The sequence below is a fragment of the Robiginitalea aurantiaca genome, from assembly GCF_030380815.1.
In the GTDB taxonomy this organism is placed as follows: Bacteria; Bacteroidota; Bacteroidia; order Flavobacteriales; family Flavobacteriaceae; genus Robiginitalea; species Robiginitalea aurantiaca.
Map to the genome: position 1 here is coordinate 459,983 of NZ_JAUDUY010000003.1, position 57,671 is coordinate 517,653.

The following is a 57,671-nucleotide window of genomic DNA, read 5'->3' on the forward strand; positions in this document are numbered from 1 at the left end:
CTCTACCAACTGAGCTAAGGTACCTTTACGCGTTAAGAGAATCTTTCCCGAGGAAATAATCCCTTAATCCCTTCGCGCCGGAAGCGCTTTTGAAGGGGTGGCAAATATAAATTCAAATTTAGCATTAACCAACAAAATCTGTAAAAAAGCGGTATGATATTCTTTCAAATTATAATCTTTGTACTATGAATCTCGTCATAGATGCCGGAAACACACAGATAAAGTTCGCTGTTTTCAGAGGGAACAACCTGCTCCACCTGCAAATGGGGCCTCATGAAGACTTCGCGGATCACGTTAAAGGGGTTTTTGAAAAATTCCCCGGAATAACGGATGCCATTATTTCAGTGGTGAGCAACCTTGACCCCCAGTGTGTGGAGGTCCTTACGGTATTTTGCCGTGTTTATGTCCTGAGCCCTCAGAGCAAATTGCCCTTTAAGAATTCCTACGCCACCCCGAATACCCTGGGTCCTGATCGCATGGCCCTGGCTACGGCCGCCTTCTATCACAACCCTAACGGGAATACCCTTGTAATCGATGCCGGTACATGTATTACCTATGATATGGTTAACGACCATGGTGAGTACCTGGGCGGGGCGATATCCCCGGGTCTCTACATGCGTTATAACGCCCTGCACGAGTATACGGACAAATTGCCCAAGCTCACGCCCGAAAACATTCTGGATTTCATCGGAAATGCTACCGAATCCAGTATACACAGCGGCGTTGTAAACGGGATTACCCTTGAAATTGATGGGGTAATTGAGCAGTATTCCAAAAGGTTCCACCATTTAACAGTTATTTTAACAGGAGGGGACGCTCAATTTTTGTCTAAGCGGGTAAAAAATACCATATTTGCCCATTCTAATTTTCTCCTGGAGGGCTTGAACCAGCTGCTGGAATACAACAAAAGCTAGATGGTAAAAAAAATTGTTCTCGCATTACTGTGTTTTGCGACTTATGCGGTGTCGGCCCAGAATGGCACAGTCTCCCCTTACTCCCTGTTTGGTGTTGGTGATCTGATGACTGTTCGGACGGTAGATAACCAGTCCATGGGTGGGCTGGGCATGTATACGGATAGTATCCACATCCACCTGAATAACCCTGCGTCTTTGGGTAAACTGGCCCTCACCTCTTATTCGGCTGCTGTTTCGCATAAGGAAATCCGACTGGAAACAAATGAGGAACAACAGAATACCTCGGTGGCCACCCTGGAATACCTCGCCGTGGCGCTGCCTTTACGGTTTCAGCAGGCTGGCGTGGCTTTTGGGATCAAACCCTATAGTGCCATGGGGTACAGCCTGATCAACGAAACAATAAATGACGAGGGGTCTGAAGTTTCCACCCAATACAATGGGGAAGGAGGCCTGAACCAGGTGTTCCTGTCGACCGGATTCCGGTTAAGGCGGGACTTACATATTGGAGTCACTGTAAATTATTTCTTCGGGAATTTAGAGAAGAGCAGGTTCCAGGTGGTGGAGGATGTCATTTTCGGAACGGTGGACCAGCGAAGGTCCAATGTGAATGGATTTGACTTTAACTACGGTTTGACCTATACTCCCAAATTTGATAAGTATACCTTGTTCACCTCCCTGAGGGTGAATACACAGGCAAACCTCACCTCGGACAATGAACAGCAAATCGGGACACTGCTTCCCGAATCCGGGCAGAATATCGAAATTTTCGATGTGGACCTGGACGATGATAATCTCAGGCGTACCTTTATAAAGATACCCACAACAACGACCATCGGTCTCGGTTGGGGAGAAGATAAACACTGGTTTTTGGGTGCGGAATACAGTTTTCAGAAATACAGTGAATTCGAAAATCCCTTCCTCCAAGAGAACAATACGGAGTATGAAGACGCGAGCAGTTTCGCCCTTGGAGGGTACTGGGTTCCCGATTTTGCGTCTATCGACTCCTATTTCGACCGGGTGACCTATCGGGCCGGCGTTCGTCTGGATAATACGGGTTTAATCGTAAATGATAAGCCGATTGAAAATTTTGGCATAACATTTGGGATGGGTTTACCGATTGGTTCTGACTTTTCCAATTTGAATCTCGGATTTGAAATGGGGAGAAAGGGCACTACAATGAACAATTTGGTGCGGGAGAGTTATTTCAAAATCAGCCTGGGACTCGCTTTTAACGCCAGATGGTTCATGAAGAGGCAGATTAATTAATGAAAAATTACTAATTTACGCACCCCTTAATAAATGACAAGATGAAAAAGAATGTTATCCTGATGATGGTTGCGGTTTTAGGATTCTCAAGTGTTGGCTTCAGCCAGGCTCAGAATCCTGAATGTATGACCAATCTTTCCATTTATGCAGAGCACGCCAAAGTGAAGAATTACGAGGCAGCCTATGCGCCCTGGAAAATGGTTTATGAAGCATGTCCTGGTATCAACAAGGCCAATTTTTCTCTGGGAGAAAAGATCCTGGATTATAAAATTGACAACACCACCGGTGCCGAGAAGAAAGCCTTTGTTGACGAACTCTTAGCGCTTCACGATAAGAGTATGGAGTATTTCCCTAAGAACTATACTCTGGCTAGCGTCAACAGTGATAAGGCCTCCCTGATGTACGACAATAAAATGGCGGACGATGAGGAGATTTACAACATGCTCTCCAAAGCCTTTAAAGAAGACCGGGCCAATTTTGACAACCCCAAGGCCCTCTACCTCTATTTTTCATCCTTAGTGAACCTTCACAATGCAGGAAAAAAGGACCTTCAGGAGGTTTTCGACGTCTATGACGACGTAACTGAGAAGATCGAAGAGGAAAATGAGAAATACCTCGTCCGCATCAATAAGTTGCTCCCGAAAGAAGAGGCGGGAACACTTACAGCTAAAGAAAAGAAGCAGCTGCGGGCCTACAACAGTTATTCTGAGAATTACGGTAAAATCTCTGGCAGTATCGATTCCAAATTGGGAGCGCTGGCGGATTGTGAAAACCTGATTCCGCTGTATAGAAAGAATTTCGATGCGAAGAAAAATGATGTCGAGTGGGTTAAGCGGGCAGTAGGCCGTATGTTCTCTAAAGAATGTACTGATGATCCGTTATTCCGCGAGCTTTTCGAAGCCCAATTGGCTTTGGAGCCTTCGGCAAGTGCTTACCTTTATGGAGGTGCTCTTAAGGCCAAGGACGGCGACAGTAAAGGAGCCCTGGCAGATTTCGACAAGGCGGCAGAACTGGAGACAGATGCTAAAAAGAAATCAGACATCCTCTATAAGTCGGCTACGGTATCGAGAAGGTTCAGCAAGTCGCAGGCAAGAAGTTATGCCAACAAGGCAATTCAGGCGAACCCTTCTAACGGGAAGGCCTATTTACTCATTGCCAGCCTGTATGCTTCCAGTGCCAACGACTGTGGGGAAACACCTTTCGACAAGCGAGCCACTTACTGGTTAGCTGCTGAAACGGCGCGCAAAGCAGGACGTGTGGATCCTTCACTTAGTGGCAGAGCGAGTCAGGCTGCGGCCAGCTACAGCGCGAAAGCACCTTCCAAAACCGATATTTTCAATTCGGGAATGGCAGGAAAATCAGTGACATTGAAATGCTGGATCGGTGCCACGGTTAAGGTGCCCAACCTGTAAGGGATGAAACCTCATATATACGATCGAGTAAGCATTGCCATGGCCCTGTCCGTGGCAATGTTTTTTTTGTCGTGTCAGGACACATATCAGCGCGTTGGGGAAGATCGCCCCGATTTGGTTTATCCCCAGGGTGAAGCCGAGAACTTTACGCTCACCTATACTGAAACAGAAGAAGATTTACAGTCCGAGGGAGAATCGGATTCCAGGGTAATTGCGGTTCTGGAGAGTCCGCATACCCGGGATTATGAAAACCTGAAATTTCCCTATCGCACCTTTCCCGATGGCCTTTTGGTCACCTATTACGACCAGGAAGGCAAGAAGAGTACGATCCGGGCAGATTACGCCATAGTCTACACGGAAACAGATCTGGTTGACCTGCAGGGGAATGTAGTGGTTGAAACGCACGATGGGAAAGTGCTGGAGACCCCTCAGTTATACTGGGATCGGAAGACGCAATGGATTTTTACCCAGGAGCGTTTTACCTTTACCAATCCGGAAGAGGGTACCGTGCTCAATGGTCGAGGCATGGATTTTAACCGGGATTTTACGTATTTTAATGCACATCAAACCGGGGGCGAAATGCTCGTAAAGGAAGAAGACTCATGATAAAGATCCTCAGATATACCGAATACCTCTATCTGGCAGTAGCTGTTATTTCACTCTACAAAATTGGAGAGTTATGGAGTATCGACCGCAATCAGGCATATATATTTATCTTCTTTGCTGTGGTATCCGTAGCGATGTTTCTTTTTCGTCGGAACTACCGCAAACGCTTCGAGAATCGTCGGGATCAGGAGAAACCCTAAGGCTAGTTATCCATCATGGTGATTATTGTAATCTCACTTTTACTTTCCGCCTTTTTCTCAGGCATGGAAATCGCCTTTGTTTCTGCGAACCGCATCTATCTGGAGATTGAAAAGAAGCAGGAAGGGTTGCTCGCCCGGGTGCTGACCAAACTCACGGCCAGTCCGTCAAAGTTTATCGCAACCATGCTGATAGGCAATAATATTGCCCTGGTGGTCTATGGGTTGTTTATGGGGGATTTGCTGATGGATTGGTTCTATCAGGTGTTGCCCTCCGAAAACATACTGGTGCAGGTACTCTTTGCAGATTTTACCCTGCTTACCCAGACACTAATATCGACCCTGGTCATCCTGCTTACGGCGGAATTCCTTCCCAAAGTCCTCTTCCAGATCTATTCGAATACCTTGCTGAAGGCGCTGGCCATCCCGGCCTATTTTTTTTACCTGGTTTTCTGGCCCGTATCTGCCTTTGTGATTTCGATCTCCGACTTCCTCCTAAAGACTTTTTTTAAAACTGAAGGCGATGAGGTACAACTGGCTTTTTCCAAACTCGAACTCGGGGATTACATCACGGAACAAATGGAAACCGTCGAGGCGCACGAGGAAATGGATTCGGAGATACAAATATTTCAGAATGCCCTTGAATTTTCGGCCGTTAAGGCCCGGGAAGTAATGGTGCCCCGGACCGAAATCACGGCAGTAGAGCTTCATGAGACGCCCAAAAACCTCACCAAGTTGTTTACCCAGACCGGCTACTCAAAAATCCTGATTTACAAGGATACCATCGACAACATCATCGGATATGCCCATTCCTATGAGTTGTTTAAAAAGCCAAAAACGCTTAAAAGTATTCTCCTTCCCGTGGAGTTCGTGCCGGAAACCATGCTGATCCAGAACATCCTGAACGCCCTTACCAAAAAGCGAAAAAGCATGGCGGTGGTCCTCGATGAATACGGAGGGACTTCGGGCATCCTTACCGTTGAGGACATTATTGAGGAACTGTTCGGTGAAATAGAGGACGAACACGACAGTACGGATCTGGATGAAGAGCAACTCTCTGAGAACACCTTCAAGTTTTCTGCCCGCCTGGAAGTCGATTATCTCAATGAGCAATACCGCCTGGATCTGCCCGAAAGTGATGAATACGGGACCCTGGGAGGGATGATCGTCAACGAAACCGGCGAAATACCCGATAAGGATTCGGAGATCCGACTGGGAAAATTCCTCTTCCGCATCCTTGAAGTCTCCAATACCAAGATCGATTTGGTCGCCCTTGAAGTCCTGGAAAGCGACTAGGATTCAGACCCGCGAAGGCTGCCGTTTTTTCCTTTTATTATTGGGTAGAAAATGGTATTTTCGCCCACTGATTTAAAGACCCTTAACATGGCAGTTTTAGAAAATATACGAAAGCGGACGACCGTACTGATCCTCATCATCGGGATGGCGCTTTTTGCATTTGTGATTTCCGGCATCTTCACCGGACCCGGATTAGGTGGTGCAAAGGTGGGCTCCTCAGTGGGGGAAGTCAATGGAGAAGCCATTTCGATTGACAACTTTCGACAAAAAATGGAATTCGCTTCCGGACAATTCGGGAACCAGGCCACTTCAACCCAGATTGTCAACACGGTATGGGACCGGGAGGTGCGAAGTACAATCCTCAATCAGCAATTCGAATCGCTTGGTCTGGATATCGAACAAGATCAGATCATGGAGCTGATTCGCAATAACCCGAGTTTTACGCAGAACCCGCAGTTTCTCGATGAGAACGGCTTCTTCGATGAGACGGCTTTTCGGAATTTTATAGCAGATTTGCGCATCAACGCCCCACAGCAATACAACCTGTGGCTGGAGAACGAACGGGCACTCATTGAGTCTGCCAAGGAACAACGCTATTTCGATTTGGTTCGCGCCGGGGTAGGGGCAACCCTGAAGGAAGGTGAGCTGGAATACCATCTGGCCAACGACCGGGTGGATATTCGCTATGTAAGGGTACCCTACAGCAGCATTCCAGATAGTACAATCAGTATTTCCAAAGAGGAAATTTCCAAATATATCAAGGAACACAAGGACGATTTTCAACAAGAGGCTGCCCGGGATATCCGGTATGTCTTTTTTGAAGAGCGTGCTTCTCAGGCCGATGAAGCGGCTATAGAAGCGGACATGCGAGAGCTTCTTGGCGATCGTATGGAGTACCTGGAAGAATACGATTCCACAGCGACCATTCCCGGTTTCAGGAATACCCCTGACGTTACGGCTTTTCTGGATCGGTATTCAGATACCAAGTACGACACCCTTTACAAGGCTGCAGCCGAATTGCCTGCTCAGTTTGCAGATACGCTGTTGAGTTTGAATGTAGGAGAGATCTACGGCCCCTACCGGGATGGAAATTTTTTCCGTATTACCCGGATGATGGATCGCAAACCAGCCGGATCGGTTAAGGCAAGTCATATCCTGATTACCTATCAGGGAGCGGAAAGAGCCAACCCGGAAATTACACGGACGCAGGAAGAGGCAGCCGAAAGGGCAGAAGAACTCCTCAAGGAAGCCCAGGCAGAGGGTGTTGTTTTCGCAGAACTGGCCAGGGATAATTCAGACGGACCTTCGGCGCCCCGGGGAGGTGATCTCGGCTATTTTGAAGAAGGCATCATGACCCCGAAATTCAACGACTTTGCCTTTCAAAGTGAGGTCGGGACGATAGGTCTGGTCGAGACGGAATTCGGCTACCATATCGTCAGGGTAGATGACAAACGCGATTTGGTACGCATCGCGAATTTTTCAAGGGCAATTGAGCCTTCTGAAGAAACCATCAACGCGTTGTTTACGGAAGCGACTACTTTCGAAATGGCGGTTACCGATGACAAAAAGGGGTATGCCGAAAAAGCGGCGGCCCAGAATTATCAGGTCCGGCCTGTAAACAAACTCAACGCCATGGATGAGAACCTTCCAGGGCTTGGCGCACAGCGCAGAATTGTGCAATGGGCATTTAACGAGACCACTGAAGTGGGCGATGTTCGCCGCTTCGACCTGAATAACGGGTATGCGATAGCACAGTTAACGGCCACTCACGTGGAAGGGTTAATGCCTGTAGAGGATGCTTCGGTTCAGGTCTTGCCAATTCTGAGAAAAGAACGGAAGGCAGCGCAGATCAGGAGCCTGAGCGAGGGTAAAACGATCGATGAAATTGCAACTGCCAACGGCGTTTCTGTTGCCAGTGCCAGTGCCCTGAATGTAAAATCCCCAACGATTGCCGGTGCGGGTCGTGAGCCTATGGTTGTAGGTACGGCCGTTATCATGGACGCGGGGCAGACTTCGGGCCTTATCGATGGTGAAAGTGGTGTCTTTAAACTCGAGGTTACCAATAAGGAAGCGGCTCCGGACATGGAGAATTATGCACCGTATGCGCTCAACCTTCAAAATAGCCTTAGCGGACGGGTGAACACAGAAGTGTATAACGCCCTGAAGGAACAGTCGGAAATTGTGGACAACCGGTCCGTGTTCTACTAGACTGTAAAAAAATTTATAAAAAACCCGCCGGAGTGCATTTCCAGCGGGTTTTTTTATGCCTGGATTTTCCGGAGGATTATAGGATAAATTCCGAGTAAGGGCGGATTACAGCGTATCCCTTTTCCCTGAAGTATTCCTGGTCTTGAGGAGTGCCTGTAGCCAATATAAAATCCCCGCCCCAGGCTCCCAGGCTTTTAATGCTGCCGGGATACTCCCGAAACCACTTTCTCTTTACCGTTTCCATACCCAGGATTTCTGCGATAAGGGTCTCGTGGGCCTCGATGATTTCCCGAAAAGCATCGAGACTACCGGCTTCGGGAATCGCCCTGCTCAGAGACGACACGTCCCTGAGCAGGTGTTCAGGCGGAGCGCCCCGATCCCTGAAACGGGCTATGCCTTCCCGACTGTCCTGCTTTTGATTCAGGTACACAAAAAATAATTGGTCGGCATAGGTTGGATAAAAGGGTGCCGGAGTGATTTCAGGTCCTTTTTGCGGGTTAAGTGTATAAAACAGGGGTCCTTCACTCCGGGCGGAGGCGATATCGTAACCACTGCCTCCCATGGTGCTGGCCAGAAGTGCATAGGGATTGACTTCCGCCCAAAGTCCCAGATTCGAAATAAGTGTGGATGAAGATCCAAGGCCCCATTCCCTCGGAAATTCAAGCAGGGTTTCCACCCGGGCACCCTGAAGTTTTTCCCTGAACCCCGGATTCAATTTCAAGGCAGCAGTTAGGATAAAAAGGAGCCTTCCCCTGATGTCGGACGGAAGGCCTTCCGGATTACCCGGGTTGTGGAATGCTTCCTTTTCGAAATGGGTTTCGAACCACACGGATCCGTCCGGATTTTTACTGATCCACCTTAGGCCTGAATCTGCTGAGGAAGATACGCTGAGCCATTGACCAGGGCGCGTAGGCAACGCAAGTGCGGTGGCACCGTCAAGGACGAGGTATTCCCCGGATAGCAGGAGTTTTCCATGGCTGTAGTACGACTCGGTCATTTTTGGGCCCTGTGGTCTTCCAGTGCTTTTACCACGGCGTTATGGGTCACTGTATTTGTTTTGAAATGTTCGATGAGGTTCTCCTTCTCTTTCTGGGTTGCTGAGAGTTGATTCAGAATGTTGAGCAGGTGCATTTTCATATGGCCCTTCTGGATGCCTACCGTGACCAAAGACCGAAGGGCGGCAAAGTTCTGGGCCAGCCCCGCTACGGCAACGATTTGCATGAGTTCCCCGGCGCTGGGCTTTTGAAGTATCTCATGTGCCAGGCCGACCAGGGGATGCAGGCCGGTAAGCCCTCCAACGGTGCCCAATGCGAGGGGGATGTCCATCCAGAAACGGAATCTGCCATCCCGGACCTCGGCCTGGCTCAGGCTGCGATACCGGCCTGACCGCGCAGCGTAGGCGTGCACACCGGCCTCCACGGCCCTGAAATCGTTTCCGGTAGCCAGGACTACTGCATCCACGCCGTTCATAATTCCCTTGTTGTGGGTCACTGCGCGGTGGGGTTCACAATCTGCAATGGCCACTGCCTGAACCATCCTTCGGGCAAAATCCGCCCCGGAAATTCCCGATTCTTCCCCGAGTTCCGCTACCGGGCACGATACTTCGGCCCGAACCAGGCAGTCGGGCACATAATTTGACAGAATACTCATCAGGACTTCCAGGGGAGGGTCCATGGATGAGAATTTCGGATAAATGGCCGCCTCCCGAAGTAAGGTGGAAGCGAACTGCTCGAGGCAGGAGTTGATAAAATTCGCCCCCATGGCATCAAGGGTCTCAAAGGTGCAGTGCAACTGGTAGTACCCTTTTATATCAGAAGTCTTATCCCGGAGCTCAATCCTTGTGATCCCACCACCGCGTTTTTCCATGTTCCGGGTAAGCGCCTGTGCGTCGCTTCGCAGGATAGGGCGGATCTCCTCGATAAATTCACTGAGCTCTCGGGGATCTCCGAAAAACAGGAAGTGTACCTGTCCAATTTTTTCAGTACCGAGTACCTGAGCGTGGAATCCGCCCCGCTCCAGCCAGAATTTGGCGGCTTTACTCGCGGCGGCCACAACGGAACTCTCCTCGATGGCCATAGGTATGGCGTATAGATTTCCGTTGATCAGGAAATTAGGGGCCACCCCAAGAGGGAGATAGAAATTTGTAAGGGTGTTTTCGATGAATTCGTCGTGCAACTGCTGCAGCTGTGCATCGCTGCTCCAATACTGTTTTAACAACGAAATGGTCTGTTCCGGCTGGGGGGTATATTGCTCGGCAAGCCATTTAATTTTTTCCTCCTTAGAGCGTTTGGAAAACCCTTCAACAGGCTGGTTCATCAATACGTTTTTAGAAGGTCAAATATAGGGATTAAGGGGTAATTCCTCAGAAACCTCAAAAGGGCTTCTGCCGGGGAATAAAAAGCCGCAACTATAGTAGTTTTTGATAAAATATTCATAAACTTGGGAGTTTTAACCCCTTTTTTTAACGATTTATGAAAAAACACTACGGGATCTTAATACTCTTAGTGGTATTCGGACAGGTGCTCGTTGGCCAGCAGAAGAAAATTACCCTCGAGGATATCTGGGGAGGTGCGTTTTCAACTGAGCGTATGGAAGTACTTCGATCCATGAATGACGGACAGCATTATCTCGTCCTCAATGCGGACCGGCAGCAGAACATCAGCAGTATTGATAAGTTTGAATACCGTACCCAGGAAAAGGTTGGGACGCTGGTCCGGACCGATGCTGGAAAAAACATACCCTTTTTCACCTCCTACACGTTTAGCAAAGACGAATCCAAGGTGCTGCTGGCTACTGAGGTGGAGCCGATTTACAGAAGGTCCCGACTGGGGATCTATTATATCTACGACCTTAGCAGTGGGGCCATTCTCAAGGTCTCCGACCAGAAAATACAGGAACCCACACTTTCCCCCGGGGGAGATCAGGTAGCCTACGTGATGGAAAACAACCTGTATATGCTCAATCTGGCGTCCGGAGAGCGCAAACAACTTACTATGGACGGAAGCCAGAACGACATTATAAACGGGGTCACCGACTGGGTATACGAAGAGGAATTCTCTTTTGTACGCGCCTTCGACTGGAATTCAGACGGGGACAAGATTGCCTTTTTGCGTTTTGATGAGCGCGAGGTCCCGGAATTCTCCATGGATGTATACGGGCAGGACCTCTATCCCGCCCCTCATGTATTTAAGTATCCAAAGGCGGGGGAAGCCAATGCAAAGGTCAGCCTGCATATTTACGATGCTAAAACCGGGAGTACGCGTGAGGTAGCCCTGGGTAATCCCCACTACATTCCGCGCATCCAATGGATGAACCATCCGGACCATCTTAGTGTACAAACCCTGAACCGGCATCAGGATAGATTGGTTTTGCATAAGGTAAATACCCTATCCCTCGAGGTTACTACCTTACTCGAAGAAACCGATGCGGCCTACGTAGACGTAACGGATAATTTGACCTTCCTCCCGGATGATCGCTTTATATGGACTAGTGAGCGGGATGGGTTCAATCATATCTACTTATACGATTCGGCCCGTGGGAAGCAGCAGCAACTCACCTCCGGACCCTGGGAAGTAACTTCTTACTATGGGTACGACGCCCGCAAAGGGCGGATTTTTTACCAGTCTTCGGAGCAGGGTTCCATCAACCGGGACATTTACAGCATTTCCGACAAAGGAAGTTCAAAGCGCCGGCTGAGCTCAGGAACCGGAACGAATCAGGCGGCTTTCAGCGCCGATTTCAGTTACTTCATCAATACCTTCAGCAACGTGGATACCCCTCCGGTTTACACCCTGCATAAGGCATCGGATGGAAAACTGGTGAAAGAACTCAAAAACAATCAGGTACTGCTCGAGCGCGTAAAAGGGTACGAAATGGCTCCGAAGGAATTCAGTACGCTTTCCGTAAATGGGAATGATCTGAACATGTGGATGATCAAACCTGCAGATTTTGATCCTTCCAAAAAATACCCCCTTTTGATGTTTCAGTACAGCGGCCCGGGCTCCCAGCAAGTGGCTAACAGATGGTTTGGCGCTAACGACTATTGGCACCAGATGCTGGCTTCAGAAGGCTACATTATCGCATGCGTGGATGGCCGCGGCACCGGACTTAAAGGAAGGGATTTTAAAAAGGTAACCCAACTGGAGTTGGGCAAATTTGAAGTGGAAGATCAGATTGCTGCCGCCCGGCAACTCAGTACCCGGCCATATATCGATGAATCGCGCACCGGAATTTGGGGCTGGAGTTATGGGGGCTTCATGTCCTCCAATTGCATCCTTAAGGGAAACGAGGTTTTCGAAATGGCGATTGCTGTGGCCCCGGTAACGAGCTGGAGGTTTTATGACACGATTTACACAGAACGCTATATGCATACCCCTCAGGAAAATGCAAGCGGATACGACGAAAATTCACCGCTGAACTTCGCAGACCAGTTAAAGGGAAAGTTCCTGCTGGTTCACGGTTCCGCCGATGACAATGTACACGTGCAGAATACCATGCGGATGATTGAGGCTCTGGTGCAGGCGAACAAGCCCTTTGAATGGGCAGTTTACCCGGATCGAAATCACGGCATTTACGGTGGAAATACCAGGCTCCACCTGTATAATAAAATGACCCAATTTGTACTGGATAATCTGTAAAAACCAACTAAACCGATGAATACAAATACTGATGTAGTAGAAGAGAATCAGCTATTCGGACACCCAAAAGGGTTGTTCTATCTGTTTTTTGCTGAACTCTGGGAGCGTTTTAGTTTCTACGGAATGCGGGCCCTGCTTACCCTTTACATGGTCAACGTTATATTCGAAGCACTGGCCGAGCGGGATTATGCGGCGGCTGCAGTGTACTCGAGTTACGGATCACTGGTTTATGCCTCAACAGTTGTAGGTGGAAAAATATCAGATACGATCCTGGGGATGCGAAGGTCCATCCTTCTGGGAGGGCTGCTAATGGCCCTTGGACACTTTGTACTGGCCATTGAAAACAATACGGCTTTCTATCTGGCCCTGGCCCTAATCGTGGTGGGTAATGGATTTTTCAAACCGAATATTTCCACCTTCGTCGGTTCCCTCTACAAGGATGGCGACCCCCGAAAGGATTCGGGTTTTGTTATTTTTTACATGGGTATCAATATCGGAGCCTTTGTGTCTCCATTATTATGTGGCTGGCTTGGACGCGAATACGGCTGGCACTATGGTTTCGGGCTTGCTGGAATCGGAATGCTTGCAGGTCTGCTCTTTTTCTGGAGTGGCATCCGGAAAAATGTATTTGGTGACCGCGGGATGGCTCCAAGTGAAGCCGTACTGGCCAAACAATTGATTGGTGTACCTCAGCGAATCATGGTCCCGGTACTGGCATTTCTGTTCGTGCCCCTGATCGCGTTACTTTTATCTTCCTATCAGCCCCTGAGTGCAGAGGGCGGATTTTTTGACGATCAGAATATTGTAAACATTATTTTTAAGCTGATTGGAATAACCGTACTTGGCTACCTGGGGTATATTATTTTTAAGGCCACGGCAGATGAGCGTAAAAAACTGATCATGGCTGTGCTGATCACCCTGTTTATGACCATTTTCTGGGGCTTCCATGAATTATCAGGAAGTGTGATTACCCTGTTTGCAGATCGGAATGTTAACCTGGAGTGGATCGATGCGGCCCAGTCCAACGCCATTAATCCGGTTTTCATCATCTTACTATCCATTCCGGTATCTTTATTGTTTACCTGGCTTTCCAAGCACAATCTGAACCCAAGAACCCCATATAAATTTGGTCTGGGACTCGCTTTCGCGGGCATAAGTTTTTATGTCCTGGCCCTGAGCGGAGGTAGTGCTGATGAGAACGGGATGGTGCCTTTTTCCTATCTCCTGATCATGTATTTCCTACTCTCGGTTGGGGAACTTTTTATGTCACCCGTGGGGCTATCCAAAATCACAGACCTTTCTCCAAAACGCATCGTCGCTTTTATGATGGGGGTCTGGTTCCTGTCCTCTGCCTTTGCTTTTCAGATTGTAGGTTTTATAGGGAAACAGCTTGCTATCGAAAGTGACAACGCCGATGTTAGCGGTTTTGAAACCCTGGATGTTTATACGGGGGGCTTTGAATTGATAGCCCAGTATGCCCTCGGGGCAGGAATTGTCGTACTGATTGCGGCTCCGCTAATGAAGCGTCTTATGGGCAATGTCCATTAGTATTTGGGAAGGTTCTGCTCAGGTGGTTGCCTTCCCTGTATTTGCTTTTGCTGCCGTTTTAGCATGAAAGCTCCGTCTTTTGCCGTAGCGTGAAAGGGGATTCCTGTTTGTTTACAACTCCTTTCCCATCGGGCCAGGTCGCTCGTATAATTACTGCCGTCCGCAATAACTAATGCAGGTTTTAAGGCATCCAGTACCCGGCCGAAATGTACGCGGGGAGATCCGCTTAACAGCAATAAGTCTGCACGCGGTTCTTCAGGTGAATAAAGCCCGCTACTATCCAGGACCCTCAGGCGTAATCCATCGAGGCTATACCCATTTCTAAGGGAAAAAAAGGATGTAGTATCCAGATTCCAATGCCGCTGTGCATCTCTGATAGCATAGGCTCCGGCAAGGGAATCTTCGCTGAAGACTTTTAAGTGGGGACCTTCCCGTTTCCAGATCATGGTATGCCCTACCTGGTGTGGAATAACCCAGGTCTGATTGCGGTATTTGAGCACTTCCAGAGAGATCCCGGTCACCTGGTAAAGCAAAAGCAGTATTGCAACCCCGGTAAGTGCCCTTTTGAGGCCTGCCCTCAAATAGATTCCGAGAAGGAGTACAGCCAATCCACACAGGATAAATTCCCCTGTGGTGAATGTAATGCCCTCTATAAAAAACACCTCTTTGGCCGAAGCCCATTGTGTGTAGTGGTTCATCGCCCAAAGAAAGTGATCCAGTACCGTGGGCAGTAGAGACGGGAGCACATGGAAAACTTCGAGTGTCAGACAGATCAATCCCGTAACTAAAACAGCTCCGATTCCCGGAAGCAGGACGAGGTTTGACAAAAGAAAAAGCCCCGGAAATTGATGGAAATAATACAGGGTAAACGGCAGGGTACCCAGCTGGGCTGCCAGACTTACGGCCAACAGTTTTCCGGGATAATTCCATGGCCGTTTTTTGAAAGGCCAATACGAAAAGAGGACTGGAAAAAATACCACAATGGAGGCCACCGCGGCAAAACTCAGCTGAAAGCCAACCTGGAACAACCAGTTTGGATTGATTACCACCAGCATAAACATCCAGGAGAGTCCTAAAAAATGAAGGGTTTGTCCCGGGCGTTGCAAGTATAGTGCAAGGGCTACAAAGCTATAAAGCACTACTGCCCGGACCACTGAAGGGCTGAAGCCGGCTATCAGGGCGTAGGCCCACAGTATGGATAAGCCCAGGAAAACCTGTATCATTTTCCCGTAAGGAAGTCTTTTCAAAGGGGCCAGGAAGGTAAAGAGAAAGGCAGCCAGGATACCGACATGAAGGCCGGAAATAGCGAGCAGGTGCAATACCCCAGCCTTTTTGTATGCGGTATGCAGGTGGGGGCTTATCTCGGAGCGCTCACCCAGGAGCAAGGCCTGGGCGATTCGAACCTCATTACTCCCAAGTCCCATATTCCTTAGGGCCAGCAGTAGTTTTGAGCGAAAGGCGGTCAAAGGAGAAACTCCGCTGCTCAGGTCTGTGCCGGAGTGGAAGAATGCATCCTCTGTAAGTCTTAAACGACTGTGAATTCCCTGGGATTTCAGATAGGCCGCATAGTCAAAAGCCCCTGGGTTCAGGGGTTGCGCAAGGTCCCCGGGTAATACAGGGGTATGGATCTGTTGCCCGGGAGACAGGGCTGTCGCCAAGCTGTCTGCTTGGATTTCCAGGAGGATTTTTCCTTTGGTTTTAGAGTTGTCTACAAACTGGGCTTCGGCCGTATACCTTTGGGCAAACCGTCCTGGTTTAAGGGTTTCGAGAATCCTGACCTGAAGTGCTTTTACTTCCGGGCGCACGTGATTCAGATAGTGGTCAGGCTGGTTTTCGGGCAAAGCTATTGCCATGCTCAAGAGACCTATTCCCATGCATGACAGACCGGAAAGGATCCAGAACCCTTTTCTGAGTACGCCCCTGAGGGTAAGAAATAATAAGAGTAAGGATGCTGCAGCCAGGACAGAAGATAAAATCAGGCCCGGACGCAGCTCTACAGCTGTTACCACACCAGCGGCAAGCATTCCGGCCAGATAAAGAGAGGCAGCAGTATGGGTGGACATCGCTAATACAAGCGGGTTGCTTTGACAAAGGCGTGATTCCAATACCCTTCACGCAGGGAGGATACAATTACCCCCCGGGAAGTAGTGGAGTGAATAAACTTTACTTCTTCATCTTTTACGTCGACCACCAGGCCTACGTGATTGATTTTTTTTCTTCCCCTGCTGGTTTTGAAGAACAGAAGATCTCCCTTCTGAACCTTTTTTACCTTTACTTTCTCTCCTTGTTCGGACAGCATTTCTGAAGTTCTGGGAACCGAGATGTCGTGTTCCAGGAAAGTGGTGTATAACAAGCCGGAGCAGTCCATGCCTTTGCGCGTTGTCCCGCCGTATTTGTACCGAACCCCTGTATACGTCAGAGCGGTTTCAACAACGGCATCTGCAGGAGATTCGGTGGGGGATGGAGGGGGTTCTGAAATTACCTCAGCCTCGGATTCCACGGTCGGTTCAGGGGTGCCGGCGGGTACGTGAACTTTTGGGTTTTCGGAATAACTCGTGTTCTTTTTTACCACGCCACAGCTGGTCAGAAATACGCAGCTTACCACTAAAATATAGGTCTTTCTCATCGCTGACGGCGTCCTTACGCCAGAGCTAAGTTAGGAATTTCGACAAAAATCCGTCGTTTTGGCCGACAGACAGGAGTAAAATTAGGACCCTTTACTGAAATCGACTATCAGTTTGGCAGCCTTGGCACTGGCCCCCGCCCCCCCGAGTTTCACACGTAATTCCTGACAGGCCGAAAGTTGGGCTTCACGCCCTGCTCCGGAGAGGATTTTGTCCAGTTCCACGGCCAGATTTTCGGGATGTAGGTCTTCCTGTATCAGTTCTGTTACCACCATACGATCCATGATAAGGTTGACCAAAGAGATATAATCCAGGGTAATCAGCCTTTTGGCAATCTGATAGGATATCCAATTCCCCTTATAACAGACGACCTGCGGCACTCCTAATAGTGCGGTTTCCAGGGTTGCGGTCCCGCTGGTGACAAGGGCGGCATGGGCAGAATTTAAAAGGGGATAGGTTTGGTTTATGACCAGGCTGGCATCGTGACGCTTGAGGAATGGCTCGTAAAAATCGGCCGGGGTGCTCGGCGCACCGGCAATTACGAATTGATACTGCGGATATTTCGGGCTCAGGGAAAGCATGACCGGGAGCATAGTTGAGATTTCCTGAGGGCGACTACCGGGCAGCAGCGCAATGATTGGTTTATCAGGATTCAACCCGTGTTGTTTTTTAAAGGCCACGGGATCGATTTGCGGCCGATCCTTCAGGGCATCGATAAGGGGATGCCCCACGAAGTGCACAGGCATATCGTGTTTATTTTCGTAAAAATCCTTTTCAAAAGGAAGGATGACGTACATGGCATCGATATCCCTTTTTATTTTGCGGACCCGCCCCTCCCGGGAAGCCCATACCTGAGGGGATATATAGTATTGGGTTCGGTAACCCTTTTTATGGGCCCATTCGGCAATCCTGAGGTTAAAACCGGAAAAGTCTATAAAAATAAGGGTGTCCGGGTTAAAGGTTTCGATGTCCTTCTTGCAAAAGGAGAGGTTCCTGAATATTTTCGGGAGGTTGGCGATGACTTCCAGAAAGCCCATAAAGGACATCTCCTTGTAGTGCTTCACAAGCGTTCCTCCTGCCTCCTGCATACGGTCTCCCCCCCAGCAGCGCACCTGGGCCGAAGGGTCCTCCCGGAAAATGGCCTTGATCAGGTTGGAGCCGTGAAGATCGCCTGATGCCTCGCCAGCAATGAGATAGTATTTCACGCTAAAATATTTTGTAATAGAGTATTACCAAGGCCGTAAGGACTGTTGCCAGCAGGACTCCCCGGGCGCGTTCGTCCCTGCGGATTTTCAAAAAACCAAAAAATGCGATGAGGTTCAGAATTGCTCCCAGTGCGAGCAGACTGCCTATTTGTTCCGCTTCATGAGCCGCCTGAATGCTTTCGACGATTCCCAGATCAGAAAAAAACAGGATATATATCAGGACGCCGATGGAGTTTGCGATGATTCCTACGGCAAATCCTATGGCCATTTCTTTGTATCTGAATTTTTTATTCATTGAGGGTCCAATTGTTAAGGTCCTGTATTGCGTGATGGGCAGTGAGGTCGAACTGTGTCGGCACCACACTGACGTATCCCTGGCTCAACGCCCAGTGGTCTGTGTCTTTTCCTTTATCCAGCAACTCAAATTCACCGGTGAGCCAATAGTATTCCCGCCCTCCCGGACTCATCCGCTTGTCAAACCGCTCTTTCCAGTTTGCCCGGGCCTGCCTGCAAATTCGTATGCCCTGTACAGGCTGGCCTTTTGTTCTCGGGATGTTGACATTGAGAACAACCCCTGGGGGAATACCGTTATTCAAAGCCTCGGCAGTGATTTTTAAGATGGCTTCCCTGGTTGGGGTGAAATCCGCGTCCCAGGAGTAGTCGCAAAGTGAAAACCCTATAGCCGGAATCCCTTCAATGCCTGCCTCTATGGCAGCACTCATTGTGCCGGAATAAATGACATTTATCGAGGCGTTAGAGCCGTGATTTATCCCGCTCACGCAAAGGTCGGGCCTTCTTGGGAGGAGTTCCTGCAGGGCCAGCTTAACGCAGTCCGCGGGGGTTCCGCTGCAACTGTATTCTTCAGGGGCACCATGTTCAGGATCGATGACCACCTTTTTGGAATACAGGGTGCTGTCAATGGTGATGGCATGTCCCATCCCCGATTGCGGACTGTCCGGAGCCACGACCACAACATCGCCTAATTCCCTCATAAACCTTATGAGCATACGCAGTCCGGGAGCGGTAATTCCGTCATCATTGGTAACCAGAATGAGGGGTTTGGACATTGACTATACTTTAAGTGGCAAAAATACGTTTTTCATAAGATAGGGCTCCCGGTTGCCCGGATTAACAAAAATTTAATGGCAATCTTCAGGACTGGCATGGTTTTTTCAGTAATTTAGGGAGTTCATTATCAGACGAAAGGGTAAAATTTAATTGCCTGAAAAAAGAAATAAATGAAAAGAAATTTTGTATTTGCTTTTTTGATCCTGCTAATCGCTGTAGCCTCCTGCAGTTTTACCAATCGGTCCCTTGAGACAGATGACAAGGACAAGTTATTGCTGGATCTGATTACATATGTTTTAGAGCGGGGCCATTACGAACCAAAAGATATCAATGACGGATTCTCGGTAAATGTTTTTACCGATTTTATCGATGAACTCGATCCGACCAGGCGCTATTTTATGGCGGAGGATCTCCAGGAATTCGAACAGTACAAATATCAGATTGACGACCAGATCAAGAATACGGATATTTCTTTTTTCAACATCGTCTATGACCGGCTGATGCTCCGTATGGAGAATGCCCGGGAAATTTACAGGGAGGTCCTCGATACGCCTTTTGATTACAACCGGGAGGAATTTATCGATGTCGATTACGACAATGTCGGTTATGCCAGCAGTCGGGAGGAACTTCTGGAGCGGTGGAGAAAACAGCTCAAATACGCAACCATCGGAACCTACGATTCCAAACTATCCCTTGCTGACGGGGACGCGGACGAGAAACTCACCCCTGAAGAAGCCGAAAAGGTAGCCCGTGAAAGTACACGGGAAACACTTGAAGACTATTTTGAATTTATCGATGAACTGGAACGCAAAGATTGGTTTGTCCAGTACATCAATACCATTGTCGAAGAGTTCGATCCGCATACCCTTTATTTTGCTCCCGAAGAAAAGGAACAGTTTGACGTTCGGATGTCCGGTCGTTTCGAAGGAATCGGGGCACGGCTCCAAAAACAGTCAGAAGGGGCCAAGATTGTCGAGATTATTTCAGGAGGTCCGGTATGGCGGGACAGTCGCCTGGACGTAGGTGATGAAATCCTCAAAGTGGGGCAGGATGGAGAGTCTCCGGTGAATATTATAGGAATGCGCTTGTCTGATGCCATCAAACTGATCAAGGGTCCCAAGGGTACTACGGTAGACCTTACGGTCCGCAAAGTTGATGGAACCGTGGAAGTGGTTTCCCTGATCAGAGATGTCGTGGAATTGGAAGAATCCTTTGCAAAATCTGCAATGATTATAAAGGAGGATCAGAAGTTCGGCCTTATCAACCTGCCGCAATTCTATGTGGATTTTAACGATTACAACGAACGAAATGCCGCTTCTGACGTCGCCAAAGAAATTGACCGACTCAAAGAGGAGGGGATACAGGGTCTGGTACTCGATCTCCGCGACAACGGTGGGGGGTCCCTGAAAACCGTTGTCGATATGGCAGGTCTTTTTATTGAGGACGGCCCCGTTGTTCAGGTGCGCTCCTCGGCAAAAGACAAAGAAATATACGAGGATAAAGATGAGCGCATCCAATGGGATGGCCCACTGGTGATTCTCGTCAATGAGCTTTCGGCTTCGGCTTCCGAGATCTTGGCAGCGGCAATGCAGGATTATAAGCGGGCCGTTGTTATCGGCAGTAAACAGACCTTTGGCAAGGGGACGGTCCAAAACCTGATCCCATTGGAGAGCATTGTACGAAGCAATGAGTACGGAGATCTCGGGGCGATAAAGCTGACGACACAGAAGTTCTACCGCATTAATGGAGGTTCTACCCAGTTAAAAGGTGTGGAGAGCGATGTGGTGGTCCCGGACCGCTACAGTTATATTGACCTTGGGGAGCGGGATCAGCGAAATCCGCTTCAATGGGATAAGATCAGCCCGGCAAAATATCAGGCCTGGGAAGGGTATATCGATTACGAAACGACCATATCGAAGAGTACCGCACGTATGAAAGCACATCCTCAGATAGCCCTTATAGAGGAAAATGCACTCTGGCTTAAGGAGCAGCAGGATGAAACAAAGGTTCCCTTGAGTTATGACCAGTACCTCGAAAGGGAGAACCAGAATAAGGAAAAATCACAATACTTCAGGTCCCAGATGGAATACGATTCCAAGTTGAATTTCAGCTCCCTGACCTATGAGCGGGAATTGTTCACCCAGGATTCGGTATTGCGCGAAAAGCGGAACCGCTGGCACAAAAACCTGGCCAAGGATGTGTACGTTGAAGAAGCTGTAAACGTCCTTGAAGACCTTAAGATCAACAACTTCAAAAAGGGGAAATTAGCGGGACGGGTACAGGGATAGTACCCATACGCCGGAAGGAATGCACGGGGGCCTCTTTTCGGCTTCCCTTGTGCGTTTTGTGTTTGAAAGTACCCTAAACCTGATACTTTGTTGAAATGGCAGGAAGTCGTATTTCCAGAAAACAATGGACGTATATTCTGCTGTTTTGGATCGTGGTAGTCGGTTTCTGGTGGCTTGAAAAGCAATTTCCCGACGATCCTTATAAATCCGATTCCGACCGGGTCGAAACTTCGGTCTTTCCAGAGGATTTCCTTCCGTATTATCAAGGTGGAGTTCAGGTGCTTCACGATTACTATCTCCTGTCCTATGTTGAAAAATACGAACAGTCCGCCTGGGTAGCCTATACCCTGGATAAAGCCCATTTAACCACTGACCAAAGAGTACGCCCCTATTATGTTCAGGATCCCGAAGTGCCTTCGGGTTCGGCCCACTGGCGGAATTTTAAGGGCTCCGGCTACGACCGGGGGCATCTTTGTCCTGCAGGGGACCGCAGGTTTTCTGAAACGGCCTACAACCAGACTTTTTACACCAGTAACATCAGTCCTCAAGATTCGCGTTTTAATGCGGGAATCTGGAATGAACTGGAACAACAAATACGCAGCTGGGCCAAAAAGTATGGAAGGGTGTATGTGATCACCGGAGGCGTTTTGCGCAATGACCTGAATACCATTGGGGAGGAAGGCGTTGCAGTTCCCGAGGCCTTTTACAAGGTGGTGATCCGCAAGGCGGGAGATGACATCCGGGTCCTCGGGTTTTTAATGTCCAATGCCGATTCCGACAGGCAGATTCAGGAATTTGTGATTCCCCTGGATGAGCTCGAGGCACTGAGCGGGCTGGATTTTTTCCCTGAGTTCTCAGAAGGGGTACAGCAGTCGCTGGAAGGGGATATCGCTTTGAGATACTGGGATTTCTAGTTCCATTCCTTAAGCCTGTTGGCATCCAACCTCAGAAATATAAAAAGGAGTAGTGTAAACCCAATGAGTCCCGAGCCTCCATAACTAAAGAACGGCAGCGGGATTCCAATAGTTGGCAGCACTCCGATCACCATACCGATATTGATGAAGTAGTGGATCAGGAGTATTGAAACTACGCCATAGCCGTACATTCGGCTAAAAGGGTTCTTCTGCCGTTCGGCCAGGTGGACCAGACGCAACAGGAGGATCGTAAATAGCAGCACTACGGCGCTGGTACCCACAAAACCCCATTCTTCCCCCACAGTTGTAAAAATGTAGTCCGTGTGCTGTTCTGGAACAAAGTCGCCCTTGGTGCGGGTACCTTCCAGAAACCCCTTTCCGAAAAATCCACCCGATTCGATGGCCTTTTCAGACTGATAGGTATTGTAGCCTATTGTCTTGCGTATTTCCTCCAATTTATCGGGGTCTTTTTCCAAGCGCAACCACAGGCTGAACCGATCTCTGTGGCGCTGCTCAAAGACATTCTCAAAAACAAAATTTACGGATAGGGAAAACAGAAGGGTCAGGACGTAGACCCCGATTATCGGCACAAAAGGAATGCGGACCGAAGGTTTTTTGATCAGGAATACAATGGCAACAATGAGGGCCAGGCCGATGGCGACCCACACGGTTCCGAACATCAGGGTGGCGATAAAAATAAGAATAGCCAGAAAACCAACGCCGAGATACCACAAGGGGAGTCCCTCCCGAAACAAAACGAAGATGAGGGAAAAAAACACCAGGGCACTCCCCGGGTCGGGTTGCGGAATAATCAGGAGGGCGGGAAGAATAAAGATCAGCAATGACATCAGTTGGTCTTTCCGCCTTTTGATATCGGTTTGGATGTCACTCAGGTATTTGGCCAGGGCCAAAGCCGTTGCGGTTTTGGCAAGTTCAGAGGGTTGCAGGTTGAAAAACCCCAAATCGTACCAGGAAGTTGCTCCGGCAATGGTTTTTCCAAAAATGAAAAGACCGAGAAGCAGGACTAGGGAAATGATATAGAAGACACTGGAGAAGCGTTCGTAAAAGCCCGCTTCAAGGGCCATGACCAGGACAATAGCGGCAAGGCTGATCCCAATAAAAAGAAATTGTTTGCCGTAGAGTTGACTGAGATCAAAGATAGAGGTGCTGTCTTCCGTAAACGTACTGGAGTAGATATTGAGCCAGCCTATGCTGATGAGCAGAAAAAAGATCAGGACACAAACCCAATCAACCCGCCGCAGCGCACTGTTACCAGACATACTCGTTTATCTTGAATTCGGATCCGGAATAGGGTTTTGCATATTCGTGTTCCAGGGTCTTCTCGAGCATCCGCTTTTCGAGGTCTTTTCGCGTAATCTCTCCCTTGAGGTACTTTTCAATCAGCAGGGATGCGATATGGCCTGCATATCGCGCACCGTAGTATCCATTCTCGATGTAAACGGCAATTGCGATTTTAGGGTTATCCACTGGGGCAAAAGCCACAAAGATGCTGTGGTCCGTCAATTGGGTGCGCTCGCCTTCGATTCGGGTAAAATTCTCGACGGTTCCGGTTTTACCCGCAATTTGTATCCCCGGGATCTGTAACCATTTTGCCGTACCTTTTTCGTAGACATCCGCCATGCCCTGGACGACCGGTTCAAAATGTTCCGGATCGATGGTGGAGTACTTGCGCTGGGTGTACTCTGGCTTATCTATTGGCTGGTCCCCGATCTGCTTTAGGAAATGCGGAGTGTAATAAAAACCCCGGTTGGCTATGGTAGCCGTCATATTGGCCAGTTGAATAGGTGTCGCGGCCACTTCACCCTGCCCAATAGCATTGGATATGATGTACGTGGAGGACCATCGGCCATCCCCATAGACTTTATCGTAATAAGCTTTGTTCGGGACGCGACCCGGCCGTCCTGTGGGAAGGTCATAGCCGAGATAATCCCCGAGCCCAAAGCTCTTCATATGCTTTTCCCAAACTTCCATGGCCTTATCCGTAGTTTCGAAACTCTCGTAAAACTTCCGGAAGGTCCCTGCAAAATATGCGTTGCACGATTTGTAGATCCCACTGTTCATCGTTCTCAGGCCACCACCACAATGGCACCCTCGTTTTGTCCTGCCTACATAAAAACCATTATAGCAGCGAAAGGTAGTCTCCGAATTGATTACACCTTCCTGTAAGGCCGCCAGGGCCTGCAGTGTTTTAAAAGGGGATCCGGGAGAAGGCTCAGCGAGTATGGATCGGTCCCAGGTAGGCTTGGAGATCGTATCGTTGTGGAGTCCGCTGTAATTTTTAGAGCGCTCACGGCCCACCAGGAGTTCCGGAACATAAGTGGGGCCGGATATCATGGCAAGGATTTCGCCGCTCCCCGGTTCAATGGCAACAATACCGCCTCGTTTTCCCGTCATCAAACGCTCCCCGTATTCCTGTAATTTCTTGTCCAGACTAATGTGAATCTCTGTGCCTGCTTTGGCAAGGGTATCCAAACTGCCATTTTTATAGGGCCCAATCACGCGATTAAAGCGGTCTTTTTGGATGTATTTTTTTCCTTTCCGACCCCTGAGGATTTCCTCGTATTGTTTTTCGATACCGGTTCGTCCGGTAAGCTCACCGAGTTCATAATAGGGATTGCTGTTCAGGTCCCATTCATTGACTTCACTAATATAGCCCAGGACGTTGGCCCCGGCATCGGTAGCGTAGTCCCTGAGAGACCTTTTCTCAATATAGAACCCCCTGTATTTGCGCATTTTTTCCTGCAGACTGGCGTAGTCCTCCTTTGAGAGTTGCGGAACCAGTACGGATGGCAGGCGAGGGGAGTAGATCCTGGCCTTTTCCATCTGTTTTATAAAGCGCTCCTTTGTAATTCCGAGCATGGAGCAGAACTCGAGCGTATCCAGCGGTTTTACATCTCTGGGGACGACCATCACATCATAAGCAGGCTGGTTGGCGACCAGAAGATCTCCGTTTCTGTCATAGATATACCCGCGTTCAGGATAGTCATATACAATAGTGACAGCAGGGTCTTCCAGGATCTGGTTGGGGGACATGCGGAACACCTGCAAGTAGGACAACCTGCTTAGGAATGTAATTCCTATCAGGATGATGATCGAAGACAGTACCAGTTTTTTCATGGGGTTACCCGGTAATGTTAGTTATTCCTTCCTTCCCGAAAACAGTGAGATGAGCAGTACTCCGAATACAAACGTACTGATGCCCGTAAATAATATCCGTTTCAAAATTAAGAGCAAATTCGGCAAACTAAAAATTTCCAAACCAAAGAATGTCAGGTGGTGGATCACTATTAATAACGCCAAAAAACTATATTGTTGTACCCGGGTTGAATTGGCAATTCGAAAATTCTGAAATTCCATGTTCACTCCAAAAACAAAGCGCATGATGGGGAACCTGAAAAAGGCCGTCGTCAATGAAGCTGCCGTGTGAAGCGCCATGGTATCCGAGAACAGGTCTACGCTAAATCCGAGAATAAAGGAAAGCCCGATCAGTACCGTGCGGTTCTCCTGTACGGGGTACCAGAAAAAGAACAGTATATAGATCATCGGATTGATGCTCCCGAGGATATTCAGGTGGTTAAACACAAGCACCTGGGCTAACACCAACCCTATAAACTGTATGGTTCCCCAAACGTACTTATCTGTCATTGGCAACCTCTTTTTCCAGATTCAGTACTTCGGGTCTTTTTCGATTCCTGATGATGTAGGCATACCTCAGGTTTGTCATGTCATTAAACAGGTGGACATTGATTTTGTAGGAACTCCCCGCCTGATTGAGTTCAATTTCGTCAATTGTTCCGATGGGGATATTCTCGGGGAAGATGCTGGACATGGCACCGGTGACAATGGTATCACCTACTTTCATCGGAGCCGGGTCCAAACGCGGAATATCCTCTAACTGCACTACTCGATAGTCTTCCTGATCCCATTTCAGGGATCCGAAATAATCGGTATGCAGGATCTTGGCATTGATATTCGACTTTGAATTCAGGACACTTTGTACGGATGAAAACCCGGAACTGCTTTTTTCCACAATACCGAGGATGCCTTTGGATGTGATTACCCCCATGTCCTGTACAATACTGTCACTGCTTCCCCGATCCAGCGTGATATAATTATCAGGTTCCGCATAGCTGTTTTTGACCACGCGTGCCGGAAAAACCTCATAGGTTAAACTGGCGGTGTCCATTTCTATGGTGTCCCTGGGGTCAATATTGAAAAGCAGCGATCGGAGTCGTTGGTTTTCCTCGAGAAGCTTCTGGTTTTCCTCGTTCAGATTGAAATAGCCGCGGACCGAGGCATTCATACCGTAGATATTCCCGGAGAGCCAGTTTGCCGAATTGAAATACCGGGCCTGATGGTAGCTGCTATTCTGGATGGTGAGGAAAATGGAGATGATAAAGAGGAGTACGTAGAGCAGCGTATTCTTATTGTTGAGAATAAAATTAATGATGCGTTGCATGCACGTACCCTAAAATATATCAGCGGGAAATAGGTTCCCCGCCCGAATTACTTAATGAGGATGCTCTTGTATCGCTCCAGGTTTTTAAGCGCAATACCCGTGCCCCTTACCACGGCCCGAAGCGGGTCTTCTGCAATATAGACGGGCAGATCTGTTTTCTGCGACAGGCGTCGGTCCAGACCTCTGAGCATAGAGCCTCCCCCAGCCAGATAAATTCCTGTATTGTAAATGTCCGCAGCCAATTCGGGCGGCGTTTGCGAAAGTGTTTCCATTACGGCATCTTCAACCCTCAAAATGGATTTATCCAGTGCTTTGGCAATCTCCCGGTAGGTAATTGAAACCTGTTTCGGCTTTCCGGTCAGCAGATCACGTCCCTGTACGGACATTTCATCCGGAGGGGCCTGAAGATCCTCAGTTGCGGAGCCTATTTTTATTTTGATATTCTCAGCAGTGCTTTCACCCACATAAAGGTTGTGCTGGGTGCGCATATAATAGATGATGTCGTTTGTAAAGACATCTCCCGCAATCTTAACCGATTTGTCACACACAATACCGCCCAGGGCGATGACGGCGATCTCCGTGGTTCCACCACCGATATCCACGATCATATTTCCCTTAGGCTGCATGATGTCCAAACCAATACCTATGGCCGCAGCCATTGGTTCGTGGATGAGGTAGACTTCTTTGCCGTTTACGCGTTCTGCGGACTCCTTTACCGCCCGCATCTCCACTTCAGTAATCCCTGAAGGAATGCAGATAACCATCCTGAGTGCAGGAGGAAACCATTTCTTCTTCAGAGCCGGAATGTTCTTGATGAACATGTTGATCATCTTTTCCGAAGCATCAAAGTCCGCGATAACCCCATCTTTGAGGGGGCGAATGGTTTTAATGTTTTCATGGGTTTTTCCCTGCATCATATTTGCCTCCCTGCCCACGGCTATAATTTTCCCGCTTATGCGGTCCCGTGCTACAATAGATGGACTGTCCACGACAACTTTGTCATCGTGAATGATCAGGGTGTTTGCTGTGCCCAGATCTATGGCTATTTCTTCAGTCAGGAAATCGAAAAATCCCATTCGCGTTTAGTTAGGTTCCCGATGAACGGGCTAATTTTATCGTCAAAAGTAGTAAAATTAATGCTTAAAATGACGTGTACCTGTCATTACCATTGACATCCCATTTTCGTTGCAGTAATCGATGCTGAGCTGGTCCTTTATCGATCCGCCTGGCTGGATTACAGCCGTAATACCATTATTGCCGGCAATCTCCACACAATCCGGAAAAGGGAAAAAGGCATCACTTGCCATAACCGCGCCTTTGAGGTCAAAGCCGAAAGAGTTCGCTTTATGGATGGCCTGGTTCAGGGCATCTACGCGGGAAGTCTGCCCCGTGCCACTTGCGCAAAGTTGTTTGTTTTTTACTAGAACAATAGTGTTGGACTTCGTATGCATGCAGATGCGGGAAGCAAAAAGCAGATCTTCCCTTTCCCTATCCGAAGGCTCCATTTTAGTCGCAACAGTCAGGTCTGCTTCCTGGTCTGTTTTAAGATCGCGATCCTGAAACAGAATTCCGTTGAGGCACGTACGTATCTGCGTCCCGGGAAGTTCCCAGTGTTTCTGAACCAGCAAAATCCTGTTTTTCTTGCCTTTTAAGATTTCAAGGGCATCGCTATCGAAAGCCGGGGCAATTACAACTTCGCAAAAAAGGCCGTGGATTTTTTCAGCAGTTGCCAAATCGATGGTCTTGTTACTGATCAGGATCCCGCCAAAAGCCGATACGGGATCTCCGGCAAGGGCATCCGTATATGCCTCGGAGAGGGTAGGTCTTGAAGCCAAACCACAGGCATTATTGTGCTTCAGGATGGCAAATGTCGGTTCGTCATCCTTGAATTCCGCCATTAAATTTACGGCAGCATCAATATCGAGTAAGTTGTTGTAGGAAAGTGCTTTTCCGTGAAGCTGGTCGAACAAGCCGTCAAAATCGCCATAAAAGCGACCCTCCTGGTGCGGGTTTTCGCCGTAACGCAGGCTTCTGCCATTTTGCTGACTCAGTTTAAAGGCAGGAATTTCAGCAGTCCGGTTAAAATAATTGAAAATTGCGCTGTCGTAGTGGGAGGAAATATTAAAAGCCCGAGCTGCAAATGCCTGTCTTTCTTCGAGTGTGGTTTCCCCCCCGGAGCGTTCCAGGAGTTCCTGCAATGGCCCGTAGTCTTCCATTGAAGATACACAGAGGACATCCTGGTAATTCTTTGCTGCAGCGCGAATCAGGGAGATCCCCCCTATATCGATTTTTTCAATGATGTCTTGTTCTGAGGCCCCTTCTGCCACTGTTTTTTCAAAGGGGTATAAATCCACGATCACAATATCCAGAGCCGGGATTTCATAGGCCGTGAGCTGTTCCTGGTCTCCATCCAGGTGTCTTCTCCCGAGGATTCCTCCAAATACTTTTGGATGCAGGGTTTTAACACGACCTCCCAGGATAGACGGGTACCCTGTGATGCTTTCCACAGCCGTCACGGGCAGTCCGAGGTTGCGAATAAAGGTTTCGGTACCACCGGTTGAGTACAGGGCTATCCCTAACTCGTGAAGTTTGCGCACAACCGGCTCCAAACCGTCTTTGTGGAATACGGAAACTAGGGCAGCACCTGCTTTTTTGGAATCGCTCATTATTTAGGAATTGAATGGGTTTTCAGGAGAGCAAAAATACTCCTTTTGGGAGGAAAAATGCCACAGGGGTTATCAACAATCCCTAAGAAGTTTTAAAGAATATGCGCCAATTCTTTACAGATGTATTCAAGAAAACGCTCGTCTGCTTCCGAAAAAGGATCAGGGGTATGGGAGTCGATATCGAGCTGGCCGATGTTCACTCCATCCACAAAGATGGGAATGACTATTTCTGCCTTTACGTGAATACTACAGGCGATGTAATTATCCTGAGCAGCTACATCGGGCACCACAAAATTCTCATTGCTAAGGGCTACCTGTCCGCAAATCCCTTTACCAAAAGGAATGATTGTATGGTCTGTGGGATCCCCGGCATAAGGACCGAGTTTCAGTTCTTCCCGATCCCCGTTTTTAAAATAAAAGCCAACCCAGTCATAGGAGGGCACTTCTTTTTGCAGGAGGTCGCAGACCTGCTGAAGGCGTTCGGTTACCGCTAGTGAGCTATCCTGAATAATGCCAAGGGTCTTTGGCTTTAGTGCTTCGTACATCTTTTGAAAAATTGAGACTTCCAAAGTACAAAAGAATCTGTTTTGCGAAGGGATAGAAATAAAAAAAACCGGTGGGGTAACCCCACCGGTTTTCAAATTTGATTCAGGACTGATTTACATCATTCCAGGCATTCCACCGCCTCCCATAGGTGGGCCGGCAGGTGGCAAGTCTTCTTTGATGTCGGTAAGTGCGCACTCAGTCGTGAGGATCATACCAGCTACAGAAGCTGCATTTTCCAAAGCGATTCGGGTCACTTTCTTAGGATCGATGATCCCGGCCTTCATCATGTCTACGTATTTCTCAGATTTGGCATCATATCCGAAGTCTCCTTTTCCTTCATGAACCTTGCTGACCACTACAGAACCTTCTCCTCCTGCATTCTCAACAATGGTGCGTAGCGGGGATTCAATCGCCCGGGCTACAATAGCCAGTCCGGTTTCTTCGTCAGGGTTTTCCACACTCACTTTGGAAAGGACTGTTTTGGCCCGAACAAGGGCAACGCCACCTCCTGCGACAATACCTTCTTCAACAGCTGCACGGGTTGCGTGTAATGCATCGTCCACCCTGTCTTTCTTCTCCTTCATTTCAACTTCGGAGGCAGCTCCAACATACAATACGGCCACACCTCCGGCCAATTTGGCAAGGCGTTCCTGAAGCTTTTCCCTGTCGTAGTCAGAGGTAGTCGTTTCGATCTGAGATTTGATCTGGTTCACACGAGCCTTGATGTCCTTGGCCGATCCGGATCCGTTGACAATTGTCGTGTTATCTTTATCAATACTCACTTTTTCGCAAGTCCCCAGCATTTCTACAGAAGCGTTTTCAAGGGTGAAGCCGCGTTCCTCTGAAATTACAGTACCCCCTGTAAGAATGGCGATATCTTCAAGCATCGCTTTTCTGCGGTCTCCGAATCCAGGTGCTTTGACGGCTGCAATTTTCAGGCTGCCGCGCAACTTATTCACAACCAGGGTCGCAAGAGCTTCTCCGTCTACATCCTCTGCGATGATCAACAAAGGTTTTCCGGACTGGGCTACAGGTTCCAGAACCGGGAGCAAGTCCTTCATTGTAGAAATCTTCTTGTCAAACAACAGGATGTAAGGGCTGTCGAGTTCAGAAATCATTTTCTCTGAATCGGTTACAAAGTATGGAGAGAGATATCCGCGGTCGAACTGCATTCCCTCGACTACATCCACATAGGTATCTGTACCCTTGGCCTCTTCCACAGTGATAACTCCTTCTTTACCAACTTTTTTGAAGGCCTCAGCGATCAGATCCCCAATGGCTTCTTCATTATTGGCAGAAATAGAAGCTACCTGCTTAATCTTATCAGATGAGTCACCTACTTTTTTGGACTGCTTGTCCAGATTTAACACAATGGCCTCAACGGCTTTGTCAATCCCGCGCTTGAGATCCATGGGATTGGCTCCCGCGGCCACATTTTTAAGGCCTTCTTTAACGATAGCCTGGGCGAGAACGGTTGCAGTAGTGGTTCCGTCTCCGGCAAGATCATTGGTTTTAGAAGCTACTTCTTTTACCATTTGAGCTCCCATATTTTCAAGGGCATCTTCGAGCTCGATTTCCTTGGCTACAGTAACCCCATCCTTAGTTACAACAGGAGCCCCGAAAGACTTACTGATAATAACGTTCCGTCCTTTTGGACCCAGGGTTACTTTAACGGCATTGGCCAGGGCATTCACTCCCCGTTTCAGTCCGTCTCTTGCTTCAATGTCAAAGGTTATATCTTTTGCCATAATACTGTCTGAATTTTTGTTGGATTAAAATAGGCGATACGCTGTATCACCGGTAACTGTTTCCGAATGATTAAATAATTGCAAGGATGTCGCTCTCACGCATCATCAGGTAATCTGAACCATCGAATTTAAGCTCAGTGCCAGAGTACTTGCCATAGAGCACAGTATCTCCTTCTTTTACAGTCATATTCTCATCTTTGGTTCCGGGCCCAACCGCTACAACTTTTCCTTTTTGCGGTTTTTCTTTTGCAGAATCCGGAATAATGATGCCAGATGCTGTTTTGGTCTCGGCAGCCATGGGTTCAACCAGGACACGGTCCGCCAATGGTTTGATGTTTACTTTAGCCATATTAATCGCTTTTAATTTGATTTTAAGTTTTGCTCTTGGGAGGCACAAACTGTGCCAGCCCCAAAAAACTGACAGTTTGTTTAAACAAAAATGCCAGCTTGTCATCTAAGCTGGCATTTTGTGATTTTTCACTGCATTTATTGCAGGGTATCCAAAGGACTGCTGCCTTCCTGGGCCGGCAATTCTTCAGGGATTTCTTCGGGGAGCGTTTCCGGAACGCTTTCAATACCATCCTGCTGAAGCAGCTTGGATTCGGCTTCCTGATAATTAGATTTCAGGGCGACGTTCGAGAGCAGGATAAGGACAATGAGTATGGTCGCCAAAGTCCAGGTGGATTTATCGAGGAAATCCCCCGTTTTCTTTACGCCACCTACAACCTGGTTTCCACCACCGCCAAAAGATGACGAAAGTCCACCGCCTTTAGGGTTTTGTACCATTACCACGAGCATCAACAACAGACACACAATAATGATCAGGATTAAGAATATCGAAAAAGTGCTCATTAGAATTATTGCGATTTTTTGGCGCGGAGTTTCTCCACCGCCTGAATTTGGTCTGCAAAGAAACTACTTTTTTCCGGATATTTCAAAATCAGTATACGGTAAGCCTGGATTGCCTTTTTGTACTTCCCCTGTTCCAGATAAACTCTTGCAAGGGTCTGGGTCATCAACTGTTTTTTATCGAGCTTCAGGGATTCCTCAATATCGACTTCAGGGACATCCGTAGCCCCTGGTTTCATTTTTGGGTTGTCTGCTATAAAGCGGTCTATGAGTTCGAATTTCTTTTTTCGCTTACCGTCAGAAGGCCGGATCGGATTTTGATTTTCATCCTCCCCGGTATTTTGGGGTTCTTGCTCCTGCGGGGACCGGGTCATATGGGTGAGCTGTAACCACTGCGAAAAAGAATGGCGCTCATTTTTAGTGAACTCCAGAGGGGTGCCGATCTGCAGTGTTTTTTTGGCGTCTTCCTTGGCCGCCTCAAGGGTTTTGTCCATTTCCGGATCCTTGGACCTAAAGAGTTTCGGGTCCAGGATTTTATCTGCTTCCTGGGTATTGCGGGGCAGGGGACTGTCTTCTTCCTTTTCGATCATGTCGGTATCCCGTCCGAGATTCGGCACCACTTCTTCAGAGATAATCTCCTGATCCTCCAGGGCGTGTTTGCCTGAGATGGCATCGGCAATGCGGTTTTGTATAAATTCCTCAGAGGTAATCAGATCAAAAAGTACTTCCCGGTCGCTGGTGCAGGCGGCGGTGTGTTTGAGTGCCTGATTGTATTTATAGCTATTGAGGTGCTTGAGGCCATAGAGGTGTATAGCCCGGGCCGCCTGAAACCATGGATACGCCTCGATCAGTTCCTCGATTTGTTGGGTCTGATCTGAGGTTTTAACCTCTTTGGGATCCTTTAGCAGGTATGTAAAGTCGGAGACATTCATTAGTTTACCAGTCTGCCAGGGAGCGGGTAAAAATATCCTGGTTTATACGCTCAAAAATTTCCCTGTGGGCTTCATCCCGCACAGATACGAGCTGTGCACTACCCGGATAGTCGTAAAAGAAGGAGAAACGTTGCTCAAAATTGGTGTCCTCCTTGGTATTGTTGTAAAAACGGACGTTGACACTTATTGTCAATCGGTTCTGGGCTGCTCGTTGCTCTGCTGTTGCCGTCATCGGCGAGACACGGTATTCCACAATTTCACCTTCGTAAACAAGGTCACCGTTGGAACTGACCAGGTCCAGACTCGTCTGGTTCAGGATTAGGTCCTGCAGGGACAAGGTGTAATCCCGGTCCAGTCCGGGGTCAAAAACAGAACCAGGACTCTGGGAAGCGTAATTCTGAAAATAGTTTACCTGGAAGGTTTGTGCCGATCCGACGTCCCCTCCCGTAAAGTTATAGGCGCCGCACCCGATCAGCATCCCCAGGGCCAGAAACGAAATAAGCAGTCGGTCAAAAGATTTAAACCAATTCATGACAATTAAGGTTACAGGTCGTATTGTTTGATTTTCCGATACAGAGTCCTTTCTGAAATCCCGAGTTCAGCTGCTGCAGCTTTGCGTTTACCTTTATTCCGCTCCAGGGATTTGGCAATCAGTTCAATCTCTTTTTGTTGAAGCGACAGGGTTTCTTCCTCCTCGATTTCCTCGGCAAAATGATATTTGTCCCCGGATGGCCTCTGGGAGACAGGAGCACTTACATCCAGTTCGGTGCGGGCCGGCGGCAAGACGGCTATAGCGGATTGTTCTTCGGTTTCAGATTCGTTGTTGCCGTATATTTTTTGAATCAGCTGTTCGTTATCTTCCTGAACCTGCTGGGCGTCATCGTGTTTGAGGAGCTCCAGGGTCAGTTTTTTCAGATCATTCAGATCCGATTTCATATCGAAAAGCACTTTGTAAAGGATTTCGCGCTCATTGCTGAAATCGCCCTGCCGACCCTGACCGCTTGGTATGACTGCAGGCAGGTTCACAGATCTTGCATCTTCCGGAAGATACGATTTTAGTTTTGCAGCCGTGATGTTGCGTTCTTTTTCAAGGACCGAAATCTGTTCGGCTACGTTCCTCAACTGCCGTATGTTTCCCGGCCAGCGATAGTGGATCAACAGGTCGCGGGCTCCATCATCCAGGCGAATTGTGGGCATCTGGTACTTCTGTGCAAAATCAGAGGCAAATTTCCGAAAGAGCAGGTGGATGTCTTCTTCCCTGTCCCGCAGGGGAGGCAGGTGTATTTCTACAGTGCTCAGGCGGTAGTAAAGGTCCTCCCTGAATTTCCCTTCCCGGATGGCTTCCAGCATATTCTGATTCGTGGCGGCAACAATTCGCACATCGGTTTTCTGAACATTGGAAGACCCTACTTTTAGGAATTCCCCATTCTCCAGAACCCGCAGGAGGCGTACCTGGGTTGTCAGGGGAAGCTCCCCCACCTCATCCAGGAAAATCGTTCCTCCGTCCGCCTCTTCAAAATATCCGCTTCGGGTCTGAGTGGCCCCGGTAAAGGCCCCTTTTTCATGACCGAAAAGTTCACTGTCAATAGTTCCTTCGGGTATGGCACCACAGTTGACGGCAATGTACTTATTGTGCTTCCGGTGCGATAAGGAATGGATGATCTTCGGGATCGATTCCTTTCCCACCCCGCTTTCCCCTGTAACAAGGACCGAAATGTCGGTAGCGGCAACCTGAATCGCCTTTTCAAGTGCCCTGTTCAGGTGGACATCATTCCCGATTATTTCAAACCGCTGCTTTATGCTTTGGAGGTTACTCATTTATTGGTTGTTTTCGGAGTAACTCACTGCATTCCCCAAAAGGGTTGCGGAAGTGCACTCCTCAATTTTCACATTTACGAATTCTCCTTTTTTGTAATGCAATTTGGGAAAGACCACAACGGTATTCTGGGAATTTCGCCCCATCCAGTGTGCGTCCGATTTTTTAGAATCCCCTTCGATCAACACCTCCGTTGTCTGACCCACTGACTGCTGATTGCGGTACAGGCTGTGCTTTTGCTGAAGGGCTATGATTTCCTGCAGTCTTCGCTTTTTTACCTGTTCGGGTACATCATCTTCAAGTTTTCTTGCGGCAAGCGTACCCGGGCGTTCCGAATATGCAAACATGAAACCGAAATCGTACTTCACAAACTCCATCAGGGAAAGTGTCTGTTGATGATCCGCTTCCGTTTCGCCGGGGAAACCAGCAATCATGTCATGGCTGATTCCGCAGTCCGGGATGCGTTTTCGAATCTCCCGAATCAACTCAAAATACTCCGCCCGGGTGTGGAGGCGGTTCATGGCCTTTAAGATCGTGTCACTCCCGCTTTGTACCGGCAGGTGTATGTAATTGCATATGTTTGGATGCCGGGCCATGGTGTCGATAACATCAAGGGTCATGTCCTGGGGGTTCGAGGTGGAAAAGCGAATGCGCATTCCGGGTTGCGCTTTGGCAACGCGATCCAGGAGTCCGGAAAAAGTTACGGCTGTGGCCTGTTGGATGGCGCTTGCGTTGCTGAAATCTTTCTTCAGTCCACCCCCGTACCAGAGATAACTGTCTACATTCTGCCCAAGCAACGTGACTTCTTTATATCCGCGGTCCCATAAATCTGTGACCTCATCAAGAATAGACTGCGGATCCCTGCTGCGCTCTCTTCCCCGGGTAAACGGTACTACACAAAAGGTACACATGTTATCGCATCCACGGGTAATGGACACAAAAGCGGTGACCCCATTGCTGCCCAGGCGCACCGGTGCCACATCCCCATAGGTTTCTTCCTTGGATAGAATTACATTGACGGCCTGTTGACCTTCGTCGACTTCTTTAACCAGGTTCGGAAGGTCCTTGTAGGCATCTGGACCGACCACCATATCTACAATTTTTTCCTCTTCAAGGAGTTTGTGTTTCAAACGCTCCGCCATGCATCCCAGTACACCGACCTTTAAGCCGGGGTTCACTTTTCTGGCTGCGTTGAATTTTTCAAGCCTTTTTCTTACCGTTAATTCGGCCTTCTCCCGAATGGAGCAGGTATTGACCAGGATAAGGTCTGCTTCCTCCATTTGCTGGGTTGTGTTAAACCCTTCTTTGGTGAGGATCGCAGCTACGATCTCACTATCAGAAAAATTCATCTGACAGCCATAGCTCTCGATATAGAGTTTCCGCGTGTTGGCATCCGTTCCTTTAAGCGATACCGGGGTGCCCTGAAGTTCTTCTTTGAGTAGCTTCTCCATAATGCAATGCCTTTCTCTTCCTTTAGAAAGGGCATCAAAGATACGGCATTATAAGATTATGACAATTTGACAGATGGAAATTTCGCAATGTTCTTCTTCCATCCTTTTAATCCTCCCACTCCAGCAAACGCACCTCCCCGCCTTTCACAATGTCATTGATTTCGCCTATACCTTTGCCGACAAGGCGGTCCAGTGCCTGTAGTTCAGTGGCTAATTCAGCCTTAACCTCCTCGAAGAACTCCAGTGATTGATCCGTGGGAGGGTAATCCCCCCTCTGGGAGTCGGCCATTAAAAAGGCCAGTCGGTTATTGATTCGGATGCCATAATTCAGGGGGTCTTGCCGGCTCTGATTCTTGGTCATATGGATGTTGTTTTCGATACGGGACAATTCGGTCTCGAATTGGGCAATCTGTGCTGTAAGCTCGGTATTGGATCCGGCCTTGGCTTTTAAATAGTCCAGATCCGTCTTCAGGGCCTGAATCTTTCCTACGGCTCCATTGGCCCTGGAGACCTGGTCCCGCACGGCACTCAGAAAATCAAATTGTTTCTGATAATCCGCATCGGTATTGGGTAGTCTGGGGTCTTTCCATACCTCGAGAGGAACTTCCTGGGCAGTGCCGTTGTAGGTCAATCGCACAGTATAGGTTCCGGGCACCGCTTTCGGGCCCACGTTGGGTGAGGAATACAATACCATTCCTTCAAAACTTCTGAATCCCGGGTAACGCATATCCCATATAAAGCGGTTGCTCCCCGACCTGACCTCGAGGGGCTTTACAGCTGAGGGATTGTGTTTTTCTTTCTTAGCCTTGTTGGAAAAACCCTGTACGACCTGACCTTTTGAATCCAGAATCTCAAGGGTTAAGACATCACTTTCTTTGAGCTCCTTTATCGTATAATGTATAAGGGCCCCGTTTGGGTGGTTCTCACCTTCGAGCTTAAGGTTGGGTCTTCCCCATCCGGATTGCTGCATCCTGTAAGCCCCATCCGGGGTGAAGAGATGAAAGTTGCTATTTGCAATGTCATCGCTTAGCTGTTGTATGGGCGTCAGGTCGTCTATCATCCAGAAACTCCTGCCATGAGTTGCGGCGATCAGATCGTTATCCCTCACGTGCAAATCCCTTATGGCAGTCACCGGAAGATTTAGCTGAAAGGACTGCCAGCTGTTACCGTCATCAAAGGAGATAAACATCCCCCATTCGGTCCCGGCGTACAACAGGCCTTTTCGTGTTTTATCCGAGCGGATGGCCCGGGTGTAATAATTGGACGGAATGCCATCTGTGATCAATTTCCAGGACTTTCCGTAGTCCTGTGTTCGGTACAGGTAGGGGGTGTAGTCTCCAAATTTATAAGAGGTTGCAGCAACATAGGCCGTACCCTTTTCAAAGGGACTTGGTTCAATGCAGTTGATCATATTGAGTTTTGGGGAAAGGCCCTCAGGAGGCGTGATATCCTCCCAATTTTCTCCGTTGTCACGGGTGATGTGGATGAGTCCGTCATCACTACCCACCCAGATAACCCCTTGTTCATTTGGGGACTCCGCTATGGCAAAAAGGTTCGAATAGAATTCCGCCCCTGTATTATCCTGTGTTATGGGGCCGCCTGAAGATTCGATGGTTTCCGGGAGTCCTCTGGTGAGGTCTGGCGAGATCACCTTCCAGGACTGTCCTTCGTTCTCGGTCATGTGAAGGAAGTTGGAGCCGGCATAAAGTCGATTCGAGTCGTGGGTCGAAAATCCTATCGGAAAGTTCCAGTTAAAACGATATTTCATAACCTCGGCTCCGGATCCCGCAGGGTTATCCGGCCATACATTGACCGAGCGGGTTTGATCAACGGAGTGATCGGTTCGCATCATATATCCTTTGTAGGTGCCTCCGTACACGATGTCACTATTATCCGGATCGGGGGCAAGGTGCGCGCTTTCGCCTCCTGCAGTGGCCTCCCAGTCTCTTTCTCCTATTGAATTCCCGGAGGTACGATGCTGTATCCGGATGGTTGAATTATCCTGCTGGGCGCCATAGATGCGATAGGGGAAATGGGTATCTGTGGTGACCCGGTAAAACTGGGCGGTGGGCTGGTTGTGGTACGTGCTCCAATTTTCACCCCCATCATTCGATACCTGTGCCCCTCCGTCGTCCGCAATTACCATCCGCTGATTGTTATTGGGATCTATCCAGAGATCGTGGTGATCTCCGTGGGGGGCATTTTTAAGTTCGAAGGTTTTTCCGCCATCTCTGGAAACCCCATAACTTACATTCATCACGTAGACGATGTCCTCATTCTGTGTGTCCGCATAAATCCGGCTGTAATACCAGGCGCGCTGGCGCAGCGCCCTGTTCTGGTTGATGCGTTTCCAGGAGCTGCCTCCGTCCTCAGACCGATAGACCCCTCCGTCTTCAGCTTCGATGATCGCCCAAACGCGGTTTGAATTCTGAGGAGATACCGCAATCCCGACAATCCCCCAGGGGAACCCCGGCAGACCCGAGGATTCCGAAATATCTTTCCAGGTATCCCCTCCATCGGTACTCTTGAACATGCGGCTGTCCGGTCCACCACTGTCCATTCGATAGCCATTTCTTTTCATCTGCCAGGTGGATGCGAACAGGATTCTTGGGTTATTCGGATCCATAATAAGATCTCCTGCCCCGGCCTTATCGCTTACGTACAGTATTTTCTCCCATGACTTCCCGCCGTCCTTACTGCGATACACGCCCCGGGTTTCATTAGGGATCCAGAGATTTCCGATGGCTGCCACATAGACGATATCCGGATTCGTGGGATGAATTCGAATGCGCGCGATATGCTCAGAGCCTTTCAGACCAATAAATTCCCAGGTTTTTCCCGCATCCGTGCTTTTCCAAAGGCCATTTCCGGAAGAGACATTTCCCCTCAGTGTTTGTTCACCTTCCCCTACATATATAATATTAGGGTCTGATTCCGATACAGCGATGGCGCCGATGGATCCGCCGTAATACCCGTCGGAAATACACTGCCAGCTGCTGCCGGCATCCTCTGTTTTCCATACGCCTCCACCGGCAGTCCCCATATAATAAAGACTGGGGTTACCGACAACCCCGCTAACCGTGCCCGCACGACCCCCTCTGAAAGGCCCTACAAGTCTCCATTGTACCGAGTTGTAAAGAGATTCATCATAGCTTTGCCCCTGTGATGCTTTTTTCTTGCGCTGTGCTTCGGTCGACTGGACGGAGAAACATACGAGTAGTAAGGCTAATAGGTAGGGAATTGTTCTCATGTTGGTGTTTTTTCAGCCCTCAAAATACACAATATTTCCGCGTAATCAACACGGGAATAGATAAGGGAAATCTGTTGTAAGAAGTCTGGGGTGTCTTCCGGGTTATTTCGCAAGACTCGGGGACCGCAGATACAGAAATCAGAAAATTGCCCTACTTTTGTTTTCCAAAATCCATAAACATGGCCAAAAATTTGGTGATTGTAGAGTCCCCTGCAAAGGCAAAGACCATCGAGAAGTTTCTTGGTAAAGACTTTAAGGTGACCTCCAGCTTTGGCCATATCGCAGATCTGCCCTCCCGTGAACTCGGGGTGGATGTAGATAACAATTTTGTGCCGAAGTATGTCGTGGATAGCGATAAGAAGGCCCTGGTTAAGAAACTCAAAGACCTGGCATCCAAGGCTGAATTAATATGGCTGGCCAGTGATGAAGACCGTGAGGGGGAGGCCATCTCCTGGCACCTGGCTGAAACCCTCGGACTGGATTCGGACCGGACACGCAGGATTGTTTTCAACTCCATCACTAAGAGTGCCATTCAAAAAGCGATAGAGAACCCGAGAAGTATCGATTATAATCTGGTCAACGCCCAGCAGGCCAGGCGTATTCTCGACCGGCTTGTCGGATATGAACTCTCTCCGGTACTCTGGAAAAAAATTAAGCCCGGCCTCTCTGCAGGCAGGGTACAGTCCGTGGCCGTACGACTGATCGTAGAGCGGGAACGGGAGATTGAAGCCTTTACCCCGGTAAGTAGTTTCCGTGTGGTAGCCGAATTCCGTACCGAAGCAGGTGTGGCCTTTACCGCCCGTATGGGTAAATCCTTTGGAACTGCAGAAGAGGCGAGAAAACTCCTGGAGGAATTAAAAGGTGCGAAATTCGAAGTGTCTTCCCTTGACACCAAACCGGCTACCAAGTCACCTTCCCCGCCGTTTACAACATCAACCCTTCAGCAGGAAGCTTCACGCAAATTGTATTTTTCAGTCTCCCGCACCATGCAGGTGGCTCAAAGGCTCTATGAAGCAGGACTCATAACCTATATGCGTACGGACAGCGTCAACCTTTCCGGGGAAGCCATTGAGGCGGCTAAAAACGCCATTGTGACCAATTACGGGGATTCCTACAGTAAGACCCGGAAGTTCAGTTCCAAGTCCAAAGGTGCACAGGAGGCCCACGAAGCCATTCGCCCAACGGATATGAGCCTTCAGAGTCCGAATCTGGAGCGGGATCAGGCCAGACTGTATGAACTGATCTGGAAGCGAACCCTTGCCAGCCAGATGAGTGACGCCCGTTTGGAACGCACACAGGTGGGGATTTCAAACGACAGCAACAGCGCAGAGTTCAGTGCCAAAGGAGAAGTGATTAAATTCGATGGATTCCTCAAAGTCTACCTAGAAGGTAAAGATGAGGAGGATTCGGAGGATCAGGACGGCATGTTGCCGGAACTGAAAACGGGACAGGCGCTCACGCCGGATTACATCACGGCAACCCAGCGTTTTTCACGTCCTCCCTACAGATATACTGAAGCTTCCCTGGTTAAAAAGTTAGAAGAACTGGGTATCGGACGCCCGTCCACCTACGCACCGACAATCTCGACAATTCAGAACAGGGGCTATGTGGAGAAGGGCAGTGTTGAAGGCAGTCCGAGGGAATACCTGCAATTCCTCCTCGAGTCGACCAAGATTTCCGAAAAGAACCTGACGGAAACCGTAGGATCTGATAAAGGAAAACTGGTCCCGACGGATATCGGGATGATCGTCAATGACTTTCTTGTGAGTCATTTTGAAAATATCCTGGACTACAATTTTACGGCCAAGGTTGAAAAGGACTTTGATGATATAGCTACCGGAGAGGAAGACTGGCAGGTTATACTCAAGGATTTTTACAAGGATTTTCATCCGATTGTAGCAGAAGTGGAAGAGAATGCGGAACGCGCCAGCGGGGAAAGGGTACTCGGTGAGGACCCAAAAACCGGCCGACAGGTTGCGGCAAGGCTCGGACGTTTTGGACCCATGGTACAAATAGGTACGGTAGATGAAGAGGATAAGCCCCTCTTTGCAAGTCTGTTGCCCCACCAGTCCATTGGCACGATTACCTATGAGGAGGCCATGGACCTTTTTAAACTTCCCAGGAGCCTGGGTGAATTTAAGGGTGAGGAAGTGGAGGCCAATGTGGGGCGTTACGGTCCTTATATAAGGTATGGTAAAAAATTCGTCTCCCTGGAACCGGGGCAGAGTGTTTTTGAGATAGACATGGAAGAAGCTGCAGTGCTCATTGAGGCCAAGGAAAAGGCAGATGCCCCGATTGCCATGTATGAAGGGAAGGAAGTAACCCGTGGAAAAGGGCGTTTCGGACCCTTTATTAAATGGGATGGCATGTTTATCAATGTCAATAAGAAGTACGACTTCGACAATTTAGGGGAAGCTGATATTTCCGAACTCATCGAGGCCAAAAAGAAAAAAGAGGCTGAAAAGCTGGTTCGGGAATGGCCGGAGGAAAAAATCCGCATCGAAAAAGGACGTTGGGGCAGGCATCAGATCATCAAGGGCAAGACTAAGGTGGATTTGAGTAAAGATGTGGACCCGCTGGGTGTAAGTCTCGAACAAGCAATCGAGCTTCTCGGAAAGAAAAAAAAGAAAAAGTAAACCTAAAGTGCAGGGTAGGCGTTAATGGCATTTGATTTTTTAAAACCCGTAAGCAAGCGCGTTCTGGCGCACTGCGAAATGTTGCCTTCTCAGGCTTTGGGGCAACACGTCTACAAACATACCGATCAGGAAGGACTTCCCGTCCTTGCAGGAGCCACCTTTGCGCTAATCGGTGTTTACGAATCCCGGAATGCCTTTGAGAAGAAAGTCCACAGGTTGGATCTGGATGAAATCCGCCTGCAATTCTATAAGTTGATGCAGGGAAATTGGGATCATTCAATCCTGGATCTTGGCGATATTGAAGAGGGTGACTCTGTAGAGGACACCTATTTTGTCCTGAAGGAAATTTCAGCGGCGCTCCTCGAAGAAAAAATCATACCTATTATAATAGGTGCTACCCAGGACCTGACGTTTCCGTGTTACAGGGCTTTCGATGGGATCATGGATATGATCAATCTGGTCTCAGTGGATTCCAGGTTCGATTTTGGGGTAGCCGACGAGCTCATTTCCTCCAACACCTATATGAGCCGTATTATTACGGATAAACCCAACAACCTGTTTAATTTCTCCAATCTGGGTTACCAGACCTATTTCAATGCCCAGGAGGAAATCGACCTGATGGATCGCCTTTTTTTTGACGCGTATCGCCTGGGCGAAATCGCACAGGATATTTCTCTGGCTGAACCTGTGGTTCGCAACGCCCACCTGGTAAGTATAGATGCCCGTGCGGTCAGGGCAATGGAGATGGGTCAGGCAAATTCCTTTTCCCCCAATGGATTTACAGGTCGCGAAATTTGCGCCATAACCCGTTATGCCGGAATGGGAGATTCCATTTCCCTTCTCGGTATCTTTGAGATTGAGAATAATATGCAGTCTTTTCAACTGGTGGCCCAGATGATCTGGTACTTCCTGGAGGGACATAACTTCAGTATTATCGAGCGGCCCGTTGAATCGGATCCCGATTTTACCAAATACCTGGTTCCCTGTGAATCTGAGGAACTTGTTTTTTTTAAAAGTGCTCTTTCCGAAAGATGGTGGGTAGAAGTTCCAAACCTTCCCGTCGTATATACTAAATCAAACTCCCCCGCGTTATTACCATGCACCGAACAGGACTATTTGGATGCTTGCAACCAGAATATACCTGAAAGGTGGTTCAAAGCCTATCGAAAGGGCTTTAACTAAACCAAATTTTTTTATGGCCGTCAGGCAGAATCGTACAATAAATTATTCAATTTTTAGTTTTAGTGAATAATCGTTGACATTTCTGTTTACAAGTCTTAATTGAAATTAACCTTACGTATGAAAAAGCTATTGTTATCATCTATAGCGTTTGTTTTTTTACTCAGCAGTTGTGGCTCCAAAACCAGAGGAGAATTGGTAGGAGTGCAGGGTAAACAATGGCATCCGGAAAAACCCTACGGGATGGAGCTTATCCCCAGAGGGTCTTTTATTATGGGAAAGAGTGAAGAGGATATGGCCGACGCACTCAACGCCCCGACAAAGACCGTTACTGTGCGTTCCTTTTACATGGATGATACAGAAATTACAAACAGCGAATACAGGCAGTTTGTAGAATGGGTCAAAGATTCTGTAGTCAGGACCAAATTGGCCATCCTTGCGGATGAGCTTGGTATTAGTCCTGAAGATGACGGAATAGGAGCTTATGCTTTTAAAGATGCCGATACGGCAGACCTATCCGTGTACGACAAGTACATGCTCGACAATTATGTCGGCCTCGGGGACAATTACTACGAGGGACGTGCCCTGAATTGGGACGAGGACCTGGTATGGGATACTTCTGAGTATCCGGATGAGTACTACGCCGAAGTAATGGTGGACTCTATGTACCTCCCTGAAGACGAGTCGTACAACGGTCAGCGGACCTTAGACGTCACCAAATTGAAATACCAGTACGCCTGGATGGATATCGAAGCGGCTGCACGTTCCAAAGATGGTCGTCGCCGGGATTTTATCCGTAAGGAAGAAACGGCAGTCTATCCGGATACCACAGTTTGGATCCGTGATTTTGAATATTCCTATAATGAACCCATGCACAACGACTATTTCTGGCACGACGCGTATAGCGACTATCCGGTAGTCGGTGTATCCTGGTCTCAGGCCAAGGCGTTCTGCCACTGGAGAACCAAGTTTAAAAATGATGACCAGCGCGATCGCGGCCGACAGTTTGTAAACCAGTTCAGGCTCCCGACAGAAGCGGAATGGGAATATGCAGCCCGTGGAGGAATTGAAGGTGGAACTTACCCTTGGGGTGGTCCATATGTCATCAGTGACACAGGATGCTTTATGGCCAACTTTAAGCCACAGCGTGGGGATTATGCGGCAGATGCAGCCCTTTATACTGTAGAGGCGAAATCCTACGAACCGAATGAATTCAACCTTTATAACATGGCTGGAAATGTTTCTGAATGGACGAATTCCAGTTTTTATCAGGGCTCTTATAACTACGCCTCCACGATGAATCCGAACGCTGACTCTAAAGACAACAGCCGTAAGATTATCCGGGGTGGATCCTGGAAGGATGTCGCGTACTTCCTACAGGTCAGTACGAGAGATTACGAGTACAAGGATTCAGCCAGGAGTTATATCGGCTTCCGTACTGTACAGGATTACATGGGAGAGGAAGATGCGACCCAATAATATAGTATTACACGTAACACATACAAAAATAAAGCTTAACCAAACCTGCAATTTTTAACTTTAAACTTAATTATTAAACCCTTAGTTATGGCACAGTCAAAATCAACAAAAAAACTCTTTAACATGGCCTATGGCCTTGGAGCTTCGGTAGTTATCATCGGGGCCCTATTTAAGATCCTTCACTGGGAGTTCGGTCCGCTTAATGGTGGAATCCTGCTTGCGATAGGTCTTATAACTGAAGCACTTATTTTCGCAATCAGTGCCTTCGAACCTGTAGAGGACGAATACGATTGGTCCCTTGTTTACCCGGAACTCTCTGGAGGAATGAACCAGGGTCGTATGAATCAGGCCGAGGAAGCTGAGGAAGCTGAAGGATTGCTTTCCAGAAAACTCGACGAGTTACTTAAAGAAGCCAATATCGATTCAGAACTGATGAGTAGTCTTGGTGAGAGCATCCGCAATTTTGAAGGTGCGGCCAAAGGAATTGCTCCTACTGCCAATGCAATTGAATCGACTCAGAAGTATTCTGATGAATTGTCTGAAGCAGCGACTCAGATGGAGTCCCTGAACAGTCTTTATAAAGTTCAACTTGAAAGTGCCAGCCGTCAGGCTTCCATCAACGAGGAAGTGGTTCAGAATGCCGGAGCACTTAAAGATCAAATGGAATCCCTGGCCAGTAACCTGTCCTCCCTTAACGGAGTATACGGTGGTATGCTGACTGCAATGAACAGGAACTAATTAAGTTGTTTGTTTAGCAATTCCCAAATCAAATTAACTACTAACAACTAATTAGAAACAATGGCATCAGGAAAATTGTCACCGCGTCAGAAGATGGTCAATCTAATGTATTTGATCTTCATCGCTATGCTGGCGCTCAATATGAGCAAGGAAGTTCTCGCCGCTTTCGGTCTTTTGAACGAACGGATGGAAGCTACCAATGCTAAGGCCTCAGAAAGCAACACTGCTTTTCTCGAAGGTCTGGAAACCAAAGCATCTGAAGACGCGACGAAATACGCCGCTCTTTATGAAGATGCTCAGAAGATCAAGGTGCTTTCTCAGGAGTACTTCGATTATATCGAAGAAATCAAGAAATCCCTTGTAGCTGAAATTGAAGATCCTACGGATTATGAAGTGATGGACAAGTCTGATTATCTGGATCAGCGATTCTTCCAGGGAGATAATTTATCTCCTGAAGGTAAAGAATTCATGAGCCGGATCCACGACTACCGCACAAATGTTCTTGCCATTCTTGGCGATAAATATCCCGATGTAACCGGTGAATTGTCCGAGCGTTTTCAAACTGGAGATGCTGATGGAAAAGTCACCCGTCGTGACGGTGTTAAAGTCGACTGGCTGAACTATCATGTGGAAGGATTCCCAATGATCGCTTCCCTGACTAAGTTAAGTGCTTTACAGTCGGATATTAAAGCAACTGAAGAGGATGCCCTTAAAGCGATGCTGCAGGGTGAATTGACAGAGCAGATCAACCTGACGAATTTCTCTACCCTTTTGGAGACCGAAAAATCGGCCTTCTATTCCGGGGATAAATTCAACGGAAGTATTGTTCTCGGTAAAACGGATAAGTCGGCTAAGCCGGTACGTGCAGATTTGAGTCTGGACGGTCGTAAACTAACCGAGGGCAGGGATTATGAACTGCAGGACGGAGGTGTTAAAATGTTGATCGGAGCTGGTAATGCCGGCGACCATGAGATCACTGGAAACCTCTATTACATGCAGGATGGTAATGAAAAGGAAGTACCTGTAAAGAACTCTTTTTCGACCATCTCCAAGCCAAATGCCGCTGTTATTTCAGCTGATAAGATGAATGTGGTATATCGCGGTGTTTCAAACCCGATGACCATCTCCATTCCTGGAATTCCGGACAACAAGGTTAGTGCTTCTGCTTCGGGTCTGTCCAAGCGTAAAGGAAGTAACTATATCATGAACCCGGGCAAAGGAAGAACGGTTACCATTACAGCCTCCGGAACCCTGCCTGATGGGCAGCGAATCTCAACGAAGTCTGAATTCCGTATCAAGGATATTCCAAGACCGACCGGATCGATCCGGGGAGAAACTGGAAGCGTGCGTATGCCGCGACGGAACCTGGAGATTTCAACCATCGGGGCCGTTTTGGAAGACTTTGATTTTGACCTGAACCTCAAGGTGCAAGGATTTAAGTTCAAAGTACCTGGACAACCTACAGTAGATGTAAAAGGAGACAAACTGGATTCCAGAGCTAAAGGAGCGCTTAAGCGGGCCAAACGCGGGGATGCAATCCAGATTTTCGACATCCAGGCTGAGATTACGAATAATAGAAGTTATAAGTTGAAGAAAGTATCTCCGGTTGTTGTGGAGGTCACTCAGTAAGATTGTGTTTATCAATAGATCCGGTGCAGTACTCCTGCGGGCAGACTGCACCGGTTTTTAAGAAACTGAAACAATGAATTGGAAAAACATTTTTATAATTGGTGCAGCAGCAATGCTCCCGCTTACCGGATTTGCACAGGCTAATATCCTGAATGCCAAAAAACCGGAAGAAATTGGAATACGCACCCAGTCTCAGAAGGATATCGACAACGATATGCCTCTGGATTACGGGTATGTGGATGACAGGGATATCCTTTGGTCGAAGACTATATGGGAAACCATTGATCTCGATGAGCGTGTGAATTTCCCCTTGTATTATCCAACAGACACTGTGGATATCGGATCGGACAGAAGATCCCTCTACCATGTGTTGATTAAAAACATCCAAAACGGGAATCTGGAGGATGTTTACGTAGACTCTTACTTTACGGAAAAGCGCAAGTATGAGGATCTTACGGCAACGTTGAAATTCAGGGATACAACCGACCTTGGTTACGAGCAGATCAACGCTGGCGAGGCCCTTTCTCCCGAGTACATCACTACCCGAGAAATCGACGCAGCGGATATCGTGGAATACCGCATCAAGGGTATCTGGTATTTTGACAAGCGAATGGGAGAACTCAAGTACCGTATGCTGGGGATTGCCCCGGTAGCTCCTGATGTAAACTTTATCGATGACGAGTCCATGGCTCCTGAAGATGCGTTGGTAGAGTTATTCTGGGTATGGTATCCCAGCGCCCGTAAAATCCTTCACGATGCCAAGGTATTTAATTCGAGGAACTCAGCCATGCCTATTTCTTTTGACATGTTGCTGAATGCCCGACGCTACAATGCCGTGATTTACAAAGAGGATAATGTACATGGAGACCGGCAAATCAGGGATTATATCGCTGACAACGCCTTGTTCCAGTTATTGGAATCCAAGCGTATCAAGGAGACGATCCGAGATCGCGAACAAGATATGTGGGCATACTAACCCCCTTTTCCAATTCTAAACAGTTGCAACCCCGGACTTTTGTCCGGGGTTGTTTTTTATACCCCTTTCTTCTGCTCAAATCTTCAGTACCTTTGACATATGGGACATTATTTAGTGGTCGGGTCAGGTCTTGCGGGCATGTCAATGACCGAGATGCTTATAAGAGAAGGGCAAAGGGTGACCGTCTTTGACGACAGCTCCCAAAAGGCTTCTATGGTAGCTGGCGGACTTTACAATCCGGTTGTTTTAAAGCGCTTTAATTTGGCCTGGGAAGGGAAGAAACTCATGGAAGTAGCCCTTCCCTTTTACAGGGAGCTGGAGGCAAAGCTCAAGGTGGTTTTTGATGAAAAACTCGATGTCCTCCGGCGATTTGCCAATGCTGGCGAACAGAACCTCTGGTTTGAGGCCGCAGACCAGGCCGGACTGTCGGAGTACCTCTCCACAGAATTGCGCTCCAATACCAACCAGGCTGTTCTGGCGCCCCATGGATTTGGGGCTGTCCGGGACACTGGCCGGATTCATACCTCCCTCATGCTCGGGGCCTACCGGGATTATCTCGAAGCCATCGGCAGCCTTAAGCGGGAAGCCTTCGCGTATCCGGACCTCATCACGCCGGAAAACGAGTTGTCCTACAAGGGATTAAAGGCTGATGGGGTAATTTTCGCCGAAGGATTCGGCCTCCTGGAAAATCCTTATTTCAACTACCTTCCCCTCAAAGGGACCAAGGGGGAACTACTGGAAATACACGCACCCGATCTCCGGGAATCACAAGTGATCAAAGCGGGGATTTTTTTAATTCCCCTGGGGGATGACCGATACCTCGCCGGAGCCACGTATGAACACAAAGACAACAGTCCAAATCCAACCCCTGAGGCCAGAGAGAAGCTTTTGAAGGGATTGCGGAAAGTACTTCAATGTGATTTTGAAGTAACCGGCCAGCGGGCTGGGATCCGGCCAACCGTTCCGGACCGTCGCCCGATGGTGGGAACCCATCCCGAATATACGCGGCTATTTGTGATCAACGGTATGGGCTCCAGGGGCGTTTTGATTGGCCCGTACGCGGCGCTTTGCCTTACCCGCAATATCCTTTACGGGGAACCATTGCCCCAGGCAATGGATTGCAACCGATTCTCGGGACGCTTTCACGAGTTGCAAAGAAAAGCCTGAGGGAATTCCGGTAATTTTTAAGACTTTTGCACACTGATTCCCGAATTTTAAGGGAATGCCAAAGGCAGTAGATCCATGTTAAACGTTCATGATGTTTCAGTTTCATTCGGGGGGGAAGTCCTTTTTGAAGGTATCTCATTTCGATTGAATCCGGGGGACAGGGTAGGACTCATCGGTAAAAATGGTGCGGGGAAGTCCACACTGCTCAAATTGCTGGGTGGAGAAATGCAACCCGGATCGGGGACTATTTCCAGAGATAAGGGAATGTCCATTGGTTACCTCAAACAGGATCTGGAATTCCGGAAGGGAATTACCGTCCTGGAGGAAGCCTACCAGGCTTTTGGGGAAATTAAAGATCTGGAACGCGAACTTGAACGCATAAATACAGCCCTCGCCACCCGGGAAGATTACGAAAGCGAGGGGTACCACGAACTCATGGTTTCCCTTAGCGATCTGACCCATAGATACGAACTCATAGGCGGGTACCAATATCAGGGCGAAACTGAAAAGGTGCTGTTGGGTCTTGGGTTCCAGCGATCCGATTTCGACAAACTCACCGACACTTTTTCAGGTGGATGGCGCATGCGCATAGAATTGGCGAAGCTGCTTCTTCAAAAGAATGACCTGCTCCTGTTGGATGAACCTACAAACCATTTGGATATTGACTCCATCCTCTGGCTGGAGGAATTTTTAAGGCAGTTTGGGGGAGCCGTTCTGATGGTTTCCCACGACCGGATGTTTCTGGATCAGGTTACCAACCGAACCGTAGAGATTTCCCTGGGCCGGATATACGATTATCCCAAACCCTATTCTGAATTCTTGACCCTCAGGGAGGAGATACGTCAGCAGCAACTCAGCGCTCAGAAAAATCAACAACGTGAAATTCAGCAGGCCGAGCGCCTGATTGAAAAATTCAGGGCGAAATCTACCAAGGCCTCCATGGCCCAGTCCCTGATCAAAAAATTAGATCGGATGGACCGCATTGAGGTAGACCAGGCAGATAATCAGGTGATGCGCGTGCGCTTTCCCATTTCCGTACAACCGGGGAAGGTAGTTTTGGAACTGGATTCAGTGGCAAAGAGTTATGGGGAGAAATCCGTTTTATCCGGGGTAGATCTCCTGATTGAACGGGGGAGTAAAATTGCTTTTGTCGGGCAAAACGGACAGGGTAAAACAACACTTGCCCGCATTGTGGTTGGAGAATTGGATCACAAGGGAACATGTAAACTCGGCCATAACGTCAAGCTCGGATATTTTGCCCAGGATCAGGCAGATCACCTCGATGGCAATCTCACCGTTTTGGACACCATGTTGGAAGCCGCTACTGAGACGAGCCGCCCTAAGATCCGGGACATACTCGGAACCTTTTTGTTCAGGGGGGATGAAGTAGAGAAGTATGTTAAGGTGCTTTCCGGGGGGGAACGCAACCGTTTGGCCCTGGCCAGGATGCTTCTGCAGCCATTTAATGTGCTTGTGATGGATGAGCCTACAAACCACCTCGATATTCCATCTAAGAAGGTCCTCAAGGAAGCGCTCCAGCATTTTGAGGGTACCCTCATCCTGGTGTCCCATGACCGGGATTTCCTTCAGGGGCTTACCAATATGGTCTATGAATTCCGGGATGAAAAGATCAAACCCTTTCTGGGTGACATCGATTTTTACCTGGACCAGCGCAATGTCTCAGATTTTCGTGAGGTTGAAAAAAAACAACCTCAAACCACGATGGCTCATAATGCAGCACCGAGCCAGCGAAAGGGGAAGAACGATGATTACCAGAACCAGAAGAAACTCAAATCCCTTAAGAATCGCCTCAGTGGCGTCGAGAAACGGATTCAGGAGCTGGAGACGGAAATTGCAGAAATTGATCATCAACTCCTGATGAATTACGACCAGACGATTTCTGAGACCGGCTTTTTTGACCGATACCAGGCCCGAAAGGACCAATTGGAGGAGCTCATGCAGCAATGGGAGGAACTTACCGGAGCAGTAGAGGAGGCGGAACAGGCCTGAGGGCGGAACAGCACACTTTCTATTACGTAATTATATTAAGTCGTGAGTCCCGGAATGGGCTTAAACCTGTTTTGGGCATATGAGGAATCCTTCCCACCGACCCCGTTGGTCGAGTACTGTGGGGCTTTTATGATTTATTTAACGGGGGCCGACTAAACTTATGGATAGTTTTGCAGTCTTATTCACTAAACAGCTGAAATAAGGCTATATGCGGAAAATTATACTCTATGTTTTGGGCGTTTTAGTGCTCTGTCTGGCGGGCTGGGTATCCTATTTATTGGTTACCAAAGAAAAGGTGAAAAGGCCTGCTCCGGTGAAACAGGTCAAAACTGTTTTTATAGACACGGTCCGGAACTCAGCCGTACCCATTCAGGTTAAAGCCAATGGGAATCTCGTTGCCAAAGAACGGGTAGCGCTTTTTGCTGAAGTGCAGGGCGTATTTTTGGGTAGTGCACATCCCTTCAAGCCGGGTCAATCTTTTAGGCGGGGGGAAGTCCTTCTGCGAATTGATGCCTCCGAATATCAGGCCAGTGTTCAAAGCTCCAAAAGTAATCTCTACAACCTGATCACGGCTGCCATGCCGGATCTGCGCCTGGACTATCCGGATATTTATCCCAAGTGGCAAACCTACCTGGACTCATTTGATGTAACGAGCCGAACCCCGGAGTTGCCGGAGATGACCTCCGAACAGGAACGCTACTTTATTAATGGCCGTAATATTGTCACGACTTTTTACAATGTACGGAACCTGGAGCAGCGATTGACAAAATATATTATCAGAGCCCCGTTTTCCGGTGTGCTCACAGAGGCACAGGTGACCGAGGGCACATTAGTTCGCCCCGGACAGTCTTTGGGTGTTTTTATCAATCCAAACGTCTACGAACTTGAAGTGGCAGTTAACAAGAGCTACAGTGATTTCCTTCAGTTAGGAAAATCGGTGGTTCTGAGAAATCTTGAAGGAACCCAGAACTATGAGGGTAAGGTTTCCAGAATCAATGCTGCCGTAAATCAGCAATCCCAGACGGTCTCGGTTTTTATAGATGTGGCGGATCCGGGCCTTAAGGAAGGGATGTACCTCGAAGCCACAATTCAGGGCAAGGAGGAGGAAAATGCCATTGAAGTCCCAAGGAAGCTCCTCACCGAAGGGGGCGAGTTATTTATCCTAAGGGATAGTATTCTCGACCTCGCACCGGTAACCCCAGTTTTTTATACCGATGAAACAGTAATACTCAAAGGCCTAGAAAACGGTACGGTCTATTTATCCCGATCCGTTCCCGGAGCCTATCCGGGTATGTTGGTCCGTCCGTACCAGGAGAACGCGAAGCAGGAAGATTTAAGCCAGAACCTAGAGAATTAGTAAGGAGATGCGGAACATCATCAGTTACTTTATCAAATATGATGTGGCGGTAAACGTCATCATCCTGGCCTTTTTGGTCTTTGGGATTGTTGGGGCTTCCCGCATGACCTCTTCCTTTTTCCCTCTGATCGATTCCCAGATCATCAATATCAACATCAACTATCCCGGGGCCGCACCCCAGGAAATTGAAGAAGGTATTGTCCTGAAGATAGAGGACAATCTGAAGGGCCTTGTGGGAATTGAGCGGGTAACCTCCACCTCCCGCGAAAATGGGGGTAGTATTACCGTGGAAATCGATCAGGATGAAGATATAGATGTGATCCTTACGGAGGTTAAAAATGCCGTGGACAGGGTCCCGAATTTTCCGGGTGGGATGGAACCCCTGGTGGTCGCCAAACAGGAAGCCATCCGACCGACGATCAGTTTTGCCCTCAGTGGCGAAGGCGTAAGCCTGTCAACCCTAAAACAGATTGCACGCCAGATCGAGTACGACCTGCGTGCCATGGATGGGATATCCCAGATCGAGATAACGGGATATCCGGAAGAAGAAATTGAAATTGCCGTCAGGGAAAGGGATATCCTGGCTTACGACCTTACCTTTCAGGAGGTAGCGCAGGCAGTCGGACAGGCCAATATTCTGGCAACCGGTGGGAATATTAAAACGGAGGAAGAGGATTACCTGATCCGGGCAAAAAATCGCTCCTATTACGGTGACGAACTCAGCAACCTTGTGGTGCGTTCAGATTTTTCAGGAAATACGATCCGCCTGAAGGATGTCGCAGAGATCCGGGATCGGTTTTCCGAAACACCTAATGCCAGTTATTTCAACGGTAATCTGGCGGTGAATATCGAAGTCAGCAATACCAATTCTGAGGACCTCATACCTACGGCGGATAAAATCAATGCGTATATCGCAGATTTTAACGCGACCCGAAACAATGTCCGCCTCGATGTGGACTCAGACCGCTCCATTACCCTGAAACAGCGGACGCAACTTTTGATGGAAAACGGGGCCATGGGTATCCTCCTCGTGTTGTTGTTTTTATCTTTCTTTCTCAATACACGATTGGCCTTTTGGGTAGCCTTTGGTCTTCCTATAGCTTTTTTAGGGATGTTTATTTTTGCCGGATCCCTGGGTGTGACCATCAACGTGCTCTCCCTCTTTGGGATGATTATTGTAATCGGGATTCTGGTGGACGACGGGATTGTTATCTCTGAAAATATCTACCAGCATTACGAAATGGGGAAATCCCCGATTCAAGCCGCTATAGATGGTACCATGGAGGTAATTCCACCTATTATTTCGGCCATCATCACTACCGTCTTGGCTTTTTCCACCTTTCTTTTCCTGGATAGCCGAATAGGGGAATTCTTTGGGGAGGTCTCAGTAGTGGTTATCCTCACCCTTGCGGTTTCACTGGTAGAAGCCCTGATCATTCTTCCTGCGCACATCGCCCATTCCAAAGCCCTGGTTCGGGAAACGGAAGAGGATAAAAAGAAAGAGAAGAGCTTTTTTGATAAACTATTCTATCGCCTGAGAGGCTTTAATGTCCTGGGAGATCGCATCATGTCCTATTTAAGGGACAGGATGTACAGCCCAACGCTGCGGTTTACCCTTAAACACCGCTTCCTGACCTTTTCGATTTTCCTGGGCCTTCTGGTGATCACTTTTGCATCGATTACCGCAGGTGTCATTCGGGTAACGATATTTCCGAGCATCGCCAGTGACCGGGTCTCCATTAACCTGTTGATGCCCGAAGGGACGAATCCACAAATCACCGCGGATATTATCAACAGGGTAGAGGATGCTGCCTGGAAGGTGAACGAGGATTTTACCAGCCGTCAGTCTACTGGAAAATCAGTTGTAGAAAATATTATCAAACGTGTAGGCCCCGGGAATAATAAGGCTTCGCTTCGGGTGAATCTCCTGCCGGGAGAGGAACGCGATTTTTCCAGCCCCGAAATCACCAATGCGATAAGGGAAGCAGTAGGGGAGGTGTACGGAGTGGAGCGCCTTACCTTTGGATCTGGAGGGAATTTCGGGGGAAGTCCGATTTCTATAGCCCTTTTGGGCAACGACAACCTCCAGCTCGAAGCGGCCAAGGAGGAACTCCGGTCTTACCTGGAGAACAATCCCAAGCTAACAGATATCACAGATACCGACCCCGAAGGGATCAAGGAAATTGACATTGAGCTCAAAGAAAATGCCTATGCCCTCGGCCTGAACTTACAGCAAGTGATGGCCCAGGTGCGGTCCGGGTTTTTTGGTGCACAGGCACAGCGATTCCAGCGGGGACAGGATGAAATCAGGGTTTGGGTGCGGTACGATCGCCTGGATCGTTCTTCTATAGCCGATCTGGATGATATGCGTATCCTGACGCCTACAGGCCAGCGTGTCCCTTTTTCGGAAATCGCCTCATATTCTATTGCCCGGGGGGATGAATCCATCAGCCACCTGGACGGGCAGCGCGAAATTCGCGTGGAAGCGGATATGGAAAACCCGAACGAAAGCGCCACCGAAATCCTGCTCGACGTTCAGAACACTTTTATGCCTGAGCTCCTCTCCAGATATCCGGGACTCTCCGTGGCTTACGAAGGCCAGAACCGGGAAGCGCAGAAACTCTCGAGCTCGGCAAACAAGGTTTTCCCCGTTATCCTGTTTTTGATTTTTGCGGTAATCGCCTTCACGTTCAGAACCTACAGTCAGCCGGTAATCCTGATCCTTATGATCCCTTTCAGTATCATAGGGGTAGCATGGGGTCACGTGATTCACGGCTTCCCCATCAATGTGCTCTCTGCCCTCGGTATCATTGCTCTCATTGGGATTATGGTAAACGACGGCCTGGTACTCATCGGTAAATTCAATTCCTTCCTGCGACAGGGAATGAAGTTTGACGAAGCACTTTTTGAGGCGGGTCGTTCCCGATTCAGGGCGATTTTCCTGACTTCATTGACCACAATTGCAGGACTAGCCCCCCTCTTACTCGAAAAAAGCCGTCAGGCGCAATTCCTGAAGCCAATGGCTATTTCCATATCCTATGGTATTGGGATAGCTACCGTTCTGACACTTATCATGCTGCCTTTGCTGCTCTCCGTAGTGAACAACGCAAAAGCACGTCTTAGGTGGCTCTGGACCGGAGAGGTTATCGACCGGGAAGAAGTGGAGCGGGTCATCAAGGAAATGAAAACTCAGGAGAACCTCGAAGGCGAATTGGCCGAGGTTAAAAATTCGGACAGATCTTCGACGCCTCCTGCACGAAGAAAACAAAAAAAATCAACCCTTCAAGAAGAACAAGCTCCATGAAGCATTGCTATGCAATTCTTTTGTGCTGGGCATTTTCCCAGATAGCCACATATGGACAGGTGTCCGACCCGCAAGAAGCAGAACCCGTGCTTTCCAAACAGGAAGCAATTTCCATTACCCTGGAAAATAACCTGGGTATACAGGTTTCGGAAAACCTGAGGGAAATCGATAGGAATAATGCCAACATCCTCAATTCGGGCTACCTACCTACTTTAACCGGGCTGGCCGGAGGAAATATCGACCGCCAAAATACAGAAGGACAGCTTGCAAATGGGGAAACCAGGACGGCAGAAGGTGCGGAAACCCGAAGATACAACGCATCCATCAATATGGATTACGTCCTCTTCGACGGGCTTGGCAGATATTACAACTACAAAGCGTTTCAGGAATTGTCCGCCCAGTCGGAACTGGAGGTGAGGCAGACCATTGAAACAACCCTGCTACAGCTCTTCTCAGTGTATTACGAAGTTGCCCGTCTGGAGGAGAATAATGCAAGCTTACGCGAGACCCTTGACATATCTAGAAATCGGCTTGAACGGGCGCGCTACCAGTTTGAATACGGGCAGAACACAGGGCTGGATGTGCTCAATGCGGAGGTTAACGTCAATACGGACAGTGTAAACCTTCTCAACGCACAACAACTGCTGCGCAATACCAAGCGCGATTTAAACCTCATCCTGAACAGGGATCTTACTGAGACCTTCCAGGCCGATACGACCGTAACTTTTATCACTTCCCTGAGAATGGAAGAGATCCGGGAACGGGCCAAAGAGAAAAATGTCCGAATGCTTTTGGCCGAAAAGGACATTCTGATTTCCGAATATGATATGAAAGCTGCCCGAAGCGGGTATCTTCCTACGGTGGGACTTACGGGTTCATATGGGTGGAATGAGCTCACCAACAACAACCCCCTCGCATTCCTGCTTCAAAATACATCCACGACACTGCGCGGAGGCATTAACCTGAGTTGGAACCTATTCGATGGAGGGCGTACCATTACCAACAGTAAGAATGCGCGCATTAACTTTGAGAACCAGGATCTGTTCAGGAAACAGACGGCGCTTGAAGTGGACCGGGATATCCAGAATTCCTGGGGAAATTATCAGAATGCGTTGTTTGTGCTTGGGGTACAGCAAAAAAACCTTCAAACCAATCAGAATAACTTCAACAGGTCTAAAGAGCGTTATGAACTGGGACAGATTTCCTCTATTGAGTTCCGACAGGCTCAGTTGAATCTGCTTTTGGCTGAATTGGACCGCAGCCAGGCCAAATACA

General features: G+C 48.5%; 44 protein-coding genes and 1 tRNA gene (2 of these 45 running past the window's edge). 22 read left to right on the forward strand and 23 right to left on the reverse strand.

The features are described from left to right. Positions 1-24: transfer RNA gene (locus QU605_RS08500), tRNA-Phe, on the reverse strand; it reaches 49 nt to the left of the window's first position. Between the two features lie 161 nt (positions 25-185). Here QU605_RS08500 and QU605_RS08505 point away from each other — a divergent pair. The 7 genes from QU605_RS08505 to QU605_RS08535 all read left to right on the forward strand — a co-directional run bounded on the left by QU605_RS08505 (position 186) and on the right by QU605_RS08535 (position 7,899). Further along, a complete protein-coding gene (locus tag QU605_RS08505; protein ID WP_289724861.1) occupies positions 186-914 on the forward strand; it encodes a type III pantothenate kinase in 729 nt (242 codons plus the stop codon). Beyond that, the gene (gene bamG, locus QU605_RS08510) at positions 915-2,180 is read left to right on the forward strand and encodes a BamG family beta-barrel-assembly machinery protein (protein ID WP_289724862.1); all 1,266 of its coding nucleotides are present in this window, start codon (positions 915-917) and stop codon (positions 2,178-2,180) included. A 41-nt stretch (positions 2,181-2,221) separates the two neighbouring features. Further along, complete coding sequence (locus tag QU605_RS08515; RefSeq protein WP_289724863.1) at positions 2,222-3,592, forward strand: hypothetical protein; 1,371 nt, start codon at positions 2,222-2,224, stop codon at positions 3,590-3,592. A 3-nt stretch (positions 3,593-3,595) separates the two neighbouring features. Next, positions 3,596-4,198, forward strand: coding sequence for an LPS export ABC transporter periplasmic protein LptC (lptC, locus tag QU605_RS08520; RefSeq protein ID WP_289724864.1), 603 nt, complete (start codon positions 3,596-3,598; stop codon positions 4,196-4,198). After that, a complete protein-coding gene (locus QU605_RS08525; protein ID WP_289724865.1) occupies positions 4,195-4,398 on the forward strand; it encodes a hypothetical protein in 204 nt (67 codons plus the stop codon). The genes lptC and QU605_RS08525 overlap by 4 nt, the downstream gene beginning before the upstream one ends. Before the next feature lie 15 nt (positions 4,399-4,413). Beyond that, the gene (locus QU605_RS08530) at positions 4,414-5,691 is read left to right on the forward strand and encodes a hemolysin family protein (RefSeq protein ID WP_289724866.1); all 1,278 of its coding nucleotides are present in this window, start codon (positions 4,414-4,416) and stop codon (positions 5,689-5,691) included. A gap of 87 nt (positions 5,692-5,778) precedes the next feature. After that, positions 5,779-7,899: a peptidylprolyl isomerase gene (locus tag QU605_RS08535; protein WP_289724867.1), complete on the forward strand. Its 2,121-nt coding sequence runs from the start codon at positions 5,779-5,781 to the stop codon at positions 7,897-7,899. Positions 7,900-7,975: 76 nt separating this feature from the next. Here QU605_RS08535 and QU605_RS08540 read toward each other — a convergent pair whose 3' ends face one another. Next, positions 7,976-8,896 carry a GYDIA family GHMP kinase gene (locus QU605_RS08540; protein WP_289724868.1) on the reverse strand — a complete coding sequence of 307 codons (921 nt, stop codon included), beginning with the start codon at positions 8,894-8,896 and terminating at the stop codon, positions 7,976-7,978. Further along, a complete protein-coding gene (locus QU605_RS08545; RefSeq protein ID WP_289724869.1) occupies positions 8,893-10,215 on the reverse strand; it encodes a hydroxymethylglutaryl-CoA reductase, degradative in 1,323 nt (440 codons plus the stop codon). Before QU605_RS08545 ends, QU605_RS08540 begins: the two co-directional genes overlap by 4 nt. 155 nt (positions 10,216-10,370) lie before the next feature. Between QU605_RS08545 and QU605_RS08550 the strand changes: the two genes are divergently transcribed. After that, complete coding sequence (locus tag QU605_RS08550) at positions 10,371-12,536, forward strand: S9 family peptidase (RefSeq protein ID WP_289724870.1); 2,166 nt, start codon at positions 10,371-10,373, stop codon at positions 12,534-12,536. Positions 12,537-12,551: 15 nt separating this feature from the next. Next, positions 12,552-14,084 (forward strand): peptide MFS transporter, encoded by a 1,533-nt coding sequence (locus QU605_RS08555; protein ID WP_289724871.1) that lies wholly within the window; start codon positions 12,552-12,554, stop codon positions 14,082-14,084. Here QU605_RS08555 and QU605_RS08560 read toward each other — a convergent pair. From QU605_RS08560 to surE, 5 genes are all read right to left on the reverse strand, one after another. Then, the gene (locus QU605_RS08560) at positions 14,081-16,147 is read right to left on the reverse strand and encodes a ComEC/Rec2 family competence protein (RefSeq protein WP_289724872.1); all 2,067 of its coding nucleotides are present in this window, start codon (positions 16,145-16,147) and stop codon (positions 14,081-14,083) included. The two genes, QU605_RS08555 and QU605_RS08560, sit on opposite strands and share 4 nt — an antisense overlap. A 2-nt stretch (positions 16,148-16,149) precedes the next feature. Continuing rightward, the gene (locus QU605_RS08565; protein ID WP_289724873.1) at positions 16,150-16,710 is read right to left on the reverse strand and encodes a C40 family peptidase; all 561 of its coding nucleotides are present in this window, start codon (positions 16,708-16,710) and stop codon (positions 16,150-16,152) included. An 81-nt stretch (positions 16,711-16,791) separates the two neighbouring features. Next, positions 16,792-17,913: a lipid-A-disaccharide synthase gene (gene lpxB, locus QU605_RS08570; protein ID WP_289724874.1), complete on the reverse strand. Its 1,122-nt coding sequence runs from the start codon at positions 17,911-17,913 to the stop codon at positions 16,792-16,794. A gap of 1 nt (position 17,914) precedes the next feature. After that, positions 17,915-18,208, reverse strand: coding sequence for a hypothetical protein (locus QU605_RS08575; RefSeq protein ID WP_289724875.1), 294 nt, complete (start codon positions 18,206-18,208; stop codon positions 17,915-17,917). After that, positions 18,201-18,980 (reverse strand): 5'/3'-nucleotidase SurE, encoded by a 780-nt coding sequence (surE, locus tag QU605_RS08580; RefSeq protein ID WP_289724876.1) that lies wholly within the window; start codon positions 18,978-18,980, stop codon positions 18,201-18,203. Before surE ends, QU605_RS08575 begins: the two co-directional genes overlap by 8 nt. 171 nt (positions 18,981-19,151) lie before the next feature. Here surE and QU605_RS08585 point away from each other — a divergent pair, with 171 nt between their 5' ends. Together QU605_RS08585 and QU605_RS08590 are read left to right on the forward strand one after the other, a co-directional pair. Beyond that, a complete protein-coding gene (locus QU605_RS08585; protein WP_289724877.1) occupies positions 19,152-21,269 on the forward strand; it encodes a carboxy terminal-processing peptidase in 2,118 nt (705 codons plus the stop codon). Positions 21,270-21,364: 95 nt separating this feature from the next. Beyond that, a complete protein-coding gene (locus QU605_RS08590; RefSeq protein ID WP_289724878.1) occupies positions 21,365-22,183 on the forward strand; it encodes a DNA/RNA non-specific endonuclease in 819 nt (272 codons plus the stop codon). On the opposite strand, the gene rodA is transcribed toward QU605_RS08590, so the two are convergent. From rodA to QU605_RS08665, 15 genes are all read right to left on the reverse strand, one after another. Beyond that, positions 22,180-23,463, reverse strand: a complete 1,284-nt coding sequence (rodA, locus tag QU605_RS08595; RefSeq protein WP_289724879.1) for a rod shape-determining protein RodA — start codon at positions 23,461-23,463, stop codon at positions 22,180-22,182. The two genes, QU605_RS08590 and rodA, sit on opposite strands and share 4 nt — an antisense overlap. After that, positions 23,453-25,321 carry a peptidoglycan D,D-transpeptidase FtsI family protein gene (locus QU605_RS08600; protein WP_289724880.1) on the reverse strand — a complete coding sequence of 623 codons (1,869 nt, stop codon included), beginning with the start codon at positions 25,319-25,321 and terminating at the stop codon, positions 23,453-23,455. The genes rodA and QU605_RS08600 overlap by 11 nt, the downstream gene beginning before the upstream one ends. A 21-nt stretch (positions 25,322-25,342) precedes the next feature. Next, on the reverse strand, positions 25,343-25,849 hold the full coding sequence (locus QU605_RS08605; protein ID WP_289724881.1) for a rod shape-determining protein MreD: 507 nt from the start codon (positions 25,847-25,849) through the stop codon (positions 25,343-25,345). Next, positions 25,839-26,663, reverse strand: a complete 825-nt coding sequence (mreC, locus tag QU605_RS08610) for a rod shape-determining protein MreC (RefSeq protein WP_289724882.1) — start codon at positions 26,661-26,663, stop codon at positions 25,839-25,841. Before mreC ends, QU605_RS08605 begins: the two co-directional genes overlap by 11 nt. Positions 26,664-26,710: 47 nt before the next feature. After that, entirely contained in the window at positions 26,711-27,739 is a 1,029-nt protein-coding gene (locus QU605_RS08615) for a rod shape-determining protein (RefSeq protein WP_289724883.1), read from the reverse strand. A 57-nt stretch (positions 27,740-27,796) separates the two neighbouring features. Next, the gene (purH, locus tag QU605_RS08620; RefSeq protein WP_289724884.1) at positions 27,797-29,329 is read right to left on the reverse strand and encodes a bifunctional phosphoribosylaminoimidazolecarboxamide formyltransferase/IMP cyclohydrolase; all 1,533 of its coding nucleotides are present in this window, start codon (positions 29,327-29,329) and stop codon (positions 27,797-27,799) included. 92 nt (positions 29,330-29,421) lie between these two features. Continuing rightward, positions 29,422-29,874: a GAF domain-containing protein gene (locus QU605_RS08625; protein ID WP_289724885.1), complete on the reverse strand. Its 453-nt coding sequence runs from the start codon at positions 29,872-29,874 to the stop codon at positions 29,422-29,424. A gap of 114 nt (positions 29,875-29,988) precedes the next feature. Next, entirely contained in the window at positions 29,989-31,623 is a 1,635-nt protein-coding gene (gene groL, locus QU605_RS08630; RefSeq protein WP_289724886.1) for a chaperonin GroEL, read from the reverse strand. A 70-nt stretch (positions 31,624-31,693) separates the two neighbouring features. Next, a complete protein-coding gene (locus QU605_RS08635; RefSeq protein ID WP_289724887.1) occupies positions 31,694-31,972 on the reverse strand; it encodes a co-chaperone GroES in 279 nt (92 codons plus the stop codon). Between the two features lie 137 nt (positions 31,973-32,109). Continuing rightward, positions 32,110-32,475, reverse strand: coding sequence for a preprotein translocase subunit SecG (secG, locus tag QU605_RS08640; RefSeq protein WP_289724888.1), 366 nt, complete (start codon positions 32,473-32,475; stop codon positions 32,110-32,112). A 5-nt stretch (positions 32,476-32,480) separates the two neighbouring features. Beyond that, positions 32,481-33,404: a tetratricopeptide repeat protein gene (locus QU605_RS08645; RefSeq protein WP_289724889.1), complete on the reverse strand. Its 924-nt coding sequence runs from the start codon at positions 33,402-33,404 to the stop codon at positions 32,481-32,483. Between the two features lie 4 nt (positions 33,405-33,408). Next, positions 33,409-33,936 carry an LPS assembly lipoprotein LptE gene (gene lptE, locus QU605_RS08650; RefSeq protein WP_434967918.1) on the reverse strand — a complete coding sequence of 176 codons (528 nt, stop codon included), beginning with the start codon at positions 33,934-33,936 and terminating at the stop codon, positions 33,409-33,411. Between the two features lie 11 nt (positions 33,937-33,947). After that, complete coding sequence (locus QU605_RS08655; RefSeq protein WP_289724890.1) at positions 33,948-35,222, reverse strand: sigma-54 interaction domain-containing protein; 1,275 nt, start codon at positions 35,220-35,222, stop codon at positions 33,948-33,950. After that, the gene (gene miaB / locus QU605_RS08660; protein ID WP_289724891.1) at positions 35,223-36,671 is read right to left on the reverse strand and encodes a tRNA (N6-isopentenyl adenosine(37)-C2)-methylthiotransferase MiaB; all 1,449 of its coding nucleotides are present in this window, start codon (positions 36,669-36,671) and stop codon (positions 35,223-35,225) included. It lies immediately after the preceding gene. 106 nt (positions 36,672-36,777) lie between these two features. Then, positions 36,778-39,921 carry a WD40/YVTN/BNR-like repeat-containing protein gene (locus QU605_RS08665; RefSeq protein WP_289724892.1) on the reverse strand — a complete coding sequence of 1,048 codons (3,144 nt, stop codon included), beginning with the start codon at positions 39,919-39,921 and terminating at the stop codon, positions 36,778-36,780. A 179-nt stretch (positions 39,922-40,100) separates the two neighbouring features. On the opposite strand from QU605_RS08665, the gene topA reads away from it, so the two are divergent. The 11 genes from topA to QU605_RS08720 form a co-directional block, all read left to right on the forward strand. Continuing rightward, entirely contained in the window at positions 40,101-42,557 is a 2,457-nt protein-coding gene (gene topA, locus QU605_RS08670; RefSeq protein WP_289724893.1) for a type I DNA topoisomerase, read from the forward strand. 24 nt (positions 42,558-42,581) lie between these two features. Then, entirely contained in the window at positions 42,582-43,739 is a 1,158-nt protein-coding gene (locus QU605_RS08675) for a formimidoylglutamase (RefSeq protein ID WP_289724894.1), read from the forward strand. Between the two features lie 117 nt (positions 43,740-43,856). Next, a complete protein-coding gene (porK, locus tag QU605_RS08680) occupies positions 43,857-45,215 on the forward strand; it encodes a T9SS ring complex lipoprotein PorK/GldK (RefSeq protein WP_289724895.1) in 1,359 nt (452 codons plus the stop codon). 87 nt (positions 45,216-45,302) lie between these two features. After that, positions 45,303-45,953, forward strand: a complete 651-nt coding sequence (gene porL, locus QU605_RS08685; protein WP_289724896.1) for a type IX secretion system motor protein PorL/GldL — start codon at positions 45,303-45,305, stop codon at positions 45,951-45,953. A gap of 60 nt (positions 45,954-46,013) precedes the next feature. Further along, positions 46,014-47,582 (forward strand): type IX secretion system motor protein PorM/GldM, encoded by a 1,569-nt coding sequence (gene porM / locus QU605_RS08690; RefSeq protein WP_289724897.1) that lies wholly within the window; start codon positions 46,014-46,016, stop codon positions 47,580-47,582. A gap of 73 nt (positions 47,583-47,655) precedes the next feature. Further along, the gene (porN, locus tag QU605_RS08695) at positions 47,656-48,558 is read left to right on the forward strand and encodes a type IX secretion system ring subunit PorN/GldN (protein ID WP_289724898.1); all 903 of its coding nucleotides are present in this window, start codon (positions 47,656-47,658) and stop codon (positions 48,556-48,558) included. A gap of 99 nt (positions 48,559-48,657) precedes the next feature. Next, positions 48,658-49,725 (forward strand): NAD(P)/FAD-dependent oxidoreductase, encoded by a 1,068-nt coding sequence (locus tag QU605_RS08700; protein ID WP_289724899.1) that lies wholly within the window; start codon positions 48,658-48,660, stop codon positions 49,723-49,725. Between the two features lie 75 nt (positions 49,726-49,800). Then, a complete protein-coding gene (locus QU605_RS08705) occupies positions 49,801-51,735 on the forward strand; it encodes an ABC-F family ATP-binding cassette domain-containing protein (protein ID WP_289724900.1) in 1,935 nt (644 codons plus the stop codon). A 208-nt stretch (positions 51,736-51,943) separates the two neighbouring features. Continuing rightward, a complete protein-coding gene (locus tag QU605_RS08710; protein ID WP_289724901.1) occupies positions 51,944-53,092 on the forward strand; it encodes an efflux RND transporter periplasmic adaptor subunit in 1,149 nt (382 codons plus the stop codon). Between the two features lie 7 nt (positions 53,093-53,099). Beyond that, entirely contained in the window at positions 53,100-56,396 is a 3,297-nt protein-coding gene (locus tag QU605_RS08715; protein WP_289724902.1) for an efflux RND transporter permease subunit, read from the forward strand. Next, positions 56,393-57,671: the 5' portion of a TolC family protein gene (locus QU605_RS08720; protein WP_289724903.1), read on the forward strand. It continues 65 nt past the right edge of the window; 1,279 of the gene's 1,344 nt are visible here — the first part of the coding sequence; the start codon lies at positions 56,393-56,395; the stop codon falls past the right edge of the window. The genes QU605_RS08715 and QU605_RS08720 overlap by 4 nt, the downstream gene beginning before the upstream one ends.

Excerpts from the sequence above, each read along its gene's own strand:
- QU605_RS08555 (WP_289724871.1), top strand. The coding sequence starts at position 12,552 with ATGAATACAAATACTGATGTAGTAGAAGAGAATCAGCTATTCGGACAC.
- QU605_RS08560 (WP_289724872.1), bottom strand. The coding sequence starts at position 16,147 with ATGTCCACCCATACTGCTGCCTCTCTTTATCTGGCCGGAATGCTTGCC.
- QU605_RS08655 (WP_289724890.1), bottom strand. The coding sequence starts at position 35,222 with ATGAGTAACCTCCAAAGCATAAAGCAGCGGTTTGAAATAATCGGGAAT.
- topA (WP_289724893.1), top strand. The coding sequence starts at position 40,101 with ATGGCCAAAAATTTGGTGATTGTAGAGTCCCCTGCAAAGGCAAAGACC.
- QU605_RS08530 (WP_289724866.1), top strand. The coding sequence starts at position 4,414 with ATGGTGATTATTGTAATCTCACTTTTACTTTCCGCCTTTTTCTCAGGC.
- QU605_RS08540 (WP_289724868.1), bottom strand. The coding sequence starts at position 8,896 with ATGACCGAGTCGTACTACAGCCATGGAAAACTCCTGCTATCCGGGGAA.
- QU605_RS08710 (WP_289724901.1), top strand. The coding sequence starts at position 51,944 with ATGCGGAAAATTATACTCTATGTTTTGGGCGTTTTAGTGCTCTGTCTG.
- porM (WP_289724897.1), top strand. The coding sequence starts at position 46,014 with ATGGCATCAGGAAAATTGTCACCGCGTCAGAAGATGGTCAATCTAATG.
- QU605_RS08550 (WP_289724870.1), top strand. The coding sequence starts at position 10,371 with ATGAAAAAACACTACGGGATCTTAATACTCTTAGTGGTATTCGGACAG.
- QU605_RS08515 (WP_289724863.1), top strand. The coding sequence starts at position 2,222 with ATGAAAAAGAATGTTATCCTGATGATGGTTGCGGTTTTAGGATTCTCA.
- bamG (WP_289724862.1), top strand. The coding sequence starts at position 915 with ATGGTAAAAAAAATTGTTCTCGCATTACTGTGTTTTGCGACTTATGCG.
- QU605_RS08675 (WP_289724894.1), top strand. The coding sequence starts at position 42,582 with ATGGCATTTGATTTTTTAAAACCCGTAAGCAAGCGCGTTCTGGCGCAC.
- QU605_RS08700 (WP_289724899.1), top strand. The coding sequence starts at position 48,658 with ATGGGACATTATTTAGTGGTCGGGTCAGGTCTTGCGGGCATGTCAATG.
- QU605_RS08575 (WP_289724875.1), bottom strand. The coding sequence starts at position 18,208 with ATGAATAAAAAATTCAGATACAAAGAAATGGCCATAGGATTTGCCGTA.
- QU605_RS08645 (WP_289724889.1), bottom strand. The coding sequence starts at position 33,404 with ATGAATGTCTCCGACTTTACATACCTGCTAAAGGATCCCAAAGAGGTT.
- porN (WP_289724898.1), top strand. The coding sequence starts at position 47,656 with ATGAATTGGAAAAACATTTTTATAATTGGTGCAGCAGCAATGCTCCCG.
- secG (WP_289724888.1), bottom strand. The coding sequence starts at position 32,475 with ATGAGCACTTTTTCGATATTCTTAATCCTGATCATTATTGTGTGTCTG.
- QU605_RS08665 (WP_289724892.1), bottom strand. The coding sequence starts at position 39,921 with ATGAGAACAATTCCCTACCTATTAGCCTTACTACTCGTATGTTTCTCC.
- QU605_RS08535 (WP_289724867.1), top strand. The coding sequence starts at position 5,779 with ATGGCAGTTTTAGAAAATATACGAAAGCGGACGACCGTACTGATCCTC.
- groL (WP_289724886.1), bottom strand. The coding sequence starts at position 31,623 with ATGGCAAAAGATATAACCTTTGACATTGAAGCAAGAGACGGACTGAAA.
- porL (WP_289724896.1), top strand. The coding sequence starts at position 45,303 with ATGGCACAGTCAAAATCAACAAAAAAACTCTTTAACATGGCCTATGGC.
- QU605_RS08600 (WP_289724880.1), bottom strand. The coding sequence starts at position 25,321 with ATGAAAAAACTGGTACTGTCTTCGATCATCATCCTGATAGGAATTACA.
- QU605_RS08590 (WP_289724878.1), top strand. The coding sequence starts at position 21,365 with ATGGCAGGAAGTCGTATTTCCAGAAAACAATGGACGTATATTCTGCTG.
- QU605_RS08715 (WP_289724902.1), top strand. The coding sequence starts at position 53,100 with ATGCGGAACATCATCAGTTACTTTATCAAATATGATGTGGCGGTAAAC.
- QU605_RS08605 (WP_289724881.1), bottom strand. The coding sequence starts at position 25,849 with ATGACAGATAAGTACGTTTGGGGAACCATACAGTTTATAGGGTTGGTG.
- lptE (WP_434967918.1), bottom strand. The coding sequence starts at position 33,936 with ATGAATTGGTTTAAATCTTTTGACCGACTGCTTATTTCGTTTCTGGCC.
- QU605_RS08625 (WP_289724885.1), bottom strand. The coding sequence starts at position 29,874 with ATGTACGAAGCACTAAAGCCAAAGACCCTTGGCATTATTCAGGATAGC.
- QU605_RS08545 (WP_289724869.1), bottom strand. The coding sequence starts at position 10,215 with ATGAACCAGCCTGTTGAAGGGTTTTCCAAACGCTCTAAGGAGGAAAAA.
- QU605_RS08505 (WP_289724861.1), top strand. The coding sequence starts at position 186 with ATGAATCTCGTCATAGATGCCGGAAACACACAGATAAAGTTCGCTGTT.
- QU605_RS08525 (WP_289724865.1), top strand. The coding sequence starts at position 4,195 with ATGATAAAGATCCTCAGATATACCGAATACCTCTATCTGGCAGTAGCT.
- surE (WP_289724876.1), bottom strand. The coding sequence starts at position 18,980 with ATGTCCAAACCCCTCATTCTGGTTACCAATGATGACGGAATTACCGCT.
- QU605_RS08615 (WP_289724883.1), bottom strand. The coding sequence starts at position 27,739 with ATGGGATTTTTCGATTTCCTGACTGAAGAAATAGCCATAGATCTGGGC.
- rodA (WP_289724879.1), bottom strand. The coding sequence starts at position 23,463 with ATGTCTGGTAACAGTGCGCTGCGGCGGGTTGATTGGGTTTGTGTCCTG.
- miaB (WP_289724891.1), bottom strand. The coding sequence starts at position 36,671 with ATGGAGAAGCTACTCAAAGAAGAACTTCAGGGCACCCCGGTATCGCTT.
- mreC (WP_289724882.1), bottom strand. The coding sequence starts at position 26,663 with ATGCAACGCATCATTAATTTTATTCTCAACAATAAGAATACGCTGCTC.
- QU605_RS08705 (WP_289724900.1), top strand. The coding sequence starts at position 49,801 with ATGTTAAACGTTCATGATGTTTCAGTTTCATTCGGGGGGGAAGTCCTT.
- porK (WP_289724895.1), top strand. The coding sequence starts at position 43,857 with ATGAAAAAGCTATTGTTATCATCTATAGCGTTTGTTTTTTTACTCAGC.
- QU605_RS08585 (WP_289724877.1), top strand. The coding sequence starts at position 19,152 with ATGAAAAGAAATTTTGTATTTGCTTTTTTGATCCTGCTAATCGCTGTA.
- QU605_RS08565 (WP_289724873.1), bottom strand. The coding sequence starts at position 16,710 with ATGAGAAAGACCTATATTTTAGTGGTAAGCTGCGTATTTCTGACCAGC.
- purH (WP_289724884.1), bottom strand. The coding sequence starts at position 29,329 with ATGAGCGATTCCAAAAAAGCAGGTGCTGCCCTAGTTTCCGTATTCCAC.
- lptC (WP_289724864.1), top strand. The coding sequence starts at position 3,596 with ATGAAACCTCATATATACGATCGAGTAAGCATTGCCATGGCCCTGTCC.
- QU605_RS08635 (WP_289724887.1), bottom strand. The coding sequence starts at position 31,972 with ATGGCTAAAGTAAACATCAAACCATTGGCGGACCGTGTCCTGGTTGAA.